The 55,813-nt window shown below is 71.4% G+C and carries 56 protein-coding genes, 1 tRNA gene and 1 riboswitch (2 of these 58 only partly in view); of the genes, 15 read left to right on the forward strand and 42 right to left on the reverse strand.

Translation table 11 applies throughout. The features are described from left to right. The 7 genes from rho to argS form a co-directional block, all read right to left on the reverse strand. On the reverse strand, positions 1-1,917 hold the 5' portion of the coding sequence (gene rho, locus ACIWQI_RS02125) for a transcription termination factor Rho (protein ID WP_396655426.1). Its footprint begins 183 nt before the window's first position; the window shows 1,917 of its 2,100 coding nt (coding positions 1-1,917); its start codon is at positions 1,915-1,917; its stop codon lies beyond the left edge, outside the window. Positions 1,918-2,064: 147 nt separating this feature from the next. Continuing rightward, positions 2,065-2,988: a homoserine kinase gene (thrB, locus tag ACIWQI_RS02130; RefSeq protein WP_396655427.1), complete on the reverse strand. Its 924-nt coding sequence runs from the start codon at positions 2,986-2,988 to the stop codon at positions 2,065-2,067. Between the two features lie 2 nt (positions 2,989-2,990). After that, positions 2,991-4,079 (reverse strand): threonine synthase, encoded by a 1,089-nt coding sequence (thrC, locus tag ACIWQI_RS02135; protein ID WP_396655428.1) that lies wholly within the window; start codon positions 4,077-4,079, stop codon positions 2,991-2,993. A gap of 1 nt (position 4,080) precedes the next feature. Further along, positions 4,081-5,403 carry a homoserine dehydrogenase gene (locus tag ACIWQI_RS02140; protein WP_396655429.1) on the reverse strand — a complete coding sequence of 441 codons (1,323 nt, stop codon included), beginning with the start codon at positions 5,401-5,403 and terminating at the stop codon, positions 4,081-4,083. After that, complete coding sequence (gene lysA, locus ACIWQI_RS02145) at positions 5,400-6,806, reverse strand: diaminopimelate decarboxylase (RefSeq protein WP_396655430.1); 1,407 nt, start codon at positions 6,804-6,806, stop codon at positions 5,400-5,402. Before lysA ends, ACIWQI_RS02140 begins: the two co-directional genes overlap by 4 nt. 128 nt (positions 6,807-6,934) lie before the next feature. Further along, positions 6,935-7,753, reverse strand: coding sequence for a DUF2993 domain-containing protein (locus ACIWQI_RS02150; RefSeq protein WP_396655431.1), 819 nt, complete (start codon positions 7,751-7,753; stop codon positions 6,935-6,937). A 21-nt stretch (positions 7,754-7,774) separates the two neighbouring features. Further along, on the reverse strand, positions 7,775-9,439 hold the full coding sequence (gene argS, locus ACIWQI_RS02155) for an arginine--tRNA ligase (RefSeq protein WP_396655432.1): 1,665 nt from the start codon (positions 9,437-9,439) through the stop codon (positions 7,775-7,777). Between the two features lie 120 nt (positions 9,440-9,559). Here argS and ACIWQI_RS02160 point away from each other — a divergent pair, with 120 nt between their 5' ends. The 3 genes from ACIWQI_RS02160 to ACIWQI_RS02170 all read left to right on the forward strand — a co-directional run bounded on the left by ACIWQI_RS02160 (position 9,560) and on the right by ACIWQI_RS02170 (position 11,268). After that, the gene (locus ACIWQI_RS02160) at positions 9,560-10,333 is read left to right on the forward strand and encodes an SGNH/GDSL hydrolase family protein (RefSeq protein WP_396655433.1); all 774 of its coding nucleotides are present in this window, start codon (positions 9,560-9,562) and stop codon (positions 10,331-10,333) included. Between the two features lie 32 nt (positions 10,334-10,365). After that, positions 10,366-10,438: transfer RNA gene (locus tag ACIWQI_RS02165), tRNA-Arg, on the forward strand. A gap of 62 nt (positions 10,439-10,500) precedes the next feature. Continuing rightward, positions 10,501-11,268 carry a hypothetical protein gene (locus ACIWQI_RS02170; protein ID WP_396655434.1) on the forward strand — a complete coding sequence of 256 codons (768 nt, stop codon included), beginning with the start codon at positions 10,501-10,503 and terminating at the stop codon, positions 11,266-11,268. Positions 11,269-11,314: 46 nt separating this feature from the next. On the opposite strand, the gene ACIWQI_RS02175 is transcribed toward ACIWQI_RS02170, so the two are convergent. From ACIWQI_RS02175 to ACIWQI_RS02205, 7 genes are all read right to left on the reverse strand, one after another. Further along, the gene (locus ACIWQI_RS02175) at positions 11,315-11,824 is read right to left on the reverse strand and encodes a cupin domain-containing protein (protein WP_396655435.1); all 510 of its coding nucleotides are present in this window, start codon (positions 11,822-11,824) and stop codon (positions 11,315-11,317) included. Positions 11,825-12,046: 222 nt separating this feature from the next. Beyond that, positions 12,047-14,929 carry an aminomethyl-transferring glycine dehydrogenase gene (gene gcvP / locus ACIWQI_RS02180; protein WP_396655596.1) on the reverse strand — a complete coding sequence of 961 codons (2,883 nt, stop codon included), beginning with the start codon at positions 14,927-14,929 and terminating at the stop codon, positions 12,047-12,049. 47 nt (positions 14,930-14,976) lie between these two features. After that, positions 14,977-15,366, reverse strand: coding sequence for a glycine cleavage system protein GcvH (gene gcvH, locus ACIWQI_RS02185; protein ID WP_396655436.1), 390 nt, complete (start codon positions 15,364-15,366; stop codon positions 14,977-14,979). Continuing rightward, positions 15,363-16,496: a glycine cleavage system aminomethyltransferase GcvT gene (gene gcvT / locus ACIWQI_RS02190; RefSeq protein ID WP_396655437.1), complete on the reverse strand. Its 1,134-nt coding sequence runs from the start codon at positions 16,494-16,496 to the stop codon at positions 15,363-15,365. Before gcvT ends, gcvH begins: the two co-directional genes overlap by 4 nt. A 161-nt stretch (positions 16,497-16,657) precedes the next feature. Further along, positions 16,658-16,742: riboswitch (glycine riboswitch) on the reverse strand. 54 nt (positions 16,743-16,796) lie between these two features. Continuing rightward, complete coding sequence (locus ACIWQI_RS02195) at positions 16,797-18,251, reverse strand: aminobutyraldehyde dehydrogenase (RefSeq protein ID WP_396655438.1); 1,455 nt, start codon at positions 18,249-18,251, stop codon at positions 16,797-16,799. Positions 18,252-18,270: 19 nt separating this feature from the next. Then, positions 18,271-19,683: an NAD(P)/FAD-dependent oxidoreductase gene (locus ACIWQI_RS02200; protein WP_396655439.1), complete on the reverse strand. Its 1,413-nt coding sequence runs from the start codon at positions 19,681-19,683 to the stop codon at positions 18,271-18,273. Further along, positions 19,680-20,975: a glycosyltransferase gene (locus ACIWQI_RS02205; RefSeq protein WP_396655440.1), complete on the reverse strand. Its 1,296-nt coding sequence runs from the start codon at positions 20,973-20,975 to the stop codon at positions 19,680-19,682. Before ACIWQI_RS02205 ends, ACIWQI_RS02200 begins: the two co-directional genes overlap by 4 nt. A 135-nt stretch (positions 20,976-21,110) precedes the next feature. Here ACIWQI_RS02205 and ACIWQI_RS02210 point away from each other — a divergent pair, with 135 nt between their 5' ends. Further along, a complete protein-coding gene (locus tag ACIWQI_RS02210; protein ID WP_396655441.1) occupies positions 21,111-21,719 on the forward strand; it encodes a TetR/AcrR family transcriptional regulator in 609 nt (202 codons plus the stop codon). Here the strand turns inward: ACIWQI_RS02210 and ACIWQI_RS02215 are convergent. Genes ACIWQI_RS02215 through ACIWQI_RS02230 form a run of 4 tightly spaced genes read right to left on the reverse strand, consistent with a single transcriptional unit; the run spans position 21,701 to position 25,642 of the window. Beyond that, positions 21,701-22,810 carry an ABC transporter ATP-binding protein gene (locus tag ACIWQI_RS02215; RefSeq protein ID WP_396655442.1) on the reverse strand — a complete coding sequence of 370 codons (1,110 nt, stop codon included), beginning with the start codon at positions 22,808-22,810 and terminating at the stop codon, positions 21,701-21,703. The genes ACIWQI_RS02210 and ACIWQI_RS02215 overlap by 19 nt on opposite strands. Next, the gene (locus ACIWQI_RS02220) at positions 22,807-23,652 is read right to left on the reverse strand and encodes an ABC transporter permease (protein WP_396655443.1); all 846 of its coding nucleotides are present in this window, start codon (positions 23,650-23,652) and stop codon (positions 22,807-22,809) included. The genes ACIWQI_RS02215 and ACIWQI_RS02220 overlap by 4 nt, the downstream gene beginning before the upstream one ends. After that, positions 23,645-24,547, reverse strand: coding sequence for an ABC transporter permease (locus tag ACIWQI_RS02225; RefSeq protein WP_396655444.1), 903 nt, complete (start codon positions 24,545-24,547; stop codon positions 23,645-23,647). The genes ACIWQI_RS02220 and ACIWQI_RS02225 overlap by 8 nt, the downstream gene beginning before the upstream one ends. Before the next feature lie 3 nt (positions 24,548-24,550). Then, complete coding sequence (locus ACIWQI_RS02230) at positions 24,551-25,642, reverse strand: spermidine/putrescine ABC transporter substrate-binding protein (RefSeq protein WP_396655445.1); 1,092 nt, start codon at positions 25,640-25,642, stop codon at positions 24,551-24,553. Positions 25,643-25,760: 118 nt separating this feature from the next. Between ACIWQI_RS02230 and ACIWQI_RS02235 the strand changes: the two genes are divergently transcribed. Further along, complete coding sequence (locus ACIWQI_RS02235) at positions 25,761-26,933, forward strand: hypothetical protein (protein ID WP_396655446.1); 1,173 nt, start codon at positions 25,761-25,763, stop codon at positions 26,931-26,933. Further along, on the forward strand, positions 26,897-27,868 hold the full coding sequence (locus tag ACIWQI_RS02240; RefSeq protein WP_396655447.1) for an SIS domain-containing protein: 972 nt from the start codon (positions 26,897-26,899) through the stop codon (positions 27,866-27,868). Before ACIWQI_RS02235 ends, ACIWQI_RS02240 begins: the two co-directional genes overlap by 37 nt. Before the next feature lie 2 nt (positions 27,869-27,870). Here ACIWQI_RS02240 and gnd read toward each other — a convergent pair whose 3' ends face one another. Next, the gene (gnd, locus tag ACIWQI_RS02245) at positions 27,871-28,923 is read right to left on the reverse strand and encodes a phosphogluconate dehydrogenase (NAD(+)-dependent, decarboxylating) (protein WP_396655448.1); all 1,053 of its coding nucleotides are present in this window, start codon (positions 28,921-28,923) and stop codon (positions 27,871-27,873) included. A gap of 124 nt (positions 28,924-29,047) precedes the next feature. Here gnd and ACIWQI_RS02250 point away from each other — a divergent pair, with 124 nt between their 5' ends. From ACIWQI_RS02250 to ACIWQI_RS02275, 6 genes are all read left to right on the forward strand, one after another. After that, complete coding sequence (locus ACIWQI_RS02250; RefSeq protein WP_396655449.1) at positions 29,048-29,773, forward strand: NUDIX hydrolase; 726 nt, start codon at positions 29,048-29,050, stop codon at positions 29,771-29,773. 14 nt (positions 29,774-29,787) lie between these two features. Next, positions 29,788-31,158 carry a quinolinate synthase NadA gene (gene nadA, locus ACIWQI_RS02255; RefSeq protein WP_396655450.1) on the forward strand — a complete coding sequence of 457 codons (1,371 nt, stop codon included), beginning with the start codon at positions 29,788-29,790 and terminating at the stop codon, positions 31,156-31,158. Between the two features lie 92 nt (positions 31,159-31,250). After that, complete coding sequence (locus tag ACIWQI_RS02260) at positions 31,251-33,224, forward strand: L-aspartate oxidase (protein ID WP_396655597.1); 1,974 nt, start codon at positions 31,251-31,253, stop codon at positions 33,222-33,224. Next, a complete protein-coding gene (gene nadC / locus ACIWQI_RS02265; RefSeq protein ID WP_396655451.1) occupies positions 33,224-34,081 on the forward strand; it encodes a carboxylating nicotinate-nucleotide diphosphorylase in 858 nt (285 codons plus the stop codon). The genes ACIWQI_RS02260 and nadC overlap by 1 nt, the downstream gene beginning before the upstream one ends. Positions 34,082-34,083: 2 nt before the next feature. After that, positions 34,084-35,244 carry a cysteine desulfurase family protein gene (locus tag ACIWQI_RS02270; protein ID WP_396655452.1) on the forward strand — a complete coding sequence of 387 codons (1,161 nt, stop codon included), beginning with the start codon at positions 34,084-34,086 and terminating at the stop codon, positions 35,242-35,244. Between the two features lie 10 nt (positions 35,245-35,254). Further along, entirely contained in the window at positions 35,255-36,217 is a 963-nt protein-coding gene (locus ACIWQI_RS02275) for a glycosyltransferase family 2 protein (RefSeq protein ID WP_396655453.1), read from the forward strand. A gap of 188 nt (positions 36,218-36,405) precedes the next feature. Here ACIWQI_RS02275 and ACIWQI_RS02280 read toward each other — a convergent pair whose 3' ends face one another. Then, positions 36,406-38,352 carry an ABC transporter ATP-binding protein gene (locus tag ACIWQI_RS02280; RefSeq protein ID WP_396655598.1) on the reverse strand — a complete coding sequence of 649 codons (1,947 nt, stop codon included), beginning with the start codon at positions 38,350-38,352 and terminating at the stop codon, positions 36,406-36,408. A gap of 130 nt (positions 38,353-38,482) precedes the next feature. Between ACIWQI_RS02280 and ACIWQI_RS02285 the strand changes: the two genes are divergently transcribed. Further along, positions 38,483-39,976 carry a DHA2 family efflux MFS transporter permease subunit gene (locus ACIWQI_RS02285; RefSeq protein ID WP_396655454.1) on the forward strand — a complete coding sequence of 498 codons (1,494 nt, stop codon included), beginning with the start codon at positions 38,483-38,485 and terminating at the stop codon, positions 39,974-39,976. 7 nt (positions 39,977-39,983) lie between these two features. On the opposite strand, the gene ACIWQI_RS02290 is transcribed toward ACIWQI_RS02285, so the two are convergent. From ACIWQI_RS02290 to ACIWQI_RS02360, 15 genes are all read right to left on the reverse strand, one after another. After that, a complete protein-coding gene (locus ACIWQI_RS02290; RefSeq protein WP_396655455.1) occupies positions 39,984-40,544 on the reverse strand; it encodes a hypothetical protein in 561 nt (186 codons plus the stop codon). 168 nt (positions 40,545-40,712) lie between these two features. Continuing rightward, positions 40,713-41,525 carry an Fpg/Nei family DNA glycosylase gene (locus ACIWQI_RS02295; RefSeq protein ID WP_396655456.1) on the reverse strand — a complete coding sequence of 271 codons (813 nt, stop codon included), beginning with the start codon at positions 41,523-41,525 and terminating at the stop codon, positions 40,713-40,715. 26 nt (positions 41,526-41,551) lie between these two features. Continuing rightward, positions 41,552-42,067 (reverse strand): lipocalin family protein, encoded by a 516-nt coding sequence (locus tag ACIWQI_RS02300; protein WP_396655457.1) that lies wholly within the window; start codon positions 42,065-42,067, stop codon positions 41,552-41,554. Positions 42,068-42,149: 82 nt separating this feature from the next. Then, entirely contained in the window at positions 42,150-42,623 is a 474-nt protein-coding gene (locus ACIWQI_RS02305; protein WP_396655458.1) for a methyltransferase family protein, read from the reverse strand. 10 nt (positions 42,624-42,633) lie between these two features. Then, a complete protein-coding gene (locus ACIWQI_RS02310) occupies positions 42,634-43,227 on the reverse strand; it encodes a GNAT family N-acetyltransferase (RefSeq protein ID WP_396655459.1) in 594 nt (197 codons plus the stop codon). Then, positions 43,228-43,617 carry a VOC family protein gene (locus ACIWQI_RS02315; protein ID WP_396655460.1) on the reverse strand — a complete coding sequence of 130 codons (390 nt, stop codon included), beginning with the start codon at positions 43,615-43,617 and terminating at the stop codon, positions 43,228-43,230. Positions 43,618-43,635: 18 nt separating this feature from the next. Beyond that, positions 43,636-44,070: a VOC family protein gene (locus tag ACIWQI_RS02320; protein WP_396655462.1), complete on the reverse strand. Its 435-nt coding sequence runs from the start codon at positions 44,068-44,070 to the stop codon at positions 43,636-43,638. Between the two features lie 56 nt (positions 44,071-44,126). Then, positions 44,127-44,501: a hypothetical protein gene (locus ACIWQI_RS02325; protein ID WP_396655463.1), complete on the reverse strand. Its 375-nt coding sequence runs from the start codon at positions 44,499-44,501 to the stop codon at positions 44,127-44,129. A 58-nt stretch (positions 44,502-44,559) separates the two neighbouring features. After that, complete coding sequence (locus ACIWQI_RS02330) at positions 44,560-45,123, reverse strand: dihydrofolate reductase family protein (RefSeq protein WP_396655464.1); 564 nt, start codon at positions 45,121-45,123, stop codon at positions 44,560-44,562. 129 nt (positions 45,124-45,252) lie between these two features. After that, positions 45,253-45,822: an alpha/beta fold hydrolase gene (locus tag ACIWQI_RS02335; RefSeq protein ID WP_396655465.1), complete on the reverse strand. Its 570-nt coding sequence runs from the start codon at positions 45,820-45,822 to the stop codon at positions 45,253-45,255. A gap of 73 nt (positions 45,823-45,895) precedes the next feature. Continuing rightward, positions 45,896-46,384, reverse strand: coding sequence for a DUF6790 family protein (locus ACIWQI_RS02340; RefSeq protein ID WP_396655466.1), 489 nt, complete (start codon positions 46,382-46,384; stop codon positions 45,896-45,898). A gap of 36 nt (positions 46,385-46,420) precedes the next feature. Continuing rightward, positions 46,421-46,630 carry a DUF4287 domain-containing protein gene (locus ACIWQI_RS02345; RefSeq protein WP_396655467.1) on the reverse strand — a complete coding sequence of 70 codons (210 nt, stop codon included), beginning with the start codon at positions 46,628-46,630 and terminating at the stop codon, positions 46,421-46,423. 69 nt (positions 46,631-46,699) lie between these two features. Continuing rightward, positions 46,700-47,584 carry a GyrI-like domain-containing protein gene (locus ACIWQI_RS02350; RefSeq protein ID WP_396655468.1) on the reverse strand — a complete coding sequence of 295 codons (885 nt, stop codon included), beginning with the start codon at positions 47,582-47,584 and terminating at the stop codon, positions 46,700-46,702. A 138-nt stretch (positions 47,585-47,722) separates the two neighbouring features. After that, positions 47,723-48,796, reverse strand: coding sequence for a redox-regulated ATPase YchF (gene ychF / locus ACIWQI_RS02355; protein ID WP_396655469.1), 1,074 nt, complete (start codon positions 48,794-48,796; stop codon positions 47,723-47,725). Between the two features lie 46 nt (positions 48,797-48,842). Beyond that, on the reverse strand, positions 48,843-49,592 hold the full coding sequence (locus tag ACIWQI_RS02360) for a class I SAM-dependent methyltransferase (RefSeq protein WP_396655470.1): 750 nt from the start codon (positions 49,590-49,592) through the stop codon (positions 48,843-48,845). 81 nt (positions 49,593-49,673) lie between these two features. Here ACIWQI_RS02360 and ACIWQI_RS02365 point away from each other — a divergent pair, with 81 nt between their 5' ends. Continuing rightward, positions 49,674-50,267, forward strand: coding sequence for a 3'-5' exonuclease (locus ACIWQI_RS02365; protein ID WP_396655471.1), 594 nt, complete (start codon positions 49,674-49,676; stop codon positions 50,265-50,267). Positions 50,268-50,269: 2 nt separating this feature from the next. On the opposite strand, the gene ACIWQI_RS02370 is transcribed toward ACIWQI_RS02365, so the two are convergent. After that, positions 50,270-50,482 (reverse strand): UDP-N-acetylmuramyl pentapeptide phosphotransferase, encoded by a 213-nt coding sequence (locus ACIWQI_RS02370; protein ID WP_396655472.1) that lies wholly within the window; start codon positions 50,480-50,482, stop codon positions 50,270-50,272. Between the two features lie 77 nt (positions 50,483-50,559). Next, positions 50,560-51,549, reverse strand: coding sequence for a class II fructose-bisphosphatase (gene glpX, locus ACIWQI_RS02375; RefSeq protein ID WP_396655473.1), 990 nt, complete (start codon positions 51,547-51,549; stop codon positions 50,560-50,562). Between the two features lie 85 nt (positions 51,550-51,634). Between glpX and fbaA the strand changes: the two genes are divergently transcribed. After that, entirely contained in the window at positions 51,635-52,666 is a 1,032-nt protein-coding gene (fbaA, locus tag ACIWQI_RS02380) for a class II fructose-bisphosphate aldolase (RefSeq protein ID WP_396655474.1), read from the forward strand. 19 nt (positions 52,667-52,685) lie between these two features. Here fbaA and ACIWQI_RS02385 read toward each other — a convergent pair whose 3' ends face one another. The 5 genes in view from ACIWQI_RS02385 to ACIWQI_RS02405 are tightly spaced (at most 52 nt apart) and all read right to left on the reverse strand, a layout consistent with a single transcriptional unit that may run on beyond the window. After that, entirely contained in the window at positions 52,686-53,237 is a 552-nt protein-coding gene (locus tag ACIWQI_RS02385; RefSeq protein WP_396655475.1) for an MOSC domain-containing protein, read from the reverse strand. A gap of 29 nt (positions 53,238-53,266) precedes the next feature. After that, on the reverse strand, positions 53,267-53,962 hold the full coding sequence (locus ACIWQI_RS02390; protein ID WP_396655476.1) for an anti-sigma factor family protein: 696 nt from the start codon (positions 53,960-53,962) through the stop codon (positions 53,267-53,269). Continuing rightward, a complete protein-coding gene (locus ACIWQI_RS02395; protein WP_396655477.1) occupies positions 53,959-54,465 on the reverse strand; it encodes a sigma-70 family RNA polymerase sigma factor in 507 nt (168 codons plus the stop codon). The genes ACIWQI_RS02390 and ACIWQI_RS02395 overlap by 4 nt, the downstream gene beginning before the upstream one ends. 52 nt (positions 54,466-54,517) lie before the next feature. Continuing rightward, complete coding sequence (locus ACIWQI_RS02400; RefSeq protein ID WP_396655478.1) at positions 54,518-55,120, reverse strand: DUF6264 family protein; 603 nt, start codon at positions 55,118-55,120, stop codon at positions 54,518-54,520. Next, positions 55,117-55,813, reverse strand: the 3' portion of a protein-coding gene (locus tag ACIWQI_RS02405; RefSeq protein ID WP_396655599.1) for a 4-hydroxy-3-methylbut-2-enyl diphosphate reductase. The gene runs 350 nt beyond the window's last position; only the last 697 of its 1,047 coding nucleotides appear in the window; the start codon falls outside the window, past its right edge — the gene reads right to left on this strand; its stop codon occupies positions 55,117-55,119. The genes ACIWQI_RS02400 and ACIWQI_RS02405 overlap by 4 nt, the downstream gene beginning before the upstream one ends.

Consider the following 55,813-nt stretch of genomic DNA (forward strand, 5'->3'; position numbering starts at 1 on the left):
GACCTCGTCCGGCGACAGCAGCATCTCCTCGCGGCGGGTCGACGACGCATTGACGTCGACCGCGGGGAAGATGCGCTTGTCGGCCAGCTGGCGCGACAGGCGCAGCTCGCTGTTGCCGGTGCCCTTGAACTCCTCGAAGATCACCTCGTCCATCTTCGAGCCGGTCTCCACCAGTGCCGTCGCGAGGATCGTCAGCGAGCCGCCGTTCTCGATGTTGCGCGCGGCGCCGAAGAAGCGCTTCGGCGGGTACAGCGCCGACGCGTCCACCCCTCCGGTCAGCACGCGGCCCGAGGTCGGCGCCGAGATGTTGTACGCGCGTCCGAGCCGGGTGATCGAGTCAAGCAGCACGACCACGTCGCGACCGAGCTCGACGAGCCGCTTGGCGCGCTCGATCGCGAGCTCGGCGACCGTGGTGTGGTCCTCGGCGGGGCGGTCGAAGGTCGACGCGATGACCTCACCCTTGACCGTGCGCTGCATGTCGGTGACCTCTTCCGGCCGCTCGTCCACGAGCACGACCATGAGGTGCACTTCGGGGTTGTTGATCGCGATGGCGTTCGCGATCTGCTGGAGCACGATCGTCTTCCCGGCCTTGGGCGGTGCGACGATGAGCCCGCGCTGGCCCTTGCCGATCGGCGCGACCAGGTCGATGATGCGCTGGGTCAGCTTCTCGGGTGCGGTCTCCAGGCGCAGGCGCTCCTGCGGGTACAGCGGCGTGAGCTTGCCGAACTCGACGCGGCCGGCGGCATCCTCGGTGGACAGGCCGTTGACCGAGTCCACCTTGACGAGCGCGTTGTACTTCTGACGGCTGGACTGCTCCCCTTCGCGGGGCTGCTTGATGGCGCCGACGATCGCATCGCCCTTGCGCAGGTTGTACTTCTTCACCTGGCCGAGCGACACGTAGACGTCGCTGGCGCCGGGGAGGTATCCGCTCGTGCGCACGAACGCGTAGTTGTCGAGGACGTCGAGGATGCCGGCGATCGGGATGAGGACGTCGTCCTCGCCGATCTCGGTCTCGAACTCGTCTGCCGTGCCGCCCTGGCCACGGCGCTTGCTCCGGCCCCGGCCTCGGCCGCCGCCGGACGACTGCTCTTCGCCGTCCGAGTCCGGCTTGGCCGAGCCGTTGCCCTGCCCGTCCTGCCCGTTCTGGTTCTGGCTGCGGTTGCGGTTGCGGCTGCGGCTGCGGCTGCGGCGACCGGAGGACTGCTGCTCGGCGTCGCCGGACTGCTCGCCCTCGGAGGCAGCGTCGTCGTCGGCGGACTTCTTGTCGCCCTTGGGCTTCCTGCCGCTCTCGGCGTCCTTCTCGTCCTTGGCGGACCCATCGCCTGCGGATGCGTCTTCGGGCTCCTCGGCGGAAGCGGATGCCTCGGCCTCGCCGCTGTCGGTGGGCTCGACGCCCTCCCCCGCCGCGGCGGCCTTCTCTGCGGCGAACGCCGCGCGCACCTGGTCGGCGACCTCGGCGGTGACGGCGGATGCCGGGCTGGCCGCCGGCGAGCCCAGCTCGGCCAGCTTGTCGAGCACCGTGCGCGAGTCGACGCCCGCCTCGGCGGCGAGTTCGTGCACGCGGCGGCGCCGGGCTCCGGACTTCCTGGCCTTGGCGGGCTTGTCGGTGGCGGGTGCGTCAGCGGGCTCGGCGGGAGCCTCAGCGGCCGCGGGCTCGGCGTCGCCCTGCTTCTGTGCCTCGGGCTTGTCCGCCTCAGGCTGAGCGGGCACGGGCTCGGGGTCCGCCTGCTCTGCAGCCGCGGGCGCGACGGCGTCAGCCGCGGACGCGTCGCCGGCGACGGACTCTGCGGCGGCGCGCTCGGCATCCTGCACCGGCTCCTGCGGGGCCTGGACCGTGTCGTCGATGTCGGGGGTGTTGTCGGTCTGCTCGCCTTCGGCGTGCACAGGACCGGACTGGATCTCGGAGATGGACTCCACGAGTTCTCCTCTATAAGTACGTTCGGCTCTGCCGCGACGCGGGCGCGTCGGCGCGCATCCTGCGACGACCGGGGGCCGGTCGACGGGATGGGCATGCAGAGTTCGCAGAATTGCGACGGAGGCCAGATTCACGTGCTGCGAATGCCGCTACGTGGAACCCTCCGCTGGTTCTCTCACTGTACCACCCTTGACGTCGACGGCGAGCATCAGGGCCTCCCACGGGGCATCCACGACCGATGCCGCGAGCTCGGCCGCCTCCAGCCGCGCACCGGGCCCGTCGGCGAGCACGAGCACGCTGGGTCCGGCCCCCGACACCACCGCCGCGAAGCCCTCCGCGCGCAGCGCGCGCACGAGGGCGCTGGTGTGCGGCATGGCCTCGGCACGGTAGTCCTGGTGCAGCCGATCCTCGGTCGCGGCCAGCAGCAGTTCGGGACTCTGGGTCAGCGCCGCCACCAGCAGCGCCGAGCGCGAGACGTTGAAGACGGCATCCTCGCGCGGCACCTGTGCCGGCTGCAGGCTCCGGGCGACCTCGGTCGACATGGTCGATTCGGGGACGAACACCAGCGGCGAGACGCCGCGGTGCACGAGCAGCTTCTTGTGGGCGGGGCCCGCCGGCGTCGTCCAGGCGATCGTGAGGCCGCCGAACAGGGCAGGCGCGACGTTGTCGGGGTGCCCCTCGAGGTCGGTCGCGATGCGCAGCACCTCGTCGTCGCCGAAGGTCACCTCGTCGGCGAGCAGGCCCTGCGCAGCGCGGATGCCGGAGGCCACCGCTGCGCCGGACGAGCCGAGGCCGCGACCATGCGGGATGACGTTGCGGGCCTGCAGGTGCAGTCCCGGCATCCGCCGTCCCGCGCTCTCGAACGTGCGCGCGATCGCACGCACCACCAGATGCGACCCGTCCCGCGGGACCTCCGCGGCACCGGAGCCCTCCACCTCGATGACCAGCCGATCCTCGTCGAGCACGGTGACCGTGAGCTCGTCGTAGATCGACAGCGCGAGTCCCAGGGTGTCGAACCCGGGGCCGAGGTTGGCGCTCGTGGCAGGCACGCGCACCGCGACGCTCGGCCGCATGCTCACTGCCCCCGCGACTCGGGCTGCAGCCCGAGCACCGACGCGACCTCGCTCGTGGTGGCATCCACGACCGTCGGCTGCACGTCCGTGCCGTCGGGGTTGCGCAGCGCCCACTGCGGGTCCTTGAGGCCGTGACCGGTGACCGTCAGCACCACGCGGGCGCCCGCCGGGACGACTCCCGCCGCGGCGCGGTCGAGCAGTCCGGCCACGCTGATCGCCGAGGCGGGCTCGACGAACACGCCCACCTCGCCCGCGAGGAGCTTCTGGGCGGCCAGGATGCGCTCGTCGTCGATCGCGCCGAACCAGCCTCGGGTCGCGTCCCGCGCCTCGAGAGCGAGCTCCCAGGACGCGGGGTTGCCGATGCGGATCGCAGAGGCGACCGTCTCCGGGTTCTTGACCACCTCGCCGCGCACGAGCGGCGCCGAGCCCTCGGCCTGGAAGCCGAACATCCGCGGCACGCGGGTCGAGGCGCCGCGCTCGGCCTCCTCGCGGTACCCGCGGGAGTACGCCGTGTAGTTGCCGGCGTTGCCGACCGGGATGAAGTGGAAGTCGGGCGCATCGCCGAGCACCTCGACGATCTCGTACGCAGCGGTCTTCTGCCCCTCGATGCGGTCGGGGTTGACCGAGTTCACGAGGTGCACCGGATACTGCTCGGCGAGCTCACGGGCGATCTCGAGGCAGTCGTCGAAGTTCCCGCGGATCTGGATGAGCCGGCCGTTGTGGGCGACTGCCTGGCTGAGCTTGCCCATCGCGATCTTGCCCTCGGGCACGAGGACGGCCGCGGTGATGCCGGCATGCGCGGCATACGCGGCGGCCGACGCCGAGGTGTTCCCGGTGGAGGCGCAGATGACGGCCTCGGCACCGTGCTCGACGGCGCGCGAGAGGGCCACCGTCATCCCCCGGTCCTTGAAGGAGCCGGTCGGGTTCATCCCCTCGAACTTCACCCACACGTCCGCGCCGGTGCGCCGCGACAGGGCCGGTGCCGGGACGAGCGGCGTGCCGCCCTCCCCCAGGGTCACGACGGTCGACGAGTCGGTCACCCCGAGGCGGTCGGCGTACTCGCGCATCACCCCGCGCCACACATGTGCCATGTCAGTCTCCTTCCACGCGCAGCACCGAGACCACGCGCTCCACCACTCCGCTCGCGCCGAGGCGCTCCACGGTCTCACTGAGGTCCTGCTCCAGCGCCCGGTGCGTGCCGATCACAAGACGCGCCACGGCGTCGCCGGCGTCCTGGCTGCCTCCCGTGGTCTGCTCGACCGTCGCGATCGAGACCCGCCCGTCGCTGAGGATTCCGGCCACCGTGGCCAGCACGCCGGGCCGATCGTCGACCTCGAGGGTGATCTGGTACCGGGTGACCACGTGCCCGACCGGCGCCATCGGCAGGTCGGCGAGCGTGGACTCCCCCACCCCCACGCCCCCGGCGATGTGCCGCCGGGCCGCGGAGACGACGTCGCCGAGCACCGCCGAGGCGGTCTGCACGCCCCCGGCGCCAGCCCCGTAGAACATGAGGTCTCCGGCGGCCTCTGCCTCGACGAACACGGCGTTGTAGGCGCCGTGCACCGTGGCGAGCGGATGGGAGCGGCTCACCAGGGCCGGGTACACGCGCACCGAGATCGACTCCGCCTGGGTCTCGGGGTCGATGAGACGCTCGCACACGGCGAGCAGCTTGATGACGTAGCCCGCGTGGCGCGCCGACTCGATCATGGCCGCGTCGATGCCGGTGATGCCCTCGCGGTGCACGGCCTCCAGCGGCACGGCCGTGTGGAAGGCGAGGCTCGCAAGGATCGCCGCCTTCTGCGCGGCGTCGAAGCCCTCGATGTCGGCGGTGGGGTCGGCCTCCGCGTACCCGAGCGCCTGCGCCTCGGCGAGCACGTCGTCGAACTCGGCGCCTTCGGCATCCATCCGATCGAGGATGTAGTTCGTGGTGCCGTTGACGATCCCCAGGATCCGGCGCACGCGGTCGCCGGCGAGCGAGTCGCGCAGCGGCCGGATGATAGGGATGGCCCCGGCGGCCGCCGCCTCGTAGTAGATCTCGGCGCCGACCTGGTCTGCCGCCTCGAACAGCTCCGGACCGTGGGTGGCCAGCAGCGCCTTGTTGGCGGTCACCACGTCGGCGCCGGCGTTGATCGCCTGCAGCAGGTGCGTCCGGGCGGGCTCGATGCCCCCCATCAGCTCGATGACGATGTCGGCGCCGACCACGAGTGCGTCCGCGTCGGTGGTCAGCAGCTCGCGCGGCAGCTCGGCGTCGCGCGGCGCGTCCAGGTCGCGCACCGCGATGCCGACGAGGTCGAGCGCGGCTCCGGCGCGGTCGGCGAGCTCATCGCCGTGCTCGAGCAGCAGCGAGGCCACCTGCGAGCCCACGGCACCTGCGCCCAGCAGCGCGATCCGCAGGCGGCGGTAGTCGGCAGTCATCGGTCCCCTTCGTTGTGGTGCACACCCGCGTCGCGGGCGAGCAGGTCGGCGATGGTCTCTCGGCGCACGATCACGCGCGCGTGTCCTTCCCGCACCGCCACCACGGGCGGTCGCGGCACGTAGTTGTAGTCGCTGGCCAGCGAGAAGCAGTACGCGCCGGTCGCGGGCACCGCGAGCAGGTCGCCCGGCGTCACATCGGCGGGCAGGTACTCGGCGTCGACGACGATGTCACCGGACTCGCAGTGCCGGCCGACCACCCGCGAGAGCGCCGGCTCGGCCTGGCTCGTGCGCGACGCGAGCCGCGCCGAGTACTGCGCGCCGTAGAGGGCATGCCGAGGATTGTCGCTCATGCCGCCGTCGACGCTCACGTAGAGCCGCGTGGCGTCGTCCGACACGCGGACAGGCTTGACGGTGCCGACCTCGTAGAGCGTGACGCCCGCCGGCCCGACGATCCATCGCCCCGGCTCGAACGCCAGGTTCGGGATCGGGATGCCGCGCACGTCGCACTGCGCCGCCACGGCCTCGACGACCCCCTCGGCGAGCTGTTCGATCGGGTCGGGATCGTCGGCGGACGTGTAGGCGATGCCGAAGCCGCCGCCCAGATTCAGGATCGGCAGCCGGTCGACGGCGCTGAGCTCGGCGTGCAGCTCGACCACTCGCGCGGCGGACTCGCGGAAGCCGTCGGCGCCGAAGATCTGCGATCCGATGTGGCAGTGCAGTCCCACCAGCACGAGGCTCGGCAGCTCACGCACGCGCGCGGCCACCTCCGCGGCCTCGTCGAGGGCGAACCCGAACTTCTGATCCTCGTGCGCGGTGGCCAGGAACTCGTGGGTCTCGGCGTGGACGCCGCTGTTGACCCGGATGAGGACGGGCTGGCGGATGCCGCGCCGATCGGCGAGGGCCGCGAGGCGCTCGAGCTCGATCCGGCTGTCCAGGACGACGGTCGCGACGCCGGCGTCCAGGGCGGCCTCGAGCTCGGCGACGGACTTGGTGTTGCCGTGGAACCCGATCCGCGAGCCCTCGATGCCCGCGGCCCGGGCGACGGCCAGCTCCCCGCCGGTGCACACGTCGAGGGCGAGGCCCTCCTCGGTCACCCAGCGCGCGATCACGGTGGACAGGAACGCCTTGCCGGCGTAATAGACGCGGGCGTGCGCGCCGCGGAGGGCCGCGGCATCCCGGAACGCTGCCAGGATGCGCCGCGCGCGGGCGCGCACCTCGCCCTCGTCGAGCACGTAGACGGGTGTGCCGAAGCTCTCCTGCAGGGTCGTCGCGGGCACCCCGCCGATCGACAGCACTCCCTCGGCGTCGCGCTGTGCGGACGCGGGCCACACCCCCGCAGCGAGCGCGTTCGCGTCCTCGGGTGCAGCCAGCCAGGCCGGGGCGAGGGAGGCGTTCGGAGACACTTCGAGCCAATCGTGATGCGGGCGCGGCGGCGGGCGGAAGATGGCGCCGCGGCCGCGGGATGCCACCGGCCGGGCTGTATCAGAAGTCTAGCGTCGATCCTCTCGCGCGCCGGTGTGCCCGGCTCCCCTCACTCGCAGGTGCCGTTCTCCTGCAGCTCGGGGTCGATCGCGATGCGCCCGTCGACGGCCACCGTGCCGACCAGCTCCCCACCGGAGACATCCACACCGGTGAGCGTCACGCCCGCGGGCAGGTGCTCCGCGATGCACACCTGCCAGTCGCCGAGCACCGTCTGCGCGATCGGCCCGAAACGATCGCGCAGATCGTCGGCGGAGATCTCGGAGTCGCCGACCTGGAACGCGCTCGGTGTCAGGACCAGATCTCCGGCGGACGCACCCGGGGTGAGCGCCACCCCGATCGGGACGTCGACGCCGAGGACCTGCAGCGGATAGGTCATCGTCACATCGGGGTCGTCCAGTGCAACCGAGTCGGCGGGGAAGCCCTCCACCGTCCCGAGCAGGGCGCGCAGCTGCGCCTCGTCGAGCACGACGGTCGCCGCGACGGACTGGAGCGGGTCGTCGCCGCGCACCGGGAGCCCGGTCGCGTGCACGGTCATGTCCCCGGTGAGTGCACCGAGGGTGACGTCGTCCGAGGTGATCGTGACCTCGTCGAGGGTTCCCTTCGCCAGCTGCACCAGCACGATCCCGGGGACATCGACCTCGACCACCTGGTCGCGGGGCAGCCCGAGCTCGGCCTTGACGGCATTGCGGATCGAGTTCGTCGTCACCTCGCGCGCGAGCCATTCGGCGGCGGCGACGGCGGCCGCCAGGAGCACGAGCAGCACGATGATCGCGGCGATCCATCGACCGGGATGCCGCCGCTGCGGCGCGGAGGGCACCTGCAGCTCCCAGCGGTAGCCGGGCTGGGCTTCGGGCAGACCGCGGCTCATGCCTCCGTCCTACCCGCCCACCTACATCCGCTCCGGCGCCGACACGCCGAGGAGCGTCAGCCCGTTGCGCAGGACCTGTCCCGTCGCATCGTTGAGCCACAGCCGGGTGCGGTGCAGGTCCGTGATCGGGTCGTCGCCGAGTGGGATGACGCGACAGTTGTCGTACCAGCGGTGGTAGAGCCCGGCGAGCTCTTCCAGGTAGCGGGCGACGCGGTGCGGCTCGCGCACCTCCGCCGCGAACGCCACGATGCGCGGATACTCCTGCAGAGCGCCCAGCAGCGCCGACTCCGTCTCGTGGTCGAGCAGCTCCGGTGCGAAGACGTCGCGGGTGACGCCGGCCGAGGCCGCGTTGCGGGCGACGTTGTGCGTGCGGGCGTGCGCGTACTGCACGTAGAAGACGGGGTTGTCGTTGGTGCGCTTCTGCAGGACGTCCAGGTCGACATCGAGGTTCGAGTCGGTCGAGCTGCGGGTGAGGGCGTAGCGCGCGGCATCCACTCCCACGATCTCGACGAGGTCCTCCATCGTGACCACGGTGCCCGCCCGCTTCGACATGCGCACCGGCTGGCCGTCCTTGACGAGGTTGACCAGCTGTCCGATGAGGATCTGCAGGTTCACGCCGGGCTCGTCGCCGAATGCGGCCGTCATCGCCATCATGCGGCGCACGTATCCGTGGTGGTCGGCGCCCAGCATGATGATGCACCGGTTGAAGCCGCGCTCGCGCTTGTCGAGGTAATACGCCAGGTCGCCCGAGATGTACGCCGGCTGCCCGTCGGACTTGATGATCACGCGATCCTTGTCGTCGCCGAACGCGGTGGTGCGCAGCCAGATCGCGCCGTCGGCCTCGAAGATGTGCCCGAGCTCGCGCAGGCGCTGCACGGCGCGGTCGACGGCGCCGGATTCGTGCAGCGAGTTCTCGTGGAAGTAGACGTCGAAGTCGACGCCGAACTCGTGCAGGCTCTGCTTGATCTCGTCGAACATGAACCCGACGCCGAGCGCCCGGAACGCCTCCTGCTTCTCGGCCGGTTCGAGCGCATCGATGTCGCCGTCGTAGGCGAGCGCGACGCGACGCGCGATGTCGCCGATGTAGGCGCCGCCGTAGCCGTCCTCGGGCGTGGGCAGGCCTTCGTGGGCCGCGACCAGGCTCCGTGCGAAGCGGTCGATCTGCGACCCGTGGTCGTTGAAGTAGTACTCGCGCGTGACCGCCGCGCCCTGCGCGGCGAGGATGCGGGCCAGCGCATCGCCGACGGCCGCCCAGCGGGTGCCGCCGAGGTGGATGGGCCCGGTGGGGTTGGCCGACACGAACTCGAGGTTGATCACCTCGTCCGACAGCGCATCGGAGGTGCCGTAGGCGGCGCCCGCGTCGACGATGGTCTTGGCCAGTGCGCCGGCGGCCGCGGCATCCAGCCGGACGTTGATGAAGCCCGGGCCGGCGACCTCGACGCTCGCGATTCCCGGCACCGCCCGCAGGCCCTCGGCGATCTCGGCGGCCAGCTCCCGCGGATTCGCCCCCACCTGCTTGGCGAGCTTGAGCGCCGCGTTGGACGCCCAGTCGCCGTGCTCGCGGTTCTTCGGCCGCTCCAGCGGGAGATCGGATGCCTGCAGACCGTCCGTCGAGCCGGGTCGGCGCTGCTGCGCGATCGGCGTGATGACGGCGAGCAGGGCGGCGGAGAGAGCGGCAGGATCCATGGCCCGTCAAGTCTAGTTTCCGGCGAGCCGGATCGATGCCGCAGGCCACCCGAGGGGTGGGTCGCGCGGCCTGTGGAAAGCGATGCGGCGATCGGGCCGGCGTGGCCTATCCTCGCTGTCATGACGTCGGCCGGACCCGAACGCGTCCGACGTGCGTGGGGCATCGCCGCCCTCGCCGTCGCTGTCGCCGCAGTGTGCCTGCTCGCGGTCTGGCGGCCGTGGGCGGGCGGTGCCGCGCCCGTCTCGGCGGGATCTGCGGGAGACCCCGCGATGAGCGCCGCCGAGACGAGGCCGCTGACGATCCCCGAGCGGGCACGGGTGCTCGTCTTCGGCGACTCGTGGACGTGGGGGCAGTCGGCGGTGGTGCCCACCCGCGGCTATGCGTACGTGCTGGGCCGCGAACGCGGCTGGGATGTCATCGTCGACGGGGTGCGCGGCAGCGGCTACCTGCGCCCGGGCATCGACGGCGGGACGTACGGCGAGCGGATCGCAGCACTCGACCCCGGCCTCGACCCGGACCTCGTGATCGTCCAGGGCTCGATCAACGACCGTCGCGAGGATCTGGCGGAGTTGCACGCCGCGGTGACGGATGCCTGGGACGCCCTCGCCGACCTGTACCCGGATGCGGAGATCGTCGTGTTCGGCCCCGCGCCGCACGTGCTGCCGACGGAGCGGGCCGTCGCCCGCATCGACCGGGAGCTGGCCGAGCTCGCCGCGCTGCGCGGGTGGGTCCACATCTCGCCGATCGCCGAGCAGTGGATCACCGAACGCAACCACCGGCGCGTGATCGACCCCCGCGACCTGCATCCCTCGACCGCCGGCCACGCCTATCTCGCGCTGCGCCTCGCGAGAGACCTGGCGGCGCTGTCGGCGCCGGATGCCGTGGAGCAGTGATCCAGCCGGGCGGTGATACTCTCGATCGGTACGCCTCCGTAGCTCAGGGGATAGAGCGTTGGTTTCCGGTACCAAAGGTCGCACGTTCGATTCGTGTCGGGGGCACTTCACACCGACCCGTCGTCGGGCGGGCCGGGCGCGGCCGGTCTCGGGGATGACATAGCACCATGGACCAGTTCCCCACCGACGAGCTCCGGGCCCTGCGGGCGCGGGCATACGGGCCGGACGCCGACATCCACGACGATCCCCGTGCTCTGCGCCGCCTGCAGGAGCTCGAATCGCTGCTGCGCACCGCGGACGCACCGGATCCCGCCGCAGCGGCCGAAGCGGCTGCACCGCCGCCCGCCGGTGCGCCCGCGCCGTCGCCACCCGCGCCGGATTCCCGGCGCCCCGAGCAGCCGGCATCCCCCGGGGTGACCACGCCGGCGTCCGCCGCGGAGACCTCGCCGTCCTCCCCCGCACCCGCTCCCCGCCGGCCGCGCCGCCGGCTCGCGCTGGTGTGGGCTCTGACGCTGGTCGTGGCGGGCCTCTCCGGCGCCGCGGTGGCCACGCTCGTCGCCCCGAAGGACCCCGCCCCGATCATCACGCTCCCGGCGTCCGAGCAGGGCACGTGGCCGGAGTTCATCCTCGGCCCACGGCCGGAGGGCGCGGTCCTTTTCACCGAGCACCTCGGCGTCCAGCTGGTCGCTGCGCCCCAGCAGACCGACGTGGGCAGCACCATGTGCCTGTACGCCCTGAGCGCGGACGACCCTGCTCGCGGCGCCATCGCGGTGGGCTGCGATGCGGGCCCGTTCGCGTCGACTCTGACGAGTGTGGTCACCGTGGACTGGCCTGCCGAGCTCCGCGAGCTCTACCCGGAGGGCTCCGCCGTCCGGTACGTGCTCGAAGGGGACCGCGTGCTCGTGTACGCGGCGCCCGCGGACGGCGCTCCCTGACGGCAGGCGAGCCGACGCTCGGCGCGCGCGGGATGCGCGCAATCGGTCAGTGGTCGCACCGGGTGAGGTCGGTCTCGGCGAGCGGCTCGCCCTCGGGGATGACGTAGGTCACCCACAGCACGACGTCCACGTCGCCCTCGTTGACGCCTTCGTGGACGTAGCCCGCACCCTCGATGATGGCGTCGCCCTCGTCGTAGACGTGCACGCCGTCCGGGTAGACGGGGGCATAGTGGGTCAGGGTGCCCTGCTCGACGACGGCGATGAGCTGGCCGTGGTGGCAGTGCTCTCCGGTGCCCGCCCCCGGTGCGATGGTGATCTCACGGAACGTGACGCCGACCCCGTCAGCTCCGGTCACGGCGACCTCGACCGCCTCGTCGATCTCGCCCGCCGCGACGTCGACGGCCTGCACCGGCGCCGTCGATGTCGCCGACGGGGTGGGCGCGGCGGCCTCGGACGAAGGACCGGCGCAGCCGGCGAGGAGGGCGATGGCACCGAGCGCCAGCGCGAGCGCGGTGCCCACGGATGCCGTGTGCCGGGGCGGTCGATCGTCGGCCATGCACGTCACTGTAGCGCCGCGATTCCCCCGCACGAAGAACGCCCCCGCGGCCGAGGCCGCGGGGGCGTTCATCAGTGCGATCTTCGGTCTCCGTTTCCGACTCTTTCGAGCTTTCCGTTTCCGTTTTCTCTTCGCATGAGTGAATCTACTGGACACGCCGCAGACGTCAAGACTTTCACCGAAAGTCACCTCGACGTCATGTTGAAGGTGAGGTTTCCGCGCTCACGCGAAGGCCTCTGCCGGCGGGCAGGCGCAGACGAGATTGCGGTCGCCGTAGGCCTGATCGATGCGACGCACCGGCGGCCAGTACTTCGCGTGGACGAGGCTGCGCAGCGGGTAGACGGCGACCTCGCGCGAGTACGGATGCGTCCAGTCGCCGACGGCGATCGACTCCGCGGTGTGCGGTGCGTTCACGAGCGGGTTGTCGTCGGCGGGCCACTGCCCCGCCGCCACCGCGAGCGCCTCGGCCTTGATCGAGATCATCGCCTCGACGAAGCGCTCGAGCTCGGCGAGGTCTTCGGATTCGGTCGGCTCGACCATGAGGGTTCCCGCGACCGGGAACGACATCGTCGGCGCGTGGAAGCCGTAGTCGATCAGCCGCTTGGCGACGTCGTCGACGGTGATGCCGGTCTCTTCGCGCAGCGGGCGCAGGTCGAGGATGCACTCGTGCGCCACGAGGCCGTTCTCACCCGTGTACAGCACCGGGAAATGCTCGCGCAGCCGCGCCGCGATCCAGTTGGCCGCCAGCACCGCTGCGCCCGTGGCATCCTTCAATCCCTGCGCGCCCATCATCCGCACGTACGCCCACGAGATAGGCAGGATGCCGGCGGAGCCGTACGCCGCGGCCGAGACCGGGCCGCCGTCGAAGACGAAGCCGCCGGCATGCTCGGCGCGCTGCGAGAGCGGATGCGAAGGCAGGTACGGCGCGAGGTGCGCCTTCGCCGCGACCGGGCCGACCCCGGGTCCGCCGCCGCCGTGCGGGATCGCGAACGTCTTGTGCAGGTTCAGGTGCGAGACGTCGCCGCCGAAGTCGCCGAAGCGCGCGTAGCCGAGCAGGGCGTTGAGGTTCGCGCCGTCGACGTAGACCTGGCCGCCCGCATCGTGCACGACCTGCGCGATCTCGGCGATGTCGGTCTCATACACGCCGTGCGTCGACGGGTAGGTGATCATGAGGGCGCCGACCGCGTCGGCGTGCGCGGCGATCTTCGCCCGCAGATCGTCGAGGTCGACGTTGCCGTCGGCGTCGCAGGCCACGACGACGACCTTCATCCCGGCCAGCACCGCCGAGGCGGCGTTGGTGCCGTGCGCCGACGACGGGATCAGGCAGACCGTGCGGTCGGGCTCGCCGTTCGCGCGGTGGTAGGCGCGGATGGCGAGCAGGCCCGCCAGCTCGCCCTGCGAGCCGGCGTTGGGCTGCAGCGACACCGCGTCGTAGCCGGTGACCTCGGCCAGCCACGACTCCAGCTGCTCGATCATCGTGAGATAGCCGCGCACGTCCTCCTCGGGGGCGTACGGGTGCACGCGTGCGAACTCCGGCCAGGAGACGGCCGCCATCTCGGTGGCGGCATTGAGCTTCATCGTGCACGAGCCGAGCGGGATCATGCCGCGATCGAGCGCGTAGTCCTTGTCGGCCAGGCGCTTCAGGTAGCGCATCATCGCCGTCTCGGAGTGGTGCGTGTTGAAGACCGGGTGCGTGAGGAAGTCGTCGGTCCGCGCGAGCGACTCCGGAATGCCGGTGCCCTCGGACCGCGCCGGGCCGTCGGCCCGGTTCGCGCCGAACGCGGCGGCGATCTGGACGACGTCCTCGATCGTCGTGGTCTCGTCGAGCGACACTCCGATGCTGTCCAGGTCGCGGAACCAGACGTGGTATCCGCGTTCGCGGGCGGCCGCGACGACCTCGTCGGCGCGGCCGGGCACCCGTGCGACGATCGTGTCGAAGAACGCGTCGTGCAGCGGCTCGATCCCGGCCTCCCGCAGCCACGACGCGAGCAGCGCAGCGTGACCGGCGACCCGCTGCGCGATCGCGCGCAGCCCGTCGGGGCCGTGGTAGACCGCGTACATCGCCGCCATCACGGCCAGCAGCACCTGCGCGGTGCAGATGTTCGAGGTCGCCTTCTCGCGCCGGATGTGCTGCTCGCGGGTCTGCAGGGCGAGCCGGTACGCGGGGTTGCCCACGGCATCCTGCGACACCCCCACCAGGCGCCCCGGCAGCTGGCGCTCCAGGCCCGAGCGCACGGCCATGTACCCGGCGTGCGGACCGCCGAAGCCCATCGGCACGCCGAAGCGCTGCGTCGTGCCGACCGCGATGTCGGCGCCGAGCGACCCGGGTGAGCGCAGCAGCGTGAGGGCGAGCAGGTCCGCGGCGACGACGACGAGGCCCCCCCGGGCCCGGACCGCGGCGATCACCTCGGAGGGGTCCCACACGCGCCCGGTCGCGCCCGGGTACTGGACGAAGGCGCCGAACCCCTCGGCAAGCTCGGGGACCGACGCGAGCTCGGGGACCGACCCGCGGTCGGACTCGCCCGCCAGGGCGGCGAAGTCGACCGTGACGAGCCGGATGCCGACGGCAGCCGCGCGATGCTCGAGCACAGCCTTGGTCTGCGGCAGCGCGTCGGCGTCGACCAGGAACACGTCGGAGGTCGACTTCGAGGCACGGCGCGCCAGCAGCATCCCCTCCACCACCGCCGTCGCCTCATCGAGCATCGAGGCGTTCGCGGTGTCGAGGCCTGTGAGGTCGCTCACCATCGTCTGGAAGTTGATGAGCGCCTCCAGGCGCCCCTGCGAGATCTCCGGCTGGTACGGCGTGTACGCGGTGTACCAGGACGGGTTCTCGAAGACGTTGCGGGCGATCACCGACGGCGTGAACGTGTCGTAGTACCCGAGCCCGATCATCGTCCGCGCCGGCCGGTTCTGCGCCGCCAGGGCGCGCAGCTCGGCGAGCGCCTCGGGCTCTGTCGCAGCAGGCGGGATCGCCGCGGACGAGCCCGCGTCGGTCGGGTCCTGTCGATCCTGAGCCTGTCGATCCTGAGCCTGTTGAAGGATGGCTGCCGGCACAGCCGCCGCCACCAGCGCCTCGACGCTGTCGAACCCGACCGCGTCGAGCATGGCGCGCTGCGCCGCCGCCCCCGTCCCGATATGGCGTGCGGTGAAGGTCACGCGTCACCGCCGGTCAGGGACTGGTACGCGGCGCGATCCAAGAGCGCATCCACGGCGGATGCCTCGGCGCGCACCTTCATCAGCCAGCCCGCGCCGAACGCGTCGGAGTTGACCAGCGACGGGTCGTCCACGACGGTGTCGTTGATCTCGACGACCTCGCCGGTGACCGGCGCGTACAGCTCGCCGACCGACTTCGTCGACTCGATCTCGCCGCACACGTCGCCCGCGGTGACCGCTGTGCCTGCGGCCGGCAGATCGACGTACACGACGTCCCCGAGCTGGTCGGCGGCGTAGTCGGTGATGCCGATGGTGGCGACGCCGGACGCCGGGTCGAAGTCGACCCACTCATGCTCGGCGGTGTACTTGATGCTGTCGAGATCGGTCATTTCTTCCTCCGGTAGAAAGGCAGGGCGGTCACGGTGGCGGGGATGGCGGTCCCCCGCACGTCGATGGCGAGCTCGGTGCCCTCGGCGGCGAGCGCGGGCGGCACGAAGGCCAAGGCGATCGGGTGGCCCAGGGTCGGGCTCAGGGCGCCGCTGCTGACCTCGCCGACGGTCTGGTCGCCGTGGCGCACGGGGTACCCGGCGCGCCCGGCGCGGCGGCCCTCGGAGACCAGGCCGACCAGCACGGGGGCGTCGCCGGCGACCACGGTCTCCAGGGCCGCCTTCCCGACGAAGTCGTCCTTGTCCACGGCGACCGTGCGGCCCAGGCCCGCCTGTGCGGGAAGTATGTCGAGCCCGAGTTCGTGGCCGTAGAGGGGCATCCCCGCCTCCAGCCGCAGCGTGTCGCGGGCGGCGAGCCCCGCCGGCACGAGGCCCAGCGGCTCCCCCGCCGCCAGCAGCGCATCCCACAGCTCTCCGGCCAGGCTCGCGCGGATGAACAGCTCGAAGCCGTCCTCCCCGGTGTACCCGGTGCGGGCGAGGTGCATGGGCACGCGTGTGCCGTCGGCTGCGGCGAACTCCGCGTGGCCCCGCCGGTAATACCTCAGGTCGGACAGCGGCTGCGACAGGGCGGTGATCTGCGCGGTCGCCTCCACGATCTCCTGCGAGCGGGGCCCCTGCACGGCGATGAGGGCGATGTGGTCGGTGCAGTCGTCGACCACGACGTCGAAGTCGCGCGCCCGTTCGGTCAGCGCCGCGACGGCGGCGTCGCGGTTGCCGGCATTCGCGACGACCAGATAGGCGTCATCGGCGGCGCGGTAGACGATGAGGTCGTCGACGATGCCGCCGCTCGGATCGAGCAGGAGCGTGTACTTGGCCTGGTCGACGGCGAGCGCCGACATCCGGCCGGAGACCGCGTAGTCGAGGAAGCGCGCCGCGTCGGCACCGCGCACCTCGATCTCGGCCATGTGCGAGATGTCGAAGAGTCCCGCCGCGGTGCGGACGGCGTGGTGCTCGGCCAGGTCGGACGTGTAGCGCACCGGCATCAGCCAGCCGCCGAAGTCGGTGAAGGAGGCGCCCAGCGCCTCGTGCCGGTCGCGCAGCACGGTGTGGCGCGGTGAGGTGGGGTCTGTCATGAGTTCTCCGGGATTCGGATGGCGGATGCCGGACGGCATCCGCGAACTCCCCCTCTGTCATTGGCCTGAGAGCTTCGCCCCTGGCGCGCTCGCGGAGCGCGGGGCTTTCACCTTCGGCACGGCTGCCGTCGTCCATGACGGCGACCGTTTTCCAGAGCGGCCGGACGCGAGCGGTATGCGTACCTGAGAGATTGGCGGGGAGGCTTGCTCCTTCGGTGCCCGTGAGGGCTCTCCCGCACGCGTCATGCGGCCCGTGTGTTCTGTTTCCCGACAGCATACCCGTCGGGGCCGCCGACGGTGCTAGGCGGGACGGAACCCCGAGGTCTCCGGCGGCGCGGCGTGCCGGATCATGAGATGGCGGGTCACCGAGTAGTCCAGCAGGGGCTCCATCGACATGTCCTTGCCGAACCCCGACCCCTTCACGCCGCCGTGCGGCGCCTCCGACGCGATCGGCAGGTGGTCGTTGACCCAGGTGACGCCGACGTCCAGCGACTGGCTCACCCGCAGAGCGCGGCCGACATCGGCCGTCCACACGGACGACGCGAGCCCGTATGCGCTGTCATTGGCCAGTGCCACGCCCCCGGCCTCGCCGTCGAACGGGAGCGCGACCAGCACGGGACCGAACACCTCGCCCTGCACGATCTCCGACGACTGCGCGGCTCCCACCAGCAGGGTGGGAGCGTAGTACGAGCCCGCGTCGCCGATCTCGTGGCCGCCGGCGAGTGCCTCGGCGCCCTCGGCGATCGCCCGCGTCACGAACCCGTCGACACGGGAGCGGTGCGTGCGGGAGACGAGCGGCCCGATGTGCGTGTCCGGGTCCATCGGGTCTCCGACGACCACGCCGCGCACCGCGTCGCGCAGCGCCGCGACGCCGTCGTCGTACACCGAGCGCTCCAGATAGACGCGGGTCGCAGCCGTGCAGTCCTGCCCGCTGTTGTACGTGGCGCCCAGGGTCACCGCGCGCGCCATCGCAGCCAGGTCGGCGTCGCCGAACACGATCACGGGCGCCTTGCCGCCCAGCTCGAGGTGCACGCGCTTGACGCCGTCGACAGCGCCGCGCATCACGGCCCTCCCCGTCTGCGTCGAGCCGGTCACGCTCACCATGTCGACCTCACGGTGCGTGACGAGCGCCTGCCCGGTCTCGGCGTCTCCGGTGACGACGCTGAACACGCCCGCCGGCACGCCCGCGTCGGCAGCCAGCTCAGCGAACCGCAGGGTGGTGCGCGGTGTCGCCGGGGCGGGCTTGACGATCACGGCGTTGCCCGCCGCCAGCGCCGGACCTGCCTTCCAGATCGCCATGATGAGCGGGAAGTTCCACGGGGTGATCCCGGCGACGACGCCCACCGGCCGTCTCGTGAGGATCGACGTGTAGCCCTGGGAGAGCGTGCCTGCGCCGGTTCCCTCCAGCGATCGGGCCGCGCCGGCGAAGAACCTCAGGTTGTCGATTCCGAACGGCAGCTCACCGTCGAACGCCGTCGTCCACGGCTTGCCCGAGTCCTCGACCTCGAGCCGGGCGAGGTGCTCGGCATCGGCCTGCAGAGCGTCGGCGAGGCGCAGCAGCACGAGCGACCGCTCACCGGGGGTCTTGGCCGCCCACTCCGGCTGTGCCGCACGCGCCGCCGCCGCCGCCTCGTCGACGTCGGCGATGCCCGAGGCCCGGAAGCGGGCCACCTCTGCCTCGGTGGCGGGATTGATGATGACGGCGTCGTCGCCGGTGCCGGCGCGGAATTCGCCGATGAACGTGCCGGTGGTCATGGGGTGCCTTTCGTCCGTATCAGGAGTTGAATCCGAGTCCGAAGGTGTCGAGGGTGCGCAGCCACAGATTCCGCCGGCCACCGCGGGCGTCGGCGGCGAGGATCGAACGGCGCGTGAGCTGAACGATCGGGTTGCGCAGCGGTTCGGGCGGAATCGGCACCGGCCGCCGCCGGACGATGTCGTAGCGCAGGCGAGAGGTGGGCTCTCCCCCGAGGAGGTCCAGGGCCACGTCGGCCGAGAAGCGTGCCGCTCCGACTCCCAGGCCGGTGTGTCCGACCGCGTACGCGACACGGCCGCCGAGAGCGGTGCCGTAGGCGGCCGTGAACCTCGTGGTCGAGTCGATCGGCCCCGCCCAGCGGTGGGTGAAGCGCAGGCCGGCCAGTTGCGGGAACGTGGCGAAGAAGTGCCGGGCGAGCAGTGCATGGGAGCTGTCGCGCTGCTCGAGGCGGGGATCGACGCGGCTGCCGCGGTAGTACACGGCATCCCAGCCGCCGAACAGGATTCGGCCGTCCGCGGTCGGCCGGTAATAGTGGAACTGATTGCCGCCGTCGGTCATGCCCTGGCCCTCGCTCCACCCGATCGCCTCCCGCTGGGCCTCGGTGAGCGGCTCGGTCATGAGCACGTGGTCGTAGAGCGGAATGATGTAGTTCCGCAGCCGCCGGAGCGGGCCCGGATACGCCGCCGTGGCGACCGCGGCGCTGCGGGCATCCACGTACCCGTCGGCGGTCTCGACCCGCACGCCCCCGCCGCGACGGCGGATCGCGGTGACCGCGGAGCGTTCGAGGATCCGCACTCCGCGCCGCTCGAGCGCGGCCGCCATGCCCCATGCGAGGCGCGCCGGATCGATGAGCACGGTGCCGGTGCGGTCGCGCAGTCCCCCCAGATAGGTCGGCGAGTGCACATCGGCACGCACCTGCTCACCCGATTGCAGCTCGAGCGCCAGGCCGTGCTGCTCGCCGAGCCGCTGCGCCTCCTGCAGCCCTTCGAGCTGCCACGGCTGCAGCGCGACGGTCGTCTTGCCGGACCGCCGCAGATCGCACTCGATCCCCGCCGCCTCGATCGAGGCCACGAGCTCGGCGAGGTTGCGCTCCCCTTCCTCGTGCAGCGCCCCGACCTGGTCCGGCCAGAGCGCGGCGCCGTGGACGAGGCCGTGCGTGAGGGAGCTGGAGACGAATCCGCCGTTGCGGCCCGTCGCTCCGTACGCGACCCGCTCGGCATCCAGCACCACCACCGACCTGCTCGGGTCCCGGTCGAGGGCGCGCCATGCCGTCCACAGACCCGTGAAACCGGCCCCGACCACGACGAGATCGGCCTCGTCGCCGCCCTCCAGCGGCGGTCGGATGCCGGGCGCGCCGGGGGCGTCGGTCCAGTACGCGACAGGTGCCGCATCCCGGAGTGCCTCCGCCGCGGCATCCGCAGCCGTCGTCGTCACACGCGTGCCTGCGCGGCGACCTGCTCGATCAGGTCGGCGGCGGCCGACAGCCCGTCCCGCTCCCGGATCTCCGCGCCGGCGGACGCCGCGCGGTCGCGCAGAGCCGTGTCGCTCAGGATGTCTCGCACCGCGTTCTGCAGCTGCTCCGGAGTGAAGCGGTAGGTGTCCAGCCGGACTCCGAAGCCGCACTCGTGCACACGCTGCGCGTTGTCGTACTGATCCCAGAACAGCGGCAGGACGATCATGGGCTTGCCGAAGTGCAGCGCCTCGGTGGTGGTGTTGTTCCCACCGTGGGTGATCACCAGATCGGCCAGCGGCAGCAGCTTGGTCTGCGGGACGAACTCGGCTCCCCACATGTTGGCCGCCAACTCGAACTCGTCGTGCAGCGGACCCTTCGAGACGATGACGTTCACCGGCTGGTCGGCGAGCGCGTCGATCACCCGCTGCATGAGACTGACATCGGCCGAGCCCAGCGATCCCAGGCTGAAGTAGACGAGCGGGCGGCTGCCGTCCGTGAAGGACGCGGGCAGATCCGCCGGCTCCTGCTCGGTCTCGCGCACCGAGGAGTCGAGCCGGTGCCACGTGCTGTCGAGCGGACGGGCGGCGTGGTAGTCGAGCACCTCCGGGTACACGTACAGGTTCCGGTCGCCGCGGTGGATGAACTCCAGGTCGGGCAGCGGGGGCGCGCCCTGCTCCTGCACCCACGCGTTGAACTCCGCCCAGAACGAGCGATGCGTGCGCTCGTACTCCGCGCGGAACGCGGCCCATCCCGCCCGGTCGTCCTCGGCCAGGCCCGAGAAGACCGGGGCGATGTCGTCGCCCGGGATCTCGAGGGGGTTGCAGCTCACGATCCGCACGAAGGGCGCCTCCGCCGTGACCAGCGCGGGGAACGCGATGACGTTGTCCTCGATGATCACATCGGGACGCACGCGCGCGATGATCTGCTTCAGCTGCGGCTCGCAGTACCGGGCGCCGTCGGCGAGCGCCTGCCAGATCGGGAGGGTCACCGTCTCGAGCTGCTCCGCCGTCGTCTTGCGGAACTCGGGAGCGATCTCCTTGATGTAGTCCTTCCAGAACTGCCCGGCGTCCTGCTCCTGGTCGGAGGGCGGCTCGAGGTCGACCAGATCCTCGTCGAAGCCGAGCGCCTCGAGCTTGCCCTGCCACGATCGCTCGGCGGCGAACACGACCCGGTGCCCGCGCCGGCGCAGCTCGTGCCCGATGCCGATGCAGTTGTTCGTCGGCCCGTAGGCGCTCTCCGGCACGAATAGGAATGTGCGGGTGGGCTCGCTCACGTCAACTCCCTCGTTCGGCGTTCTTTGAGTTTGACCGGAAAGAACACTGCGGTCAAGACCTCTTTCGTGACTTACCGCGACGCCCTATCATTGAGCGACACCGCAGACAATTTCGTCGAGGTGGGAGGGAGCGGCGTGGCCAGACCGAAGCGGCAGGAGGAGCGTCGCAGCCAGCTCGTTGCGGCCGCTCAGCGCGCCATCGCGGTGCACGGGCCGGACGGCGCCCGCCTCAACCGCGTCGCCGAGCAGGCCGGCCTCACCCCGGGAGCGGTGCTCTACTACTACCCCGACATCGACGTTCTCATGTTCGAGGCGAACCGCGCCGGGATGGAGCGCTTCTACGAGGGCCGGGTGCGCATGCTCGAGGGCCTGGACGACGACCCCGTCATCCGCCTCGTCGCCCTGATCCGCTCCGGCCTGCCCAGCGGTCCGGAAGACACCGAGGTGCGCCTGCTGTGCGAGCTCGGCGGCTCGGCAGGACGCAATCCGCTCATGGCGTCGCTGCTCACCACTCTCTTCGACCGCCAGGTCGGCATGTACCAGGTCGTGCTCGAGCAGGGTGCTGCGCGCGGCGTGTTCCAGCTGGCCCTGCCGTCGCAGGTGATCGCCCGCAATCTCGTCGCGCTCGAAGACGCCTACGGGTACCGGATCATCGCCCAGCATCCGACGATCGATCACGCCGCCGCCGCCGAGCTGATCCTGGCGCATGCGCGTCTGGCGACCGGTCACGCCCTCACCTCCTGAGCCGCCGTCTCGCCTCCCGACGCGGGCGGCTGCACAGGCGACGGCTCGTCGCGGGCGACCGCGGTCGCGCGACCGAATCGCACCGACACCTCGTCCCCGCGCCGAAGGCCCGTCGTGCCGTGCACCGAGGCGAGGATGAGCGAGTCGGTGGCGGCGAGCTGCACCGAGACCGTCGACATCCCGCCGAGGAAGTAGGTGTCCACGACGGTGCCGCGCAGGCGGGCGGTCGCGGCATCCTGTCCGAGCTCGACATCCTCCGGCCGGACCACCGCGGTGGCGGGGGCTCCCGCCGCGACGGCGCCGTCCGACTCGATCACGCCGAGCTGCGGCACGTCCACGCCGCCTTCGGCAGCGGTCCCGTCGAGCAGGTTCGCGCTCCCGATGAACGCCGCGACGAAGCGTGATGCGGGCGAGGCGTAGAGCACCTGAGGCGTCGCGAGCTGCTCGAGCCGACCGTCGCGCAGCACCGCGATGCGGTCCGCCATCGACATCGCCTCCTCCTGGTCGTGCGTCACCACCACGAAGGTGAGCCCGACCTCGTGCTGGAGGCGCTTGAGCTCGAGCTGCATCGAGGCGCGCACCTGGCGGTCGAGGGCCGAGAGCGGCTCGTCGAGCAGGAGCAGCCGGGGCCGCTTGACGATCGCGCGGGCGAGCGCGACGCGCTGGCGCTGCCCGCCGGAGAGCTGGGCCGGACGGCGCTTCGCGAGCTCTTCGAGACCGACGACCTCCATGACCTCGCGCACCCGCCGGCGGGCCTCGGCACGGTCGACGCGATCGGCTTCGAGGCCGTATCCGATGTTCTTCTCCACGCTCAGGTGGGGGAACAGCGCATAGCTCTGGAACATCATGTTCACCGGGCGCCGGTGGGGCGCCATGCCGACCAGATCCCGCCCGTCGAGTTCGATCCGGCCCGCCTGCGGCGTCTCGAAGCCGGCGATGCAGCGCAGGAGCGTCGTCTTGCCGCATCCCGACGGTCCCAGCAGCGCGAAGAACTCGTTGTCGGCGATGTCGAGGGACACGTCGTGCAGGGCGATCGTGTCCCCGTACGCCGCGTGGACGCCCTCGATGTGCAGCAGCGGATCGGTCGTCACTTCGAGCTCCCTGTCAGTCGGGTCAGTCGCTGCGCGGCGATGACGGCCACGATGCTCACCAGCAGCAGCAGGCTCGCGAGCGCGTTCACCTGCGGGGTGACCCCGAATCGCACCATCGTGTAGATCACGATCGGCAGAGTCGGCTGGGTCGGCGCGGTGGTGAAGTAGGCGATGACGAACTCGTCGATCGAGAGCGTGAACGCGAGCAGCGCCCCGGCGATGATGCCGGGCGTCAGCTGCGGCAGCGTCACGCGCACGAACGTGCGCACAGGCCCGGCGCCCAGGTCGCGCGAGGCCTCCTCGAGGCTCGGGTCCAGGCTCGCCATGCGCGCCAGCACGATCGCCGTCACGAAGGCGGTGGCGAACACCGCGTGCGCGATCACGACCGAGTGGAGCCCGAGTGTGACCGACAGCAGCGCGAACAGGGTGAGCAGTCCGATGCCCAGCAGCAGGTCGGGCAGGATCGCGGGTGCGATCGCGAAGGCTCGGATCAGACCGCCACGCGTGTAGCGGTGGATGCCGTAGGCGAGCAGGGTCCCCAGCACGGTCGCTATCGCGGTGGCTCCGGTCGCGACGATGAGCGTGTTCCCCAGCCCCTGCATCATGGCCGCGTCGGAGAAGAGCTCGGGATACCAGCGCAGCGAGAACCCGCGCCAGACGAAGAGGTTCTCGGAGTCGTTGAAGCTCATGATGACGACCACGAGGATCGGCAGATACAGGAAGACATACCCGAGCCAGAGCGCGATCAGGATGCCACGGGGTCGGCGCACCGTGCGGGGTCGCGCGGACGGTTCGACCTCGCGGAGCACGGCCGTGGGCGGATTCACGCTCGTCTCAGGCATTGCGCGCTCCCTGGGCGAGACGTCGCGAGACGGCGGCCTGGACGAGGATCACCAGGACGAGCAGGATCGTCAGGACGAGCGCCAGCGTCGCGCCGAAGGGCCAGTCGCGGGCGGAGAGGAACTGATCGCGGACCAGGTTGCCGACCATGATGGTCTTGCCGCCGCCGATCAGCTCGGGGATGACGAAGTTCGACATGGCCGGGACGAAGACGAAGATGCAGCCGGTCAGGGCCCCCGGCAGCGAGAGCGGCAGGGTGACCGTGCGGAACGCCCGCCACGGGCTCGCCCCGAGATTCGTCGCCGCCTCGCGCAGGGCCGGATCGAGCTGCTGGAGCGACGCGTACAGCGGCAGCACCATGAGCGGGAGATACATGTAGACCAGCCCGACGACGATCGCCTGCGGGGTGTAGAGCATGCTGATGGGCGCATCGGTGAGGCCGAGCCCCTGCAGCCACTGGTTCACCCAGCCCGCGTTGTTCAGCAGCAGGATCCACGCGTACGTGCGGATGAGGAAGTTCGTCCAGAAGGGCAGGACGATCGCGATCAGCGCGACGGTCCGCCACTTCGGCGACAGGCCCGCGATCGCGTACGCCATCGGGTAGCCGATGAGCAGCGCGAGCACCGTGACGATGAGCGCGAGGCCGATGGACTGCCCGATCACCCCGAGGTACAGCGGCTCGGTGAGCTTGATCCAGTTGTCGAAGGTGAACTCGAAGACGACGCCGCCGAACCTGCCCCGCTTGAAGAACGTGTAGAAGGCGAGCAGTCCCACCGGGATCGCCATGAAGACGATGAGGAACAGCACCCCCGGCCCGAGGAGTGCGGCGGGCACGAGCGCCCGGCGTTCGCTCCCCACGCGCACACCGGGCGTCGTCGTGCTGGACGTCGGCGTCACGGCTCAGTTCGTGGCCAGCACCTGCGAGTTCAGGTCGACGTACTTGAGGGTGTCCTCGCCGAGGTCCACGATCACCTCCTGCTGGAACAGCTCGTCGACCGTGATGCCCAGCGTCGGGTACGCCTCCACCAGCGCCGGGTCGAGGGCATCCATCGCAGCCTGGTTGGGCACCTTGTACAGGATGTTCTCGGCGACCCAGGTCTGCACCTCGGGGTCGAGGATGTAGTTGACGAAGGTCATCGCGGCATCCTTGTTCTGCGAGCTCTCCAGAACGGTCATCGTGTCGACCCAGAGGTCGGCGCCTTCATCCGGGATGACGAAGGTGATCGAGGGGTCCTCTGCGATGCCGTAGTTGCACCAGCCGTCCCATGCCTCGACCATCGCGGCCTCGCCGGAGACCAGCTTCGCGTAGAAGGTGGTGTCGTCGTACGCCAGCAGGGTCGGCTTCGTCTCGAGCAGCTGCGCCTTCGCCTCCTCCAGCTGGGCGTCGTCGGTCGTGTTGACCGAATGGCCCTGCGCCTTCAGGGCCGGCATCGCGAGCCAGCGGTCGGTCGACAGCATCGTGGTCTTGCCGACCAGTTCCGGGCGCGGTGTGAGCAGGTCGTACCACGAGGTGGGCTCGTAGCCGGTCAGGTCGGGGCGGTAGCACAGTCCGGTGGTGCCCCACGCATACGGCTCGGAGTACCGGTTGCCCGGGTCGTAGGCGAGTTCGAGCGCCTCCGGGTACAGGTTGGTCTCGTTGGGGATGAGGGACTTGTCGAGCTCGGCGAGCAGGCCCTGCTCCGCGAGCGCCTGCGCGTACTGTCCGGACATGAAGGCGACATCGATCCCCGGGTCCGAGCTCGCGGTGAGCTTGGCGACCACGTCTTCGTTCGTCGTGTGGTGGACGATGGTCAGCGCGATCCCGGTCTCGGCCTCGAACTGCTCCGCGAGGTCTTCCGGGTAGTAATCGGCCCAGATGGAGACGACGAGCTCCTGCGGCCCGGCATCGGTCGGATCCGCGGGCTCACCACCGCCCGACGAGCACGACGTCGCTGCCAGGACGAGGGCGACACCGCCGGCGGCGACGGCGGTGATGCGGTACGGGAAACGCATGATTGCCTCCACATCATTGGGAAAGGTGGTGCGATTGTTGCACCTGCAGTCAAGGAACCGCAAGGCACCCGTGCTTACGCTGGCACTGAGTATGCGGAATAGTTACAATCCGGATTCAATGAACTCGACACTCAGCGGGGCGGGGATCGCACTCGACGGCCACGAGCTGACGGTGGATGCCGGCGCGCGCGTCCTCGTGGACGGTCGCTCTCCCCGCGCCGGCGACGGCGTGGCGGCGGCCCTCGCGCGACGGGTGGTGCCCGACCTGGCGGCCGACTCGCCCGAGCGGACGATCGCGGTCGACCAGACGAACACCTCGGTGATCGTGGACGACCGCTACGTCGTCAAGATCGTGGCCCGCTGGGCGGCGGCCGACCGCGCCGGCACGCTGCTGGAGCGCCTCGCCGCCGCCGGGTCCGACGACGTCGCGCGTCTGTTCGGGCGCGTCCTGTGGCAGCACCCGCGGTGGGGGACGTCGACCCTCGCCCTGATCACCGAGTTCCTCGACGGCGCGTCAGACGGATGGACGTGGGCCGTCGACGACGTCCTCGCCGCGGTCACCGGCGGTCCGGAGCCGGACTGGCCGGGGCCGCTCGGACGGCTGGTCGCCCGGGTCCACGATGTGCTCGGGGCGGATGCCGAGCCGGCGGCCGCCGACGCCGGCGCGACCCGCTATCGCCGGGCCGCGGATGCCCTCGCCGAGGCCGTCGCCGCGGCATCCGGCCCTTCGGGCGCGCGGCTGCTGAACCGCCGCACCTCGCTGGAGGACGCCATGCGCACGCTGCGACAGGCGGCACCGGGGGTCGAGTTCGCCATCCACGGCGACCTGCATGTGGGGCAGGTCCTGGCGTCGCCGATGCCCGACGGCGGACGTCGGTTCACCCTCATCGACTTCGACGGCGATCCTCGGCTCGACGTCGATTCCCGCGCGCGGCCGGACGCCGCCGCGCGCGACCTCGCCCACATGACGGTCTCGTTCGACCTCGTCGCCGCGGTCGCTCAGCGGCGTCTGGGGCGCGCCGAGCCCCGCGCCTTCGACTGGGCCGACCGCGCCCGCGCCGCGTTCCTGGCGGCGTATCGCACGGAGCTGCGCACTCCGGGACTGTTCGACGAGTCGCTGCTGCCGGGCTTCGAGGCCGAGCAGCTCGCCGCCGAGCTGCTGTACGCCGACCGCTTCCTGCCCCTCTGGCGCTATGCGCCGGACGCCGTCATCACCTACCGGCATCCATCGTCGGACGACCACCCGGAGGAACCGTGGACACCGCCGCCTTTCGATCCGACCTCGAACTGATCCCCCGTTCGCTGCGCACGCTCGCGGATGCGCTCGATGCGGGGCTCGCGGGTCTCGAGCGACTGCCGGCGCTGGCCGCCACGCGCGTGCTCGTGCTCGGGATGGGCTCGAGTCGCTACGCCGCGGACGTCGTCGCCCGGCGCCACCGTGCGCGGGGCGGACGGGTCGCCGTCGAGCTGGCGAGCACGCGGCTGCTGCCCCCTCCCGCCCCCGATCTCGCCGTCGTCGCCGTCTCGGCAACCGGCGGCAGCGCGGAGGTGCTCCGAGCGGTCGACCGGTACCGGGGAACCGGGCGACTGGTCGCGATCACCAACCGCGACCGGTCGCCGCTCGCCGAGGTCGCCGACGTCGTCGTTCCGCTGCAGGCGGGCGTCGAGGCGTCCGGTGTCGCGTGCCGCACGTTCCGGGCGACGTTCCCGGTGCTGGATGCCGTCCTCGGCGCGCTCCTGGGCTCCGCTCCCGCAGAGCGCTTCGACAGCGCCGCCGTACGAGCCGCCGCCGCGGCGAGCGCGAGCCTGCTGACCGCTTCCGAGGAGTGGCTGCCTGCACTCGGCTCGCTGCTGGCCGGTCCGATGGGCACCTGGACCCTCGCGCCCGCGGAACGCGCGTCCAGCGCGCAGCAGTCCGCGCTCATGATGCGAGAGGTGCCTCGGCGCGCGGCCTACGCCTCGGAGACCGGCGACTGGTCGCACGTCGACGTCTATCTCACCAAGACGCAGGACTATCGCGCCCTCGTCTTCGCCGGATCGGAGTGGGACGGGCAGGCGCTGGAGTGGATGGCCTCCCGCGGCTCGCGGTTCGCGGCCGTCGGCCGCGACCTGCCCGGCGCGGAGCTCACGGTGCGCTTCCCCGGAGACGAGGACGACTCGGTCGCCGTCCTCACCGAGGTGCTGGTCGGCGAGCTCGTCGCCGACTCCTGGCGCGCGGCCGCCTGAGCTCAGCTCGCCCCGACGGTGTGGCCCGTCTCGAGCACATCGCCGGAGGGCAGCTCCTGATGACCGCCGAACTGCAGCCGCATCGCTGAGAGCACCTGGTTGGCGAAGTGGTCTTCGCCGCGCGAGGCGAATCGGTCGAACAGCGCCGCCGCGAGCACCGGGGCCGGCACCCCGGTGTCGACGGCCGCCTTGACCGTCCAGCGCCCCTCCCCGGAGTCCGACACCCGGCCGGCGAGACCGTTGAGCGTGGGATTCTCCGCGAGGGCGGCGGCGGTGAGATCGAGCAGCCACGACGAGATCACCGATCCGCGGCGCCACAATTCGGCGACCTTCGGCGTGTCGATCGTGAACTGGTAGTACTCGGGTTCCTCCAGCGGAGCGACCTCGGCCGAGTGCGAGGCCTGCTGCACGCCGGCGTCGGCGTGCTCGAGGATGTTCAGCCCTTCGGCCAGCGCCGCCATGACGCCGTACTCGATGCCGTTGTGCACCATCTTCACGAAGTGCCCCGCGCCCGCCGGCCCGCAGTGCAGATAGCCCAGCTCCTCAGGGGCGAAGTCCCCGGAACGGCCGGGAGTGCGCGGCACGTCGCCGCGGCCGGGTGCGATCGTCTTCAGGATCGGCTCGAGGCGCTGATAAGCCTCGTCGGTTCCGCCGACCATGAGGCAGTATCCGCGCTCGAGCCCGAACACGCCCCCGCTCGTGCCGATGTCGACGTAGTGCACGCCGCTGGGCTTGAGCGCCGCGGCGCGACGCACGTCATCGCGGTAGTTCGAGTTGCCGCCGTCGATGACGATGTCGTGCGCCTCCAGCAGCGGCGCCAACTCTTCCACCACCTTGCCGGTGAGTCCGGCGGGGATCATGAGCCACACCGCGCGGGGCGGTTCGAGCTTCGCCACCAGATCCGCGAGGCTGTCGGCACCCACCGCACCCTCCGCGGCGAGTGCCGCGATGGCATCCTGGTTCACGTCGTACACGACGCATTCGTGATCGTCCTTCATCAGTCGCCGGACGATGTTCGCGCCCATCCGGCCGAGTCCCACCATGCCCAGTTGCATCTCGCCTCCTCGGCGCCGCCCCGTCGTCGCGGGCGGCGTGCGTTTCGCAGTCTACGGAGAGGGCGCCGGGATTTGCACTTCAGGTCTGCATGACTATAAGATGCCGAAGGAGGTTAGAGTCATCATGACCAGAACAGTCGCGGTCCCTGCGCCGGAGGCATCCGTCTCGGCGGACGACCTCACCCGCGTGGCGGTCTCGACCGTGATCTTCAGCCTCCGCCGCCGGCCCGCCGACGATGCCCCGGTGCTGGTCCTTCCGCTCGTGCGGCGCACGCGCGATCCGTACGAGGGGCTGTGGGCGCTTCCCGGGGGCTGGCTCGACCACCGCGAGAGCCTGGATGCCGCGGCCCGCCGCACGCTGGCGGAGACCACCGCGCTGGCGCCCAGCTACCTCGAGCAGCTGTACGCCTTCGGCGCCGTCGACCGCTCGCCCAGCCGCGTGGTCTCGATCGTCTACTGGGCGCTGCTGCGCGCCGACGAGGTCGACGCCAGCGCCGCCGACGCACCGGAGAACGTGGAGTGGTTCGCCGCGGCATCCCTCCCCCGCCTCGCCTTCGACCACAACGAGATCGTCGACTACGCGCTGTGGCGCCTGCGCAACAAGGTCGGCTACAGCCGGATCGCGCACGGGCTGCTGCCCGACGAGTTCACCCTCGCCGATCTGCGCGAGGTGTACGAGGCGATCCTCGGACGTCGGCTCGACCCGGCGAACTTCCGCCGTCAGGTCGAGAACTCGGGGACCCTCATCCCCACCGACCACTTCCGCACCGGCAGCCACCGGCCGGCGCGCCTGTACCGCTACAACCGGGATGTCGAACTCGCCGACCGCGGCCCCCTCGACACGCACTGAAGCCGGGAGGAATCATGTCCGCCGTCAACGTCACCCTGCAGCCGCGCTCGGTCGACCCCAGCGTCGATCACGAGATCCAGGCGATCGTCGCCGGGACGCTGCGCGAGACCGAGGTGTGCACCACCGACCTCGCCGCGGCGCCATGGAACTTCGACTCGCGACCCGGCTACGGCCCCGGCTCGTCGATGGGCGACGTCATCCCGGTCGGCTCCCCCCGGCAGGGCGAGCTCCCCCAGGAGTACCGCGAGGCGTCCGAGGACGAGCTGGCCGAGCGCATCCGTGCCGCGAAGGAGACCCTGGGCGACCGCGTCGTGGTGCTCGGCCACTTCTATCAGCGGCAGGAGGTCGTGCGCCACGCCGACTACGTGGGCGACTCGTTCCAGCTCGCCAACGCCGCGAAGTCGCACCCCGAGGCCGAGGCGATCGTGTTCTGCGGCGTGCACTTCATGGCCGAGACCGCGGACCTGCTCTCCGGTCCCGACCAGGCCGTGATCCTGCCGAACCTCGCCGCGGGCTGCTCGATGGCCGACATGGCATCGATCGACGAGGTCGAGGAGTGCTGGGAGCAGCTGGCCGAGGTCTACGGCGACATGTCGGCGCAGGACGCCGACGGCCGGGTGCCGGTGATCCCGGTGACCTACATGAACTCGTCGGCGGCGATCAAGGGCTTCGTGGGGCGCAACGGCGGCATCGTGTGCACGTCGTCGAACGCGCGCACGGTGCTGGAGTGGGCGTTCGAACGCGGGCACCGCGTGCTCTTCTTCCCCGACCAGCACCTGGGCCGCAACACCGCCAAGGCGATGGGCGTGCCGCTGGAGCGGATGCCGATGTGGAACCCGCGCCGCGCTCTCGGCGGCACGACGGTGGAGGCGCTCGCAGACGCCCGAGTGATCCTGTGGCACGGGTTCTGCTCGGTGCACCGCCGGTTCAGCGTCGCCCAGGTCGAGAAGGCGCGCGCCGAGCACCCCGGCGTGCGGGTCATCGTGCACCCGGAGTGCCCGATGGAGGTGGTGGATGCCGCGGATGAGTCCGGCTCGACCGACTACATCCGTCGCGCCATCGAGGGAGCCACCGAGCCCACGACCTTCGCGATCGGCACCGAGGTGAACCTCGTGCAGCGCCTGGCGGCCGCCAACCCGCAGCACACGATCTTCTGCCTCGACCCGGTGGTGTGCCCGTGCTCGACGATGTACCGCATCCACCCGGGATACCTGGCATGGGTGCTCGAGGGCCTGGTGCGCGGGGAGGTGCTCAACCGCATCACGGTGCCGTCGTCGGTCGCCGAGCCCGCTCGGCTCGCCCTGGAGCGGATGCTGGCGGCCAAGCCGCCGGCCGGCAGGGTGGACGTCGCCGCCGGCTCGCGCGTCGGCGAGGGCGCCTCGTGAACCGACTCCCCCGGGCCGACGAGCCTGCGAGCGCCGTCGAGCGAGCCGCAGGCGAGACGAAGCGCGGAGACGGAGCGCGGCGATGCCGCGTCGTGGTGGTGGGCTCGGGCATCGCCGGCCTCGTCACGGCGCTGCATGCCGCGGACCGCGGCTGCGTGGTCACGCTCGTGACCAAGGACGTGCTCGACCACGCGAACACGCGGTTCGCGCAGGGCGGCATCGCCGGCGTCATGTTCGCCGACGACCGCGTGGAAGACCACATCCGCGACACCCTCGTCGCCGGCGCCGGGCTGGGCGATCCGGATGCGGTGCGCGTGCTCGCCGAGGAGGGCCCCGCGCGCATCCGCGAACTCATCGACCTCGGCGTCGCCTTCGACCGGGGCGCCGACGGCGAGTTCGTCAAGGGACTGGAGGCCGCGCATTCGTACCCGCGCATCCTGCACGCGGGAGGGGATGCCACGGGCACCGCGATCGAGCGGGCCCTGGTGGCGCGTCTGCGCGCGGGCGACGTGCGAGTGATCGAGCACGCGTTCCTCGTCGACCTCGTGGTCGACACCGGGGTCCGGGAGCCCGCAGCGGCCGGGGGCGGGGCCGGGGCCGCCTCGCCGAACCCGGGTCTTCACCTCGAACCCGAGGTCGACGACCCGCGGTTCGACGCGAATGCTCGCGACGACGGTGACTCGCCGGCATCCCCTCCCCGCGTCGCGGGGGTGGACCTGCTCATCGGCGAGGTGGCGGGCGCGGCGCACGTCCCGCTCCCCGAGCCGAACCCGCTCCCCGAGCCGGACCCGCTCCCCCAGCCGGACCCGCTCCCCCAGCCGGACCCGCTCCCCGAGCCGAACCCGCTCCCCGAGCCGGACCCGCTCCCCGAGCTTGTCGAGGGGCGCCGCGAGGTGATCGAGGCCGACGCCGTCGTACTCGCGACCGGCGGCGCCGGCGAGCTCTACGCCCACACGACGAACCCGCCCGTGGCCACCGGTGACGGGATCGCCGCCGCCCTGCGTGCCGGGGCCGCGGTCGCCGATCTCGAGTTCTTCCAGTTCCACCCGACGGTGCTGGAAGGCGGGGCGGGCCGCACCGGTCCGGGGGCCGACGATGCCTTCCTCGTCTCCGAGGCGGTGCGCGGCGAGGGCGCGACGCTCATCGACGAGCACGGCCGCCGGTTCGCTCTCGAGGCGCACCCGGACGGCGAACTGGCGCCGCGCGACGTGGTCGCCCGGGCGATCGCGCAGCAGATGGAGGACGGCCGCCCGGCGCTGTTGGACGCCACGCACCTGCGCGCCACGCCGGAAGAGACGGCGGCGTACCTCGCGGCGCGCTTCCCCACCATCGACGCCGCGGTGCGCGAGCGCGGCCTGGACTGGGCGCGCGACCCCATCCCGGTGACGCCGGCGGCCCACTACCTCATGGGCGGGGTCGTCACCGACCTGCACGGTCGCACGAGTGTGCCCGGGCTCTACGCCGTCGGAGAGGTCGCCCGCACCGGCGTGCACGGTGCCAACCGCCTCGCCTCGAACTCGCTGCTCGAAGGAGCCGTCTTCGGCGCCCGCGCGGGCGACGCCATCGCCGCAGACGCCGCAGCCGGCCCCGATGCCTGGCCGTCGCACCCCCGAACCGAAAGTCGGGTGCGTCACGCGACACGCCGGGACGATCTCGTCGGAGACGGCGTGTCGTCGTCACCGACCCGACTTTCGGTTCGGGCCGAGTCGGTCAGGGCCGGGGAGGGCCGTGCCGGGGAGGAGGGGGCCGCTCTCACCGGCGCCGTGCCCTTCTCGCGGCAGGCCCTGCAGGAGCTCATGTGGGACAAGGCGGGGCTCGTCCGCGACGGCGAGGGACTGAGGGATGCCGCGGCCACCATCGCCGCGTGGCGTTCCCAGCACCGGGCACCCCGCACCGAAGCCGAGTTCGAGGACGAGAACCTCCTCGTCGTGGCGGAGGCGCTGGTGGCTGCGGCTCTGGCCCGGCCCGAGTCCGTCGGCGCGCACTTCCGCAGGGATGCCCCGCCGGCCCGAGGCGCCGAGGCATCCCTCCCCGTCACCGAGCCCGCGATCACCGGAGCCGCCTGATGCTGACGCCCGCCACGATCGACCGCGTCGTCACCGCCGCGCTCGACGAAGACGCCCCCTGGGGCGACCTCACCAGTGCCGCGTTCCTGCCGGCGGAGGCCGTCGCCGGCGCCGACCTCGTCGGCCGCGAGGACGGCGTCTTCAGCGGCGGCGAGGTGTTCGCCGCCGCCTTCCGCCTCACCGACCCCGCGATCCGCGTCGAGCTGCTCGTCGAGGACGGCGCCTTCTTCCGCGGCAGCGAGCCGCTCGCCCGCGTGTCGGGGCCGGCGCGGGCGATCCTGACCGCAGAGCGGGTGGCGCTGAACTTCACACAGCGCATGAGCGGCATCGCGACCCTCACCGCGCAGTACGTGGCCGAGACCGCCCACACGCGCGCGCGCATCGTCGACACGCGCAAGACCACCCCCGGGCTGCGCGCGTTCGAGCGCCACGCGGTGGTCAACGGGGGCGGCCGGAATCACCGCAACTCGCTGTCGGACGCGGTGATGGCCAAGGACAACCACCTCGCCGTGCTGCTGCAGCGGGGGCTGTCTGTCACCGAGGCGATCCGGGCGGCACGCGACCTCGTGCCCCACGCCACCCGCATCGAGGTCGAGGTCGACCGCGTCGAGCAGATCGAGCCCGTCCTCGCCGGCGGGGTCGATGTCATCATGCTCGACAACTTCTCGATCGACGACCTGCGGGCCGCCGTCGAGCAGATCGCCGGGCGCGCCGTGGTCGAGGCATCCGGGGGCGTGACCCTCGAGACCGTGCGGGCGATCGCCGAGACCGGCGTGGACGTGATCTCGGTCGGCGCGCTCACCCACTCGGCCCGCGCGCTCGATCTCGGCCTCGACGTGAGGATCAGCGGGGGCTGAGCATGCGCTACCTCGACCACGCCGCCACCACCCCGGTGCGCCCGGAGGTGCTGCAGGCGATGCTTCCGTTCCTCACCAGCTCGTTCGGCAATCCGTCCAGCCACCACACGGTCGGCGAGGCGGCCGCCCACGCTCTCGCCGATGCGCGCAGCCGCGTGGCGGCAGTGCTGGGGGTACGGCCCGGCGACATCGTCTTCACCGCCGGCGGCACCGAGGCGAACAACCTCGCCGTCAAGGGGATCGTGCTCGGCACGCCGCGGGCCGCGGGCGCGGCCAGGGGCCACCTCGTCACGACGCCCGTCGAGCACGAGTCGATCCTCGAGTCGGCGGAGTACCTGAACCGCCTGCACGGGATCGACGTCACGCGCGTCCCCGTCGACGAGAGAGGGCGGGTGGATCCGGATGCCGTCGCCGCCGCGCTGCGGGAGGACACGGCGCTGGTCACGGTCGGGTACGCGAACAACGAAGTCGGCACCGTGCAGAATGTCGCGGCGATCGCCGCGGTGGCTGCGGCCCGCGGCATCCCGTTCCACACCGACGCCGTGCAGGCCGCCGGCTGGCTCCCGCTGCGCGATCTGGGAGCGGACGCCCTCTCGCTCGCAGGTCACAAGCTGGGGGCGCCGAAGGGCACCGGCGTGCTGGCGGTGCGGGGGCGGATCCCGCTCGAGCCGCTGCTGCACGGCGGCGGGCAGGAGCGCGGTCGCCGCAGCGGCACCGAAGACGTCGCCGGCGCCGTCGGCTTCGCCACCGCACTCGAGCTCGCCGAGGCCGAGCGCGCGGAATCGGCCGCGCGGGTCGGTGCGATCGTGCAGGACTTCATCGCACGGGTGCTCGCACAGGTTCCGGCTGCCCGGCTGACCGGCGACCCCGAGCACCGCCTGCCGGGCACGGCGAGCTTCACCTTCGCGGGCACCAGCGGCGAGGCGGTGCTGCTCGAGCTCGAGCGGCGCGGGGTGGTGTCCTCGAGCGGATCGGCGTGCGCGGCCGGCAGCGATGAGCCGTCGCACGTGCTGGTTGCGATGGGGGTCGCCTCCGAGCTCGCGCAGACCGCAGTGCGCTTCACGTTCCCGCACGACCTCGCGCAGCCTCTCGACGACGTCGCCGCCGCAGTGGCGGCCTCGGTCGCAGCGGTCTCCGGCTCGTCCACGATGCAGCGGTCGTAGAATCGGGGCCGTGGATTCCCCCGCCGTCACCGTCGTCGTCCCGGGCTTCGATGTGGCGCCCTACGTGGGCGAGGCGCTGGATTCGCTGCGCGCGCAGACGCGCGGCGACTGGGTCGCGATCCTCGTCGACGACGGGTCGACGGATGCCACCGGCACCCTCTTCGACGCCGCAGCCGCCGCCGATCCCCGCTTCCGCGTCGTCCGCCACAGGAACCGCCGGGGGCTGGCCGCCGCCCGCAACACCGCGCTCGCCCTCGTCGAGACCCCGCTGGTCGGCTTCCTCGACGCAGACGACCGATTCACCCCGACCGCGCTGGAGCGCCTCGTCGGCACCCTCGAGCGCAGCGGCAGCGAACTCGCGGTGGGGGCCTATGTGCGGCTGCGCTCCGACGGTGCGGGCGGGTACACGCCAGGGCCGGTGCAGCCGTGGGTCGCCGAAGCCACGCACCCGGCGCGCACCGCGATCGGACTCGCCGAGCACCCTGCGCTGTCGGGCAACATCGTGGCGTGGTCGAAGGTGAGCCGCACCGATCTGTGGCGACGCCTCGGTCTGCGCTTCCCCGAGGGACGGCTCTACGAGGACCAGATCGTCGCGCAGACGCTCTATACGCGGGCACGCGCCATCGACGTCATCCCCGACGTCATCGTGCAGTGGCGCGAGCGCGCCGACCGGTCGTCGATCACTCAGCGCACCGACGCCCTGCCGGTGCTGGTCGACTACCTCGACGCACTGCGCGGCGGCATCGAGGTGCTCGAGCGGGCCGGCCACCCCGCGGCGGTGCAGTCGCGGATCGCGCTGATCCTCACGATGGACCTGCCGCCGCTCGTGCGCATCGGGCAGAGGCATCCGGATGCCGCGTACCGCCGCGCCGTCGGAGCCTTCGTCCGCGACCTGTGGGCCCGCGCCGGCTCCGCCCGCGGGCGCCTCGACGAGACGTCGGCCCTGCTGGCCTCGGCCGCCCGCCTCTGGTAGCGCGCCCTGCCGGCCTGCTTCCCCCGGGCCGAAACCCGGACCGAAAGTCGGGTCCGTCGTGCGACACGCCGATCAGGAGCCCTCCGCTCCCGGCGTGTCTGGTCACCGACTCGACTTTCGGCCCGGAGGATCGGGGCCACCGACCCGACTTTTGGCTCGGAGATCGGGGACGACCCGCCACGAGCACGTCACACCTCGTCGGGGGCGCGGTCGGCGCGGCGCGAGGCGTGATCCGGGGGAAGGGCGGCGGCGTCGCGCTCCTCGGTCTCGAGGATGCGGGATGCCGCGAGCTGCTGCGCCGCCAGCTCGCTGTACAGCCCGCCCGACGCCAGCAGCGACGCGTGGGTGCCCGACTCCACGATGCGCCCGGCATCGATCACGTGGATCACATCGGCGCCGATCACGGTCGAGAGCCGGTGCGCGATCGACAGGGTCGTGCGGCCGCGGGCCGCGGCATCCAATGCCTCCTGCACGACCCGCTCCGACACCGTGTCCAGCGCCGAGGTGGCCTCGTCCAGCAGCAGCACCGGCGGGTCCTTCAGCAGCACGCGCGCGATCGCGATGCGCTGCTTCTCGCCGCCGGACAGGCGATATCCGCGCTCCCCCACGATCGTGTCGTACCCCTGCTCGAACCCCTCGATGATGTGGTGGATGTTCGCCGCCCGGCAGGCATCCTCGATCTCGGCATCCGAGGCCGCCGGCTTCGCGTAGCGCAGGTTCTCGCGGATCGTCGCGTGGAACAGGTACGTCTCCTGCGAGACGATGCCGACCTCGTCGATGATCGACTCCTGCGTGAGGTGCCGCACGTCGGCGCCGGCGAACAGCACCGTCCCGCCGCTGGCCTCGTACAGCCGCGGCGTGAGATAGAGCACGGTGGTCTTGCCCGCGCCGCTCGGGCCGACGAACGCGACGTGCTGTCCCGGCTCGGCGGTGAACGAGACTCCCCGCAGGGTCGCGCGCGAATCGGGGGATGCGTCCGGATACCGGAACACCACATCGCGGAACTCGATGCGCCCCAGCGGGCCCGGCGCGTCGGCGACCGGGATCGCGTCGGGCGCATCCTTGATCGCCGGCACCAGGTCGAGGTACTCGAAGATGCGCGCGAAGACGGCGGCCGAGGTCTGCAGGTCGAGCGCCACGCGCATGAGCCCCATGAGCGGCTGCAGCAGGCGCGCCTGCACGGTGGTGAACGCGACGATCGTCCCGGCGGTGATGGTGTCGACGCCGCCGGTGATGAAGAAGCCGGCGACGAGGTAGATGATCGCCGGCACACTGGCCATGATCACCTGCACGACCGCGAAGAACCCCTGGCCGCTCATCGCACGCCGCACCTGCAGACGCACCTGGTTGCGGTTCTCGTCCTGATAGCGCGCCGATTCGCTGCGCTGGCGGTTGAACGACTTCGACAGCAGGATGCCGCTGACCGACAGCGTCTCCTGCGTGATCGCGGTCAGCTCCGACAGCGACTCCTGGGTCTGGCCCGCGATGCGCGCCCGCACCTGCCCCACACGGCGCTGCACCAGCACGAGGAACGGCATCAGCACCACGGCGATGATGGTCAGCCGCCAGTCGATGAGGATCATCGCCACCAGCGACGCGATCACCGTCACCACGTTGCCGAGGATGCTGGTGACGGTGTTGGTGAGCACACCGGCGACCGCGCCGACGTCGTTCTGCAGCCGGGATTGGATGACCCCGGTCTTGGTGCGGGTGAAAAAGCCCAGCTCCATGGCCTGCAGGTGCTCGAACAGGCGCACCCGCAGGTCGCCGGTGACGCTGTTGCCCACGGTCGAGGTCAGCCACGTCTGCGTGACCCCGAGCCCGGCCGACAGCAGGAACAGCGCCACCATGAACACGACCAGGCGGATCAGCAGCGGGATGTCGGGGCCCGATCCGTCCACTGGGAACAGCGCGTCGTCGAACACGCGCTGCACGAGCAGCGGCGGGATCACCGCGATCGCGGCGCCCGCGATCACCAGCAGGCCGGTCGCGACGATCCGGCCGAGGTACGGGCGGAACAGCGTGATGACCCGCTGACCCAGATGCGGGATGCGCGGAGCCTCGGCGTTCTCCCGGCGCTGCGCCTGGGCGTCCACGCCGCGGAACGCCATCCCGCCGCCGCCGCGCCCGCCCATGCTCACAGGGGCCAGCGTATCCCGACGAAAAGTGTGCGCCGGATCGGGAATGCACTGTCGGAGGACGCCGTTAGGCTCACAAGGTGTTTCCCTCGGGGAACGCCGCCGATATCACCCCGAGGAGCCTCTCTTGACGACAGATACCGCAAGCACCCCCATTCCGGCCCGAGGCGACGTCCTGGACCGCAGGGAGTCGCGCGTCATCTGGCTGCTGCTGGGTGCCGCCTTCGTCGCCATCCTCAACGAGACGACGATGGCGGTGGCGATCCCCCACCTCATCGACGATCTGGGCATCACCGCGCTCATGGCGCAGTGGCTGACGACCGCCTTCATGCTGACGATGGCGGTCGTGATCCCGATCACGGGCTTCCTGCTGCAGATGTTCCCCACCCGCCGCGTCTTCCTCGCCGCGATGTCGCTGTTCTCCGGCGGCACGCTGCTGGCCCTCGTCGCGCCCGGGTTCGAGGTGCTCGTCGCCGCTCGCGTGGTCCAGGCCTCCGGCACGGCCATCATGATGCCGCTGCTGATGACGACCCTCATGACCGTGGTGCCCCCGCACATGCGCGGGCGCATGATGGGGCGCGTCTCGATCGTGATGTCGCTCGCACCGGCCATCGGCCCGACCCTGGCGGGGGTCATCCTCGACACGCTGAACTGGCGCTGGATCTTCGGCATCGTGCTTCCGATCGCGCTCATCATGCTCGTCGTCGGGGCCCGCTGGATGGAGAACATCGGCGAGACGCGGCCCGCTCCGATCGACGTCCCGTCGGTGATCCTCTCGGCACTGGGCTTCGGCGGCATCGTCTTCGGCCTCAGCCAGATCGGCGGTGCGGCGGAGGGCGGCGCCGGCGCTGAGGCGGCCACCGCGGCCACGTGGACGCTGGGCGTGGCATTCGCCGTGGGCGCCATCGCACTGGCGCTGTTCATCTGGCGCCAGCTGCGCCTGCAGCGCGTGGACGACGCGCTGCTGGATCTGCGGGTGTTCCGGGTGCCGAACTTCTCACTGTCGATCCTGCAGATGCTGCTCATCGCCGTGGCGTTCTTCGGCACGATCACGATCCTGCCGCTGTTCCTGCAGGACGTGCTCGGGCTCAGCCCCACCGAGAGCGGTCTCATGGTGCTGCCCGGCGCCGTCCTGATGGGGGTGCTCGGGCCGGTCATCGGCCGCATCTACGACCGCTGGGGCACCCGCGTGCTGCTGGTGCCCGGCGCACTGATCACCAATGCGGTGCTGTGGTTCTACACGACGATCGGCGAGCACAGCTCACCGTGGCTGCTCCTGGCCGTGCAGACCGTGCTGTCGCTCGGGCTGGCGATGTCGTTCACGCCCCTGTTCACCGCGTCCCTGGGCTCGCTCCCCCGCATGCTGTACTCGCACGGAAGCGCCGTGCTGGGCACGATCCAGCAGGTCGCGGGCGCCGCGGGGATCGCGGTCATGTTCACGGTGATGTCGGCCATCATGCGCGGCGGGATGACCGGCGGGATGCCTGAGCTCGCCGCCGAGGCGAGCGGGTTCCGGGGTGCGTTCCTGATCGCCGCGATCATCGCGGCGCCCACCATCGTGGGCGCGTTCCTGATCCGCAAGCCCGCGGACGACGCCGGGGAGCGCTCCGTCGGACACTGATCGTCGGTCAGTGGTGGACGAACACCTTCATGACGACGATCACCAGACCGAACCCGGCCGTGATGAGCGAGCCCCATAGTCGAGGCCAGAACCGCGGCGTCCAACGGGCCACCGCGACCCACCCGAGCAGCCCGAGCAGCACGGTGTCGACCGCCAGAGCGAACCAGATCGCGAGGTCGTCGTCGACGGCGCGGGTCACGCCCAGCAGCAGCACCGCGATCGGGATGAGCGAGACCAGGAGCATGCCCTGGGAGTGGCGGGCCGCCGCGCGCACGCTCGTGCCCAGGGTGGCTCCGTGCGACGACGCGAGGCGCGCCAGGGTCCCCGCGTAGACGTGGGCGGCGAAGAAGACGATCACCGTCACGACCACGGTGATCAGGGCGTTCAGGGACGTGCCGACGATGCTCCGGCTGACGACGATCATGCCGGAGACGAGGATCAGCCCGTAGATCGACTCCTCGGACATGAGGATCTGCGCGAATCGCAGGCGCGCAGCCTCCACCAGGGGGCGACCGGGGTCCGCCGCCGCGTCGTCGCGAGGCGCCGCCGCGTCGAGAGGTTCGGCCACGTCGAGGTCACTCGGTGGAGCAGCAGCCTCCACCGCAGCACGAGGCGCCCTCGTCGATCACGGCGATGAGGTTCGCCTCGTCGGCGACGGGCTTGAGGGCGGGGGCGGGCAGGTTGGATGTGGCCATGGATCCCATCGTATGCGAGCGCGAACCCGGTGGGGTGACGCTCACGCCTGACAGACCGGGCAGTACTGCGCGACGGTGCCGCCGGCGCGGAAGTCCTCCACCGTGCCGCCGCAGACGGGGCAGGCCTCCCCCGTGCGGCCGTGCACGCGCATCGCGGCCGTCTTCGCCTCCTTGAGGCGGTCGATCGGGATGCCACGGCGCGCTTCGAACGCGTCGCGCACCGTGCCGACGGTCGCCGTGAAGAGGCGGTCCAGGGCCTCGTCGTCGAGGGCCGACGCGTGCGCCAGGGGCGAGATCCGCGCCGCGTGAAGGATCTCGTCGGAGTACGCGTTGCCGATGCCGGCGAGCGACTCCTGCTCCTGCAGCAGTGCCTTGATCTGCTTGCGGCGCCCCCGCACCGCGCGGTCGAAGTCGTCGCGGGTGAACGCAGGGTCGGCCGGATCGGAGCCGAGCTTGGCGATCGCGGAGACCTCTTCGGGGCGGTCCACGACGAACAGCCCGAGCGAGACCCAGCTGCCGGCATCGGTGAGCTCCAGCAGCCCCCCGTCGTCGACCGTCAGCGACGCGAGCGCGGGCGGATCGGCCTGCTCATCCGGATGCTCGCCCGGCTCGCTCCATCGGGCCCATCCGTGCCGTCCCAGCGAGACGACGAGGTGCGCGCCCTCCAGGGCCAGATCGAGGTGCTTGCCGTGGCGGCCGACCGCCGAGATGCGCCGACCGGTCACGTCGGTCAGCGGACGGCTGCGCGTCTTCGGCGCCCGGAACTCGACGAGATCCGTGTCGACGACCGTGTGGCCGGTGATCCGCGCATCGAGGAAGTCTGCGAGCGCCTGCACTTCCGGTGACTCCGGCATCTTGACATCTTCCCACCCCGGGGTGATCAGTCGTCGAGCATGTCGTCGGTCACCGAGCGACCCGACTGCGGCGTGCGGATCCAGTCCGTCAGGTCGAAGCCCTGCGCGCGGGCTGCCGCGAGGTACTCGGCCTCGACCGCGGGGTCGATCGCGGGCTCTCGCGCCAGGAGCCACAGGTTGCGGCGATCGGGCGTCCCCACCAGCGAGATGCGGTATGCGGGGTCGATCCTCAGCACCCAGTAGTCGCCCTTGGTGAACGGGATCCACCGCAGCCCCTCGGGCAGGAAGCTCACCTCGAGCTTCGCGGTGGCGCCCTCCACCGGAGTCGCCTCGCCGATCGCCTGAGTGGGCTCTCCCTTGTCGTCGAAGCAGCGATTGTCGACGCGTATCGCGCCGTCCTCCTGCAGCGAGTAGGTGGCGGTCACGTCGGTCGCGCCGTCGTCCTCGTGCTTCATGGGCAGGCGGCCGATCTCGAACCAGCGGCCGAGATAGCGGTCGAGGTCGAGGGCGTACACGGTGTGCACCTCGGTGGCAGCGGTCATCGGTTCATTCCTTCCGTGGGTGCCCGATGCTATGTCGCCGCGGCGTGCACGTCCCGGGGCTGGCGGAGTCGCGTGGCGCGTGCTAGCCCCGTCGGCGACGCCGAGCGCCGACCCATCTGGGGACGCTGCCCCGGTAGCGTTCGTAGGCACGCCCGAACCGCGCCCGCAGCGCGCCCTCTTCGGCGGGGATCTGGACGCGGTCGATGACCGCGACGAACCCGGCGACCGGCGCGAGTGCGAGCCACGATCGCCGCACCGCGGCATGAGCGATGAGCAGCCCCGTCAGCGCGATGTACATCGGGTTGCGCGTCCATCGGAACGGTCCGGTCGTGACCAGGGCCGACGCACGGTGCGGATGCTCGGGGCTGATCGTCGTGCCGGCCCGCAGGAAGGCCAGCACGGCGGCGCCGGCGATCCCTGCGGCCGCCACGCCGATGACCGTCCCCGAGGCGATCGAGGCCGCCGTCGGCCGTCGCCGACGCGCGAGCACGAGCTGCAGCGCTCCTGCGGTGACCGCCCACACGGGCGGCGGAATGAGAACGGGATGCTTCGACATGAGGCGATCCTCACCCGTAGGAGAGTCGGTCGGCAGCCTTCCCCGGCTCGCGCAGCCGGAACTTCACAGTCATGCCCGTCCGCTCGAGAAGTGCCACCTGATGGGTGAACGTCTCGCTCGTGTCGAAGACCACTCGCTCGAACCCCCACTCGTCGTGCAGCCAGGTGCGCAGCGCGGCGAGCAGCCGGGCATCCATTCCCGTCGCCATCCGCGCGCCGCGCACCCAGAAGTTGACGAAAGCCTCCACCTCATCCCACGCGTCCTCGCCGACGGCGACGACCTCGGACCGGGCGAGGAAGGCCGCGGTGATCGGGAAGATGTACACGCACCCGAGGCATTCGACGCCGTCCGGGTCGACCACCGTGTAGGTGAAGGCGCGGTGCTCGGCGTGGCGCTTCTCGAGCCCGATCAGGTCGTCGCGGTTGGCCGCGACGGTGAAATCATCGGCCGGCCAGCTCGACTGCTCCCACAGCCGCAGGTGCTCGCGGGTCTCCATGACGGCGTCGTAGTCGCGCTCGGCGTCGTCGGCGGTGATCGGCAGCAGCACGAACTCGTCTGTCGCGAGCCCGCCGGGGACGGCGGCCGCCGCATCGCCGAAGACCACTCAGTCCCGCTTCCAGAAGGTGAGCCAATGACCGCGGTGGTCCTCGATGGTGAACTCGCGCAGATTCCAGGGCCGCTCGCCCAGAGGATCGACGATCGTGATGCCGAGCTCTCCGACCCGCGCGTACAGCTCATCGATGTCGTCCGCCTCCATGTAGAGGGTGGTGGCGGACACACTGTCCATGCGCCGGCGGATCGCCTCGTTGTACCCCGCGCCGAAGAGGTCGCCGGGGGTCTCGAGCTGGATGCGGGCGTCCCCGCGCACGAGCGAGTTGTTCACCGGCGAGTAGTCGTCGCGGTCGAGACGGAAGCCCAGCTTGTCGCGATAGAACGCGATCGCCGCGTCCATGTCGGGGACCCTGATCGTCGGTATCACTGCCCATCCGGCCATACGTCTCCTCCTCTGCCCTCACACGCCCGTTCCGGCCACCGTGCCGCGCGGTGGCGTGGTGCGCGGCGGGTTGTGGGCGAACTCGATGCGGATCCCGTTGTCGTCTTCGACGAACGACGCGTAATACCGTTCGTTGAACCGCGGGTAGAGCTTCGGCTCCCGCACCACCGACCAGCCGGCAGCGACGGCGATCGCGTGCAGACGGTCGACCTCCGCCCGCGTGGCGATGTCGAACGCGAGGTGCTGCCAGCCCACCGTGCCGTGCCGGTGCGGACCGGTCCCCGGCTCGCGTGCCGGGAACAGGATCAGCTCGGTCGCGCCGTCCCGGTCCCACGCGACGGAGGCGTGCGCATCCGTGCGGGTGTATCCCAGCGCGGTGAGGACCGGGTCCCACTGCACGATCGCGGCCGGGAGATCGTCCACGGTCATTCCGAGATGGTCTACGAACGGCATCCCGCGAGTCTATTCGCCGCCTCCGACGCCCCTCGCTCCTGCGACGGGAGGATCGCCTACTGATCGCCTGCGGCGACGGTCACCGTGAACTCGAGAGGCTGGATGCCGCCGCTCTCGTTCGTCATCGTCACCGCAGTCGACCCCGGCGCCAGCGCCTTCACGCCCGGGTTGAACGTCGCGTCGCCGTCCGTGCGGCCGGGCACGAACTCGGCGACAGACGGATCCGCCACCTCCCCGGTGTAGCTGTCGACCGCGAGGTCGCCGGTGTCGATGTTGAGCGCCTGCCCGACGACGAGGTCGACGGTGGCGCCCTGCAGATCGTTGACGTTCATCGTGACGGGAGCGATCACGGCGGCCTGGGGTGCGCACGCAGTGAGGCCGAGGGTCGCGATGACGGCCGCGGCGACGGCCAGGCGCGAGAGCTTCTTCATGCGGTCAGCATGGCATCGCCCGGCGCACCGTGTCGACAGCCGGGGCCCCGCGCGCGGGTCAGTGTTTCACCCGGTACCGCATGAAGAGCACGCCCGAATCGAACGTGCGGCTCTCGACCAGCTCCAGGTCGACCCGCCGTGCGGCCCGGGGAAAGAGCGGAGTGCCGCCGCCCACCAGCACCGGATGGACCATCACCCGATACTCGTCGATGAGGTCCAGCGCGGCAGCCTCGGCGGCGAGCGTGGCCCCGCCGATTGCGATGTCGCCGTCCCCCGGCTCGGAGCGCAGCCGCTCGATCTCCTCAGCGAGTCCACCCGACAACAGGCGTGTGTTGCCCTGCACTGCGGTCAGCGTGCGCGAGAAGACGACCTTCGGCAGCGCCCGCCACAGCATCGCCCACTCCTGCTCGGCCGCGTCGAACGAGGCGTCGTTCCCGCCCGGCTCCCAGTAGAGCATCGTCTCGTAGAGCCGCCGCCCGAGCACATGCACGTCGACCCCGCGCAGCTCGTCGATGTGGTGACGGAACTGCGCATCGCTGGGCGTCGACCACTCGATGCCGCCGTCGGGGCCGGTGATGCAGCCGTCGAGGGTCATCCCCATCGAATACGTCACGCTTCGCATCCAGGTCTCCTCTCAGTCGTCGAGCGCCTGCCGCCCGTGCGCACACCGGCCCGCCGCACCTGCCTGCTGCAATGACGTCCATCTCCGGCCGACACTACCTCCCGCGGCAGACACGCACAGGCAGTCGGATCAGTCCCAGCCGAGGTAGGCCTCGATCGTGGCCGCGGTCTCGCCGGGATGGGTGGCCGGGAAGAGGCGTCCGGCGGCGGCGATCGTGGCGACGCTGACGCGCTCGGGCGCGGCATCCCGCAGCCTGTCGGCGTACGCGGCCGGCGACGCGTCATCGTCGGAGCCCTGGATCACGAGGACAGGCAGGGTCGCCGGCAGCGGGACCTGCTCGTCCTCGGCGGCGAGCACGAGCAGTCCGCCCACGCGGTCCTCATGCTCGGCGGCGACCACACGTGCGACCGTGCCGCCGAACCCGTGACCGCCCACCCACGCGCGGCCGAGGCCGACATGGCCGAGAACGTCGACGGCATCCCGTGCGAGTTCCGGCCGGCTCGCGGCATCCGCCCCCGCACGCACGCCGATGCGCACGACCCGGAAGCCCTCCTCCTCGACGAGGAAGTGCGCGACCGTGCCCAGCGCATCCGCCTCCAGTCCGCGGTCGACGATCAGCGCGAGCGCCGGGCCGTCTCCCCCCTCGTCGATGAACGGGATCGCGCGGCCGTCGGGCTCGAAGATCTGGATGTCGGGCATGGATCGTCCTGTCGGGTTCGGGGCGTTCGTCTGTCGGAGTGCGCTCGGCGCCACCTCGCTCGACGAGCCGGGCTCAGCGGGCGAGGGTTGTGACGAGCGTCGCGACCAGATATGCCGCGAGCACCAGCGCCACGAAGATGTCAGTGTACGTGGCGACCGCCTCGTTCAGGTTCTTGCCCTTCTTCGCGACGTGGCGAAGGCCCGCGAATCCCAGGAAGATGCAGGCCACGAGCGCTGCCGCGGGGATCCACTCCGCAAGCCACAGCGTCGCGACCAGGCCGATGACGCCCATCCCGACGTTCGCCGCGCCGAGTTCCTGGACGATCTGATTCGCCGACCCGTCCTTCGTGCCGAGGATCCCCTGCGAGGTGAATCCCGGCCTCAGGATCTGGCTGAGTCCGGCCGCCAGTAGGCGGATCCCCACCGCCCAGAAGACGAAGGCGCTGCCGATCACCGGCCACGGATCGGCGGTCCAGCCGGAGCCGGCGAGCACCACGATGATGTGGACCAGGGGCGCGACGACCGTCAGGACGACGATCACGACGGGATAGACCGGACGCATGGCAAGCTCGCTTTCGTCGGGGATGGGTCTGGGTGCTCAGGCGCCGCCGTACTCCGAGCGGAACACGTGCACCAGCGCATTCGCATGACCGTGCCCCATGCCCTGCTCCTTCAGGAACGCGACCTGCTCCATGTGCTTCTCGCCGGCGTGCGGCCGCAGCAGTTCCATCCAGTCATCGATGCTCTTGCCGTAGTTCGCCTCGATCGACGGGAAGTACGACTTCGGGCCCTTCACCTTCTCTGACACGGGGACCACCCTCCCACAACGGCCCGACGCGGATCAACGGCTGACCGGCCGGCCCTGCCCGTGCGCGGGTCAGCCGCGTTCGACCGGGAGCCAGAGCTCGCAGGTCGCCGTGCTGAGATCCGCAGCGCGGTCGATGATCGCGACGATCGAGGGACCGGGTCGCAGCAGCCAGGGGTTCGACGGGAACCACTCGGTCGCCGTCGCCGCCCATGCGGACTGCAGCGCTTCCGGATGCGGACCCGTCGTGCGGAACACCGCCCACGCCCCGGCCGGCACCTCGATCGCGTCGAGATCGTCGGGCACCGGCGTCTCGGCGGTGACCGCGACACCGTGCAGGTAGGTGAGGTCGCTGCCTTCGGCGGCATCGGGGTCGACATCGGCGCTCACCTGCAGCAGCCCCGGCGGTTCGGCGCTGCTGAGCTGCTTGAGCCGCGCATGCGCCTCAGCGGGCAGCGCCTGGATGTGCGCCTGGATGTGCGGATTGACACCCTCGTGGATGAGCGGCACCCGGGCGGCGTGGCCGATGAGCCGGAACTGCGTGCGCTGGGTGATTCGGGCGTCCATCGGGACACTCCCCTCGACGGTCAGGCGGAACCTGAGTTTCGGTTGACTGCGAAGGGGGCCGCCGTCGCGGCGGACGGCGCGATGGCTCACACCGTGGACGGCGAGGAACGCGCGGCCGAACGCCTCGGTCGATCCGTATCCGTATCGGACGGCGATCGTCAGCAGATCCTCGTCGCCGATGACGTCCGCGGCCGCCACGGTCATCCGGCGGCGCCGCACGTACTCGGACAGCGGCATCCCCGCCAGCGACGAGAACATACGGCGGGCGTGGTAGCCGGTCGTCCCCATGCCGGCGGCGAACGCATCCACATCCACCTCGTCGCCGAGGCGGACTTCGATCTCGTCGACGAGTCGGTTGAGGATCTCGATCACCACGGCTCCCTTCGCCATCCACTCTCCCGGGCGGACGCGGCGGCCGCCCGACATCTCCGGTCCGATCCGATCGGGTGCTCGACGGGTGCTGGGGGCGTGGACTACCCCGCCGACGTACGCGCGACCATCGCGGCGGTCCGCGGAAACGCTGGCGCCTCACACATTGAAGCGGAACTCCACGACGTCGCCGTCCTGCATGACGTAGTCCTTGCCCTCCAGCCGCGCCTTGCCACGCGCCCGGGCCTCGACCACCGAGCCGGCATCGACGAGGTCGTCGAACGAGATCACCTCGGCCTTGATGAAGCCCTTCTCGAAGTCGGTGTGGATGACTCCCGCCGCCTGCGGCGCCTTCCAGCCCTTGCCGATCGTCCAGGCCCGGGCCTCCTTCGGCCCTGCGGTGAGGTAGGTCTGCAGCCCGAGCGTGTCGAAGCCGATCCGCGCGAGCTGATCGAGGCCCGACTCCTCCTGCCCGGTGGAGGCGAGCAGCTCGGCGGCGTCCTCCGGGTCGAGGTCGATGAGCTCGGACTCGATCTTCGCGTCGAGGAAGACCGCCTGCACAGGGGCCACGAGGGCTGCCAGCTCGGCCTTGCGTGCGGGGTCGGTCAGTACGCCCTCGTCGACGTTGAACACGAAGATGAAGGGCTTGGCCGTGAGCAGGCCGAGTTCGCGGATCGGCGCGAGATCGATGCCGGATGCCGAAAGCAGCACGCCCTTCTGGAGGGCCTCCTGCGCCGCCCGCGCGGTCTCGAGCACCGAGGCATCCAGCTTCCTGCCCTTCACCTCCTTCTCGTAGCGGGGGATCGCCTTCTCGAGGGTCTGCAGATCGGCCAGCTGCAGCTCGGCGTTGATGGTCTCCATGTCGCCGGCGGGATCGACCGCGCCCTCGACGTGCACCACGTCTCTGTCGCTGAAGCCGCGCACCACCTGGGCGATCGCGTCGGCCTCGCGGATGTTCGCGAGGAACTGGTTGCCCAGGCCCTCGCCCTCGCTCGCGCCGCGCACGATGCCCGCGATGTCGACGAACGACACCGTGGCGGGAAGGATGCGCTGGGAGCCGAAGATCTCGGCCAGCTTCTCGAGCCGGGGATCGGGCAGGTCGACCACCCCGATGTTGGGCTCGATCGTCGCGAACGGGTAGTTCGCCGCGAGCACCTGGTTCTTGGTCAGGGCGTTGAAGAGGGTCGACTTGCCGACGTTCGGGAGGCCGACGATTCCGATGGTGAGAGCCACGGGCATCCAGTCTAGATGGCGCCCCGCGGGCCGCCGGCGGCCGGCGTCAGGGGCGGATGCCGCGGTACGCGCGTGTCACATAGGGCAGGGCGATCTCCGCCTCGCCCACCGCACCGACCTCGTCGAACAGCTCTCCCAGCTCCGCGTCGATCCGTGCGCGTTCGGCGTGGGACGCGGTGATGTGGTGGCTGCGCGAGCGCACCATCGCGAACAGCGCGTCACGGGTCATCGCCCGCTGCCAGCGCAGGACCAGCTCTTCGAGCCCGCCGAACGGTGCCGCGACCGGCGGGGAGCCCGACGCGAGCATCCGCTCGGCGGCGGATCCGCGCATGATGCGGGTCATGCGGGCCACCCACGGGGCCGACTCGTCGCGCACGTTCCAGATCAGGCCCAGCACTCCCCCGGAGCGCAGCACGCGGGCGACCTCTGCCGATGCCGCCGACGGCTCGACCCAGTGCCACGACTGCCCGAACACGGCCGCGTCGAGCGCGGCGTCCGGCAGGGGCAGCCGCTCGGCCGTGCCGACGAACGTCGGCACCCCGATCACGGCGGAGCGCAGCGCCTCGAGCATCGCCGGGTCGGGATCGATCGCCACGACCTCCGCGCCGGCTTCGACGAGCGTCCGGGTCAGCTTGCCCGTGCCCGCGCCCACGTCGGCGATGCGGACGCTGCGCTCGTGCGAGGCGACGGGCTGCAGCATCCAAGCCACCGCCTCGGCCGGGTACTCGGGCCGTCCGGTCTCGTAGACCGACGCTGCCCGTCCGAACGATGTCGACATCTCATCGCGACTGGCCATGGGTCGAGCCTATGCCCGGCGGATCGGCGTTCGTCGGCGCGCCTGGCCGCCGCGGCCTCCGACGCGGGTGAGCCTTGTGGCGTGCCACTGGATTTCACCGCGATCGACTTCGAGACGGCGAACTCCAGCACCGCGTCGGCCTGTGCGGTGGGCCTCGCCCGCGTGCGCGCCGGACGCATCGTGGCCACGGCGGGGTGGCTGATCCAGCCGCCGCCGGGCCATGACGAGTTCCACCCGTTCAACACGCGGATCCACGGCATCCGCGCCATCGACGTGATCTCCGCCCCGCGCTGGAGCGATCAGCTGGATGACCTGGCCGCCTTCGCCGGGGCGGACGTGCTGGTGGCGCACAACGCCGGGTTCGACATGAGTGTGCTCAAGCGCGCGTGCGACGCGACCGGAGACGTCTGCCCGCCGTACCGATACATGTGCAGCCTGCAGGTCTCACGCAAGGTGTACGCCCTCGAGTCGTACCGACTTCCGCTGGTCGCGGCGGCGGCGGGCTTCGGCTCCTTCACCCACCACGATGCGTCGGCGGACGCATTGGCGTGCGCGCAGATCATGATCGACGCCGCCCGGCGCGTCGGCGCTCCCGACATGCCGGCGCTGGCCGAGACACTCGGGGTGAAGCTGTCGCGCATCGCGACGGCCGAGCCGGTCGCGCAGGTCGCGTGAGGTCAGTGCCCGCCCGGGACGAAGCTCAGCAGAGCGATGACGCCCGCGGACACGAGGAAGAAGGCGCCGACCATCCACCACGAGCTGATCTCATGACCCTGCTCGCGCCGCACGCGGAAGAGGACGTCGGCGCGTCGGGCAGGGTCGGTGGCATGGGCGATGACGGCCTGCGCGCCCGTACGGGGCGAAGAGGACTGGACATCGTGAACTGCCATGGACTGCCTTTCCGTGTGCGACATGTGAATTCTGCCAGAGCCCCCTGGGAAATCGCATCACGACGCGGGGCGCGACCTCACAGCCACTTCGAGAACAGGTGCTCCGACGAGATGCGACGGAGCGTCCCCGACGCACCTCGCAGCACGACGCTCTCGGTGTAGACGTAGTCGCCGCTGCGGCTCACCCCGGCCACGAGCTGCCCGTCGGTGACGCCGGTCGCCACGAAGATCGTGTTCTTGCCGCGCACGAGGTCGTCGGCCTCGTAGACGTGCCCGTCGAGCTTGAGCCCCGCATCGATGCCGCGCTGGCGCTCGTCGTCGTCCCGGGGCCACAGCCGGCCCTGGATATGTCCCCCGAGCGCCTTGATGGCGCACGCGGTGACGACACCCTCGGGGCTGCCGCCCACACCCACGCACATGTCCGTGCGCGTGTCGTGGCGGGCCGCGTTGATGCCGCCGGCGACGTCGCCGTCGGTCATCAGGCGCGTGCCGGCGCCCGCTGCGCGGATCTCGGCGATGAGCTGCTCATGACGGGGGCGGTGCAGCACCGAGACCACCATGTCCTCGACGGGCTTGCCCATCGCCTTGGCCAGACGGCGGATGTTCTCGCCGATCGGCAGGCGGATGTCGACCACGCCCACCCCGGCCGGGCCGGTCACGAGCTTGTCCATGTAGAAGACGGTGGAGGCGTCGAGCATCGTGCCGCGGTCGGAGACGGCGATCACCGAGATCGCGTTGTTGCGGCCGGCGGCCGTGAGCGAGGTCCCGTCGATCGGGTCGACGGCGATGTCGCACTCGGGACCCTGTCCGTTGCCCACCTTCTCGCCGTTGAACAGCATCGGCGCGTTGTCCTTCTCGCCCTCCCCGATGACGATGCGACCGTCGAAGCTCACGGTGTGCAGGAACGCGCGCATGGCGTCGACGGCGGCACCGTCGGCCTTCTCCTTCTCGCCGCGGCCGATGTACGGCACCGAGCGGATCGCCGCGGCCTCGGTCGCGCGCACGAGCTCGAGGGCGAGGTTGCGGTCGGGGTGGAGGGGACTCATATCCGCGGTCAGGCTCACCATGGCTCCGAGCCTAAGCCACCCCCTTCGCCGCGACCCCCTTCGCTAGAGTGACTCGCGAGACCGTCGCCCAGGAACAGGAGCAGTCATGCCCGTCGCCACCCCCGACCAGTACGCCGACATGCTCGACCGCGCGAAGGCCGGAGGCTTCGCCTACCCCGCCATCAACGTCTCGAGCTCCCAGACGGTCAACGCCGTGCTGCAGGGTCTGACCGAGGCCGGCTCCGACGGCATCCTGCAGGTCACCACCGGCGGCGCCGACTACTTCGCCGGCCACACCGTCAAGGGCCGCGCCTCGGGCGCCATCGCGTTCGCCAAGTTCGCGACCGAGGTGGCCAAGAACTACCCGATCACCGTGGCCCTGCACACCGACCACTGCCCCAAGCCCGCACTCGAGGACTTCGTCCTGCCGCTGATCGCCGCCTCGGAGGAGGAGGTGCGGGCAGGTCGCGACCCGATCTTCCAGTCCCACATGTGGGACGGCTCGGCCGTGCCCCTGGACGAGAACGTCGAGATCGCCCGGGAGCTGCTGCCCCGGATGAAGAACATCAACGCGATCCTCGAAGTGGAGATCGGCGTCGTCGGCGGCGAGGAGGACGGCGTCAAGCACGAGGGCACGAACGAGGCGCTCTACACGACCACCGGCGACGTCGCCAAGGCGGTCGAGGCGCTCGGGCTCGGCGAGAACGGACGCTGGATCGCCGCGCTGACCTTCGGCAACGTGCACGGGGTGTACAAGCCCGGCAACGTCAAGCTGCGCCCGGAGCTGCTCGGCGAGATCCAGGAGGGCATCGCGGCGCAGTTCGGCACCGGAGCGAAGCCGCTCGACCTCGTCTTCCACGGCGGCAGCGGCTCGTCCGACGACGAGATCGCGACGGCGGTCGCCAACGGCGTCATCAAGATGAACGTCGACACCGACACGCAATACGCGTTCACCCGCTCGATCGCCGGCTACATGTTCACGAACTACGACGGCGTGCTCAAGGTCGACGGCGAGGTGGGCAACAAGAAGCAGTACGACCCGCGCGCCTGGGGCAAGATCGCCGAGTCCGCCATGGCCGCCCGCGTCGTCGAGTCCACACGGCAGCTGGGCTCGTACGGCAAGTCCCCCGCCGCGTAGCCCCGTCGCGCCGACGCGATCAGGCCGGCTCGCGGTAGACGTCGAGGATGCTCGGCGCGTCCGCCGGCCGGTGGATGACCTCGATCGGGTCTCCGGCCTGGACGCGGCCCGTCCGCACGACCCGCACGTACGGGCCGAGCCGGCGCTCGCGTGAGAATCGCTTCACCCACCCGCGCTCGTCGTCGCCGCCGACCCAGCGCGCGAACGTCTGGCAGGGCGTGCGCGGCATGGTCACCTCGACTTCGACCCGGTCGCCGATGCGCCACCGCTCCCCGATCCGGGCCGCGTTGACATCCAGGTCCGACACGCGCAGGTTCTCGCCGAACCACCCCGGCGGCAGCGCGCGGCCCAGTTCGCGCTCCCAGAACCGCGCGTCCTCCTGTGCGTACACGTAGAGCGCCTTGTCGCGGCCGCCGTGATGCTTGCGATCGGCCTGGACGTCGGCGTACGCGCCGAACTCGCCGATGCGCACCGGACCGGCGACCGGGCCCTTGTCGATGGCGGTGACCCCGACCGGCCCCGCGTCGGGCAGCAGCCGGCGCACGACGCAGACGGCGAGAAGCTCAGGCATCCCGCAATCCTATGCGCGCTGCCGACCGCTCAACCGCCCGCGACGTCGTGCCGCATCAGCACGGTGCCCTTGGCGGTGCGGATCTCGATCGCGGCGATGTCGGAGACGTCCAGCGCGCTGCCCGCGCTGAGCCGCGCGGACGTGCCCGGGGCGGCGCGCCAGGTGGACACCGTGGCCGCGGTGCCGTCCGCGTCGACGACCGCGAGCGCGTAGGTCCAGCCTCCTTCCGGCACATCGATGCCGGAGACCTCCGGGTAGGCGCACTCGAGTTCGATCCGCGTGCCCCAGGCCACGTCGGTCAGGCGCACCGACGCGGTCAGCGGGACGTCCGCGACCTCCTCCAGCGCGAACACGGCCGTCGGACGGCTCAGCCCCCCGATGGCGAGGGGGACGGCCACGGCGGCGACCACCACGACGACAGCGGCGATCGCGAGGGCCCAGATCGTGCGCCGGCGCCGACGGGCGCGCGCCTCGGCGAGCATCACGAGGCCGGCGCGGGCGTGCTCGCCGGGTCCCTCTTCGAGCCGCTCGGACTGCGCCGCGGGAAGCCGCGACAGCAGCGCCGCCGTGGGAGCGAGTTCGGCGACGGCGAGGCGGCACTGCTCGCAGCCGTCCAGATGCTCCTCGTACGCGTGACGGTCCGCGGCGGTCAGTGCGCCGAGCACGTACGCGGCGTCCCACTGCCAGAACCTCTCGTGGGCGAGCCGGTGCCGATCGGACGTCATCGCGTCACCCCCCTCTCCTGCAGCGCGAGTCGCAGCGCACGCAGTCCGTAGTGCAGGCGCGACTTCACGGTGCCCTCCGGGATGTCGAGCTCTGCGGCGGTCTGCGCGGTGCTCAGCCCTCCGTAGTACGCCTTCACGATCGCGGCGCGGTGATCCTCGGTGAGCGTGGCGAGCGCCTCCTGGATGAGGATCGTGTCGAACAGCGCGTCCGTGTCGTCCGCGCTCACCCGCTCCGGCGGGTCGGCGACCGGATGCTCGTGCCTGCGTCGCGCGCTGCGCGCCTCGTCGACCACGAGATGGCGTGCCACGGTGATCATCCAGGCGCGCGTGGAGGCCGGGTCCTGCTCGAGGATGCGGGGCGAACGCCATGCCCGCAGCATGGTCTCCTGCACGATGTCGTCCGCCCCGGCGCGGTCGCCGGTGAGGTGCACGACGTAGCGCCAGACGGATGCCGCGTGGGCGTCGTACAGCGCGGTCAGGCGCTCGACATCGTCCGTCGGCATCCTTCACCTCCCTGTGGATGACACGAGGACGGCGGGCCGGCGGTTCACCTGCTCAGCGCGTCGTCGCGTACTCGACGAAGGCGGGATCGCCCAGCAGCGGGACCGCCAGGCAGATGTACACGGCGATGTAGGTGGCCGCGGCGCCGGCCAGGGGCACCCACCATGCCAGACGCCCGCTGCGCAGCCGCCGCAGGGCGAGCAGGAGCGTCACGAGATAGCCGATGACGAGCACGACGGCTGCGATCGGCCCCCACACCCGCGCCGCCTCGACGTTGGTGAACTCGGCGGACGAGCCCAGGATCTGCAGTGCCCGGGTGGCCAGTTCCGGGAGGTCGAAGAACGAGATCACCGAGAAGACCACGTTGATGGCTCCGTAGGCCAGGAGCGCGATCGTCACGATGCGGTCGACGGGATGCCGGCGGGCCGCGGCGCCGGCAGGTCCTGCGCCGGGCACGGCCTGCCCGGGCATCGCCGAGTCGGAGATCCCCGGCCGCGCGGCGGGCTGCGCCGTCGGCGCCGCGGTGATGCCCGCATCGAGCGCGAAGGTGGCATCGGGCTGCTGGATCCGCGCGCGCTGCTCCTCCGGGGTCGCGTATTCGCCGTAGCGAGGGCGGGGCCGGCCGTCCGGCCCGGTCTCCGGGGCGAGGTCGCTCACGCCCGCACCCGTCCTCCGAGGGCGCGGTCGTCGCGGCGACCCGCGGCATCCTGCCGCAGCTCCTTCGGGAGGGAGAAGATGAGGTCCTCTTCGGCGGTGCGCACCTCTTCGACGTCGCGGTAGCCGGCCTCGGCGAGATCGCTGAGCACCCGGCGCACGAGCACCTCGGGCACCGAGGCGCCGCTGGTCACCCCCACGGTCCGGACGCCGTCGAGCCACTCCTGCTGCACCTCGTCGGCGTAGTCGACGCGGTGGGCGGCCTTGGCTCCGTTCTCGAGGGCGACCTCGACGAGGCGGACGCTGTTGGAGGAGTTCGCCGAGCCGACGACGATCACCAGGTCGGCCTCGCGGGCGACCTTCTTGATCGCGACCTGGCGGTTCTGCGTGGCGTAGCAGATGTCGTCCGAGGGCGGGTCGTGGAGTTCCGGGAAGCGCGCGCGCAGCCGCCGCACCGTCTCCATCGTCTCGTCGACGGACAGCGTGGTCTGCGACAGCCAGACGACCCGCGACGGGTCGCGCACCTGCACGGTGTCGGCCTCGTCGGGCGAGTTGACGACCGTGACGCGGTCGGGGGCGTGGCCCGCCGTGCCCTCGACCTCCTCGTGGCCGTCGTGGCCGATGAGCAGGATCTCGAAGTCGTCGCGCGCGAAGCGCACCGCCTCGCGGTGCACCTTGGTCACCAGCGGACAGGTC

It is taken from the genome of Microbacterium sp. (assembly GCF_044508325.1).
Classification (GTDB): Bacteria; Actinomycetota; Actinomycetes; order Actinomycetales; family Microbacteriaceae; genus Microbacterium.

Excerpts from the sequence above, each read along its gene's own strand:
- thrB (WP_396655427.1), bottom strand. The coding sequence starts at position 2,988 with ATGCGGCCGAGCGTCGCGGTGCGCGTGCCTGCCACGAGCGCCAACCTC.
- nadC (WP_396655451.1), top strand. The coding sequence starts at position 33,224 with ATGCTGACGCCCGCCACGATCGACCGCGTCGTCACCGCCGCGCTCGAC.
- ACIWQI_RS02360 (WP_396655470.1), bottom strand. The coding sequence starts at position 49,592 with ATGGCCAGTCGCGATGAGATGTCGACATCGTTCGGACGGGCAGCGTCG.
- gcvT (WP_396655437.1), bottom strand. The coding sequence starts at position 16,496 with ATGACAGACCCCACCTCACCGCGCCACACCGTGCTGCGCGACCGGCAC.
- ACIWQI_RS02395 (WP_396655477.1), bottom strand. The coding sequence starts at position 54,465 with ATGCCGACGGACGATGTCGAGCGCCTGACCGCGCTGTACGACGCCCAC.
- gcvH (WP_396655436.1), bottom strand. The coding sequence starts at position 15,366 with ATGACCGATCTCGACAGCATCAAGTACACCGCCGAGCATGAGTGGGTC.
- ACIWQI_RS02235 (WP_396655446.1), top strand. The coding sequence starts at position 25,761 with ATGAACTCGACACTCAGCGGGGCGGGGATCGCACTCGACGGCCACGAG.
- gnd (WP_396655448.1), bottom strand. The coding sequence starts at position 28,923 with ATGCAACTGGGCATGGTGGGACTCGGCCGGATGGGCGCGAACATCGTC.
- ACIWQI_RS02300 (WP_396655457.1), bottom strand. The coding sequence starts at position 42,067 with ATGACCGCTGCCACCGAGGTGCACACCGTGTACGCCCTCGACCTCGAC.
- ACIWQI_RS02340 (WP_396655466.1), bottom strand. The coding sequence starts at position 46,384 with ATGCGTCCGGTCTATCCCGTCGTGATCGTCGTCCTGACGGTCGTCGCG.
- ACIWQI_RS02350 (WP_396655468.1), bottom strand. The coding sequence starts at position 47,584 with ATGGCGAAGGGAGCCGTGGTGATCGAGATCCTCAACCGACTCGTCGAC.
- argS (WP_396655432.1), bottom strand. The coding sequence starts at position 9,439 with ATGGATCCTGCCGCTCTCTCCGCCGCCCTGCTCGCCGTCATCACGCCG.
- ACIWQI_RS02370 (WP_396655472.1), bottom strand. The coding sequence starts at position 50,482 with ATGGCAGTTCACGATGTCCAGTCCTCTTCGCCCCGTACGGGCGCGCAG.
- nadA (WP_396655450.1), top strand. The coding sequence starts at position 29,788 with ATGTCCGCCGTCAACGTCACCCTGCAGCCGCGCTCGGTCGACCCCAGC.
- ACIWQI_RS02140 (WP_396655429.1), bottom strand. The coding sequence starts at position 5,403 with ATGACTGCCGACTACCGCCGCCTGCGGATCGCGCTGCTGGGCGCAGGT.
- ACIWQI_RS02270 (WP_396655452.1), top strand. The coding sequence starts at position 34,084 with ATGCGCTACCTCGACCACGCCGCCACCACCCCGGTGCGCCCGGAGGTG.
- ACIWQI_RS02325 (WP_396655463.1), bottom strand. The coding sequence starts at position 44,501 with ATGAAGAAGCTCTCGCGCCTGGCCGTCGCCGCGGCCGTCATCGCGACC.
- ACIWQI_RS02175 (WP_396655435.1), bottom strand. The coding sequence starts at position 11,824 with ATGGCCGACGATCGACCGCCCCGGCACACGGCATCCGTGGGCACCGCG.
- ACIWQI_RS02250 (WP_396655449.1), top strand. The coding sequence starts at position 29,048 with ATGACCAGAACAGTCGCGGTCCCTGCGCCGGAGGCATCCGTCTCGGCG.
- ACIWQI_RS02305 (WP_396655458.1), bottom strand. The coding sequence starts at position 42,623 with ATGTCGAAGCATCCCGTTCTCATTCCGCCGCCCGTGTGGGCGGTCACC.
- ACIWQI_RS02280 (WP_396655598.1), bottom strand. The coding sequence starts at position 38,352 with ATGGGCGGGCGCGGCGGCGGCGGGATGGCGTTCCGCGGCGTGGACGCC.
- fbaA (WP_396655474.1), top strand. The coding sequence starts at position 51,635 with ATGCCCGTCGCCACCCCCGACCAGTACGCCGACATGCTCGACCGCGCG.
- ACIWQI_RS02170 (WP_396655434.1), top strand. The coding sequence starts at position 10,501 with ATGGACCAGTTCCCCACCGACGAGCTCCGGGCCCTGCGGGCGCGGGCA.
- ACIWQI_RS02195 (WP_396655438.1), bottom strand. The coding sequence starts at position 18,251 with ATGACCACCGGCACGTTCATCGGCGAATTCCGCGCCGGCACCGGCGAC.
- ACIWQI_RS02160 (WP_396655433.1), top strand. The coding sequence starts at position 9,560 with ATGACGTCGGCCGGACCCGAACGCGTCCGACGTGCGTGGGGCATCGCC.
- ACIWQI_RS02320 (WP_396655462.1), bottom strand. The coding sequence starts at position 44,070 with ATGCCGTTCGTAGACCATCTCGGAATGACCGTGGACGATCTCCCGGCC.
- ACIWQI_RS02295 (WP_396655456.1), bottom strand. The coding sequence starts at position 41,525 with ATGCCGGAGTCACCGGAAGTGCAGGCGCTCGCAGACTTCCTCGATGCG.
- gcvP (WP_396655596.1), bottom strand. The coding sequence starts at position 14,929 with ATGCTCGACGCGGTCGGGTTCGACAGCGTCGAGGCGCTGGTGGCGGCG.
- ACIWQI_RS02390 (WP_396655476.1), bottom strand. The coding sequence starts at position 53,962 with ATGACGTCCGATCGGCACCGGCTCGCCCACGAGAGGTTCTGGCAGTGG.
- ACIWQI_RS02150 (WP_396655431.1), bottom strand. The coding sequence starts at position 7,753 with ATGAGCCGCGGTCTGCCCGAAGCCCAGCCCGGCTACCGCTGGGAGCTG.
- glpX (WP_396655473.1), bottom strand. The coding sequence starts at position 51,549 with ATGGTGAGCCTGACCGCGGATATGAGTCCCCTCCACCCCGACCGCAAC.
- ACIWQI_RS02315 (WP_396655460.1), bottom strand. The coding sequence starts at position 43,617 with ATGGCCGGATGGGCAGTGATACCGACGATCAGGGTCCCCGACATGGAC.
- ACIWQI_RS02330 (WP_396655464.1), bottom strand. The coding sequence starts at position 45,123 with ATGCGAAGCGTGACGTATTCGATGGGGATGACCCTCGACGGCTGCATC.
- ACIWQI_RS02385 (WP_396655475.1), bottom strand. The coding sequence starts at position 53,237 with ATGCCTGAGCTTCTCGCCGTCTGCGTCGTGCGCCGGCTGCTGCCCGAC.
- ACIWQI_RS02230 (WP_396655445.1), bottom strand. The coding sequence starts at position 25,642 with ATGCGTTTCCCGTACCGCATCACCGCCGTCGCCGCCGGCGGTGTCGCC.
- thrC (WP_396655428.1), bottom strand. The coding sequence starts at position 4,079 with ATGGCACATGTGTGGCGCGGGGTGATGCGCGAGTACGCCGACCGCCTC.
- ACIWQI_RS02335 (WP_396655465.1), bottom strand. The coding sequence starts at position 45,822 with ATGCCCGACATCCAGATCTTCGAGCCCGACGGCCGCGCGATCCCGTTC.
- ACIWQI_RS02220 (WP_396655443.1), bottom strand. The coding sequence starts at position 23,652 with ATGCCTGAGACGAGCGTGAATCCGCCCACGGCCGTGCTCCGCGAGGTC.